Origin of the sequence: Brumimicrobium oceani, assembly GCF_003143775.1 — a bacterium.
GTDB lineage: Bacteria > Bacteroidota > Bacteroidia > Flavobacteriales_D > Crocinitomicaceae > Brumimicrobium > Brumimicrobium oceani.
Map to the genome: position 1 here is coordinate 57672 of NZ_QFRJ01000008.1, position 57671 is coordinate 115342.

Genomic DNA, 57671 nt, shown 5'->3' on the forward strand with positions numbered 1-57671 from the left:
TCAAAAAACACAAAAGCGCTCCTCATTAGAGGGGCGCTTTTTGCTTTACTTTGTTTTCCGCAGACAGTTTTAGGGATAAATCAAAAAAAATTCATAATTTTGGGTTGTTGAAATAATTTAGGTCATCAAAGATTCTATGTAGCCTCTAATCTTTGTTTTATGGCCCAATTAACTTAGAAGCTACTTACTTACAACACTATTTATTTATGAAAACTTTACCCAATTGTTTAAAAACACATAGTAAAAGCTACACTGTCTGGCGCTATCTACTGGTATCACTCCTTGTTTTAGTAAGCTATGCGCAAAGTACGGCACAGACCATGATGCCATTACCCAGCCATAGTAATAACTACTCAGGGAATGTGAGGGGATACTGGTTCACAGCACCTACTTCTTTTATTATTACAGGTGTTAGGGTTCCTGCCGATGCTGGTACAGGTCCACAAAATATCCACATTATGAAAATTAACGATCCTACACCGGTAATTTTTGGAACTACTTCTACAAACTTTACTACGCTAGAATATATTCAAGGTGCACCCAACAATGTAATCCAAAGTGTAAATATTCTGGTGAACCAGGGAGATATTATTGGTATTCTAGGTCAAGCAGGTAGTACGAATAGTTATTCATCGTCTGGTGGTCCTCATGCAACGACCATTTTGGGACAGCCAGTAACACTAGATAGACTCCTTCATCAAGGTCAAATTGGCTCTGGTGCCGCTCCAAACTATTCTACTGAGCCAGGCGGTTCAATTAGTAGGGTTGAAATGTACTATGTTTCTCCTACTCCATGTGCTGGGACTCCAACAGCAGGGACTGCAAACGCTCCTTCTTTGGCATGTGGACCTTTTGGTCTTTCACTTTCTGGAAGTAGCTCAGCAGCTAATATAGATTACAAATGGCTTTCTGCGCCAACAGCGAATGGGCCTTGGACAGCTGTTGCTGGGGCAACAACTCCTAGCGCAACAGTAACACAAACTAGTGACAGTTATTATGCGTGTGAGGTAACATGTACCAATAGTAATCAGGTAGACACTTCTTCTGTGGCTTTTGTACAATCACCTCCTATGGTTGCTCCATTTTATGAAGGGTTTAACAACGCTTCACAACCTCAATGTTGGGATAATATTTCTTCGAATACAAGCACAAGTGTGAATAACTTTTGGAATTTCAATGATCAGGGAGATTATGGTGCAGCAAATAATGGAAGAAATGCTGGGGAATTTGTAAAGGTTGATGGAAACTCACCTTATGGAGATAGTGTTATGCTCATTACGCCTCAAATTGATATTTCTCAATTAACTCTTCCTTACTTGTCATTCGAATGGTTTAGTGACAATACCAATAACCCCGGAGATAATAATCCTTTGATTATAGAGGTTTTTGATGGAACTTCATGGAACTACCTCGATACTTTAATTGGAGATAGTCCAGAATGGGAGTTTGTAAATTATAACCTAAGTGCTTACTCCAATAATATCATACAAGTGCGATTTATGGTAAATAAAGACGTGGCAACTACAGCATTCTACAATGATATTTTGTTGGATGAAGTGGTTATTGATGATTGTAGTGATCTTGGAGGTGTCGATGGATCATTTGATGTTTGTAGATTAGACAGCATGGTTAATCTAGATGATAACATTATTGTAAAACCAAATGGTACAGGAGAATGGTCTTTCCCTAGTCAGCCAAATTTCTTGGACGATTCTACATTCTATGTTTCATTGCTGCCTGTTGGAGCTTATGAAGTGTTTTATGTTGAGAGAGCGGCATGTTATGATACAACTTTTGCAACAATCAATGTATTTAGACCTTCTTCTGCAGGGATGGATGGAGCAGATACCCTTTGTATGAATGCACCGATTGATTTAATTGGAGCTTTAAGTGGAAATATTGATAACGGTGGACAGTGGTTCGATTTCTCAAACACTGCACTTCCAAACTCACAACCAAAAGCACAGGCAATTCCAGGTAATTACAACTACATTTATGTTGCTGATAATGGAGTTTGTCCAGCAGATACATCAATTGTTACGATAACAGTGGATGGAACATGTGATGAATTGTCCGTAGGGCAAGAATTGTTTACTGACATTTCAATTTATCCAAACCCTACAACAAGTCAATTAAATATCGTAAATCCTTCTAATGCCTCTGATTTGAAAATAGAGATGTTAGATGTAAATGGAAGAGTTGTACTCGTTGAAAACAAGGAGTTAAACAACGCTACTGAAGCCTCAATTGCGATTGAACACCTTGAAAAAGGAGTTTATACGTTGAGAGTATACAACGGCGAAGGTCAGAAGACTTTCAGAGTGGTGAAACAATAATATGAATTGATTGGTGAGTGAATCATCAATTGGAAAACACAAAAAGCGCTTCTCATTTGAGGGGCGCTTTTTGCTTCTTGTAAGCTTCTAATAAAAATCACATATGCCATAGCTGGATTCTTAGTCAGTAGTTTTTACTTTTCCTATTTTTATCTTACGGGGATGAAATTATAATGCCGATACTTTAGCTGGAATTAAGGTTCCCGACAAGCATTGGAATTAATTGCGGGAAAGGAACAAACTACTTTCAATAATTATTTCTTAACTTAGAATACAAAATATTTAGGCGTCTATTTTAATCTCAAATCTTTTAATCGTTCTAATGAGAACTCACTTGTTGTTTATTTGTCTTTTTCTTTTTCCCATTTTGGTATTCTCCCAAAAGTCAGTTTCATTTGTTTCATTGGTGGATCAGTTAAACAAAGAATTAATACACTATTCTAAGCTTTCGCCTTTTGGGGAGGAATACATTTCAATAAGTGAATTCGACTTATCACGAAAACAAAGAAAAGAACTACTGAAAGAAGCCGATTATGATGCGGTTTTATCCATAAAGAAAGATTCTATTCAACAGTTTCACATGATTTTCTATTATCAAGATCGAATTTTAGCTCAACTGGACCAATTATTAGAGCATCAAGATTTTGAAAAATATGACATTATAAAAATGATTTCAGGTGATGAACTTGCTATTGTAAAATCAGCAGATAACAAGTTATATAATTTCTCTATTGATGAAAAAACTGGTGGGTCCTATCGTTCGCGCTTTTCAATTATGCATTATACCGATTTAGAAATTAGAGACTCAATTGATGTTGATTCATACTCTATTTTCGAAGGTGATGGCTACAATGAAATATTTACCCTGAATACAGAGGAAGGAGTTAAGTATGTTTTAACAGGAAGTGTACGCGGTTGTTCCTATTGTTTTCAAACTTTTGTTCAATTGGTGAGCTTTCAAAATAATGCTTTTTATATGGACTTTGAGTATGAGGTAAACAACCGAGATTGGAACGATGGCGCATATTACGACCATGAATCAAAAACCATCAATGTGAGTTACCACATTGATGATTTAACGGAGTTTTGTGGATGTGAAGAGGACAATGAAAGATATTTTGATTATGATAAGTATAACAGGAATCAAGCTGCTATTTTATGTCAATGTAAATTCGTTTTCAATGGTGCTAATTTTGAAATGGTGAAAGACAGTTGGGAGAAGTTGATGCCTGAAGAAGAATAAAATTTTCACATCTTCTCCAAAAACCCCTCTGCATTCCCCAAATGTATTTCTTTCTTCTCCTCCGACATTTTATTCCAAGTATTTACCATCATTCCAGTCCTCGGATTCTTTTTAAAGAAATCTTGGTGTTCGGAAATGAAACGCCAAAATAATCCATCCCATATGGGTTCCCAATCTCCCTTAGAATAATCGCTCATTTTTTTGATGTAATTGGAACCGCCAACATAAGGTTTTGTCGCGAAAGTTCCTCCATCTGCAAATTGCGTCATGCCGTAAACATTGGGAACCATTACCCAATCGTAGGCATCGATGAATAATTCCATAAACCAGCGGTAGACTTCTTTTGGGTCAAATTCGCAGAGTAGCATAAAGTTTCCCACCACCATTAATCTTTCGATGTGGTGACAATAACCCGTCTTTAAAACCTTTTTAATGGTTTGGTCAATTGGCTCAATTCCTGTTGTGCCGTCGTAGAAACTTTTCGGTATTTTTCTATCGAAATTCCAGTAGTTTTTTGTTCTAGAGTAAGTTCCTTTGCATTCGTACATTCCGCGTATAAATTCTCTCCAGCCGATAATTTGTCTCACAAATCCTTCTGTTGAATTTATCGGAATATCATTTTCCTTTGCGAATTTCAAAGATTGGTCAATCACTTTTGTTGGAATTAATAGTCCATTATTTAAAAGTGGCGAAATGACACTGTGATTCAAAATCGAATTTTCTTTTACAATGGCATCTTCATAAATTCCAAAGTCGTAGAATCTAAACTCAAAGAACTGTTCCAACCATTCTTGAGCGCTTTTAAAATCTATAGGATAATATGGGTTTTCACTCAATTCACCAGGGTAATCCTCAAAATGCTTTGCTGTATATGCTATTGCTTCTTTCCAATATTCGTTTGTAGAAGGAAATTGAACACTTGGCGGAGTTTTGCCTTTGGGATATTTTTTTCGATTTTCTGTGTCGTAAGTCCATTTCCCTCCTTCTGGCTCACCTTCTTTATCCACCATGATGTCCAAATTCTTTCTTTGTTGTTTGTAGAAAGTAGTCTGGAAAAATGACTTCTTATCGGGCTTAAAAAAATGAGATAAATCGCCTTTTGTGTTGATAAATTGAGGAGAATCTAGCAACTCCAATTCAACGCTTTTGCAAACGGCTTGCAATCGCTTTTCTAGGTAATTATCTACTGGGTCTATAACTGTAACACTTTCAATCCCTTCCTCTTTTAGGAGTTTCTCTAAATTTCGAATGTCCGCCAATTCATCATTGGCCTCGATGTATTTTACAGTATGCCCTTTCTCTTCCAAAAAGGCCTGATACATTTTCATGGTCGCCCGATGAAAAGCGATTTTTTGCTTGTGGAATTTGTATTGTTTAAAGAACAAATGTTCCTCAATAATGTAAAAATCATTCTTGTTAGAAAGCAATTCACTTTCTTCAAAAAGTTGATGTGGGAAAATTATATTTATCGCTTTTTTCATTTTTAGTCTTGTTTTTAATGTTTAGTTACAGAAAGAGCTTATCGGGATTTTCGCTATTAAAGTAATATTCTTTCCTCGTGGTTTTGCGCTGTATTGGAACGCGGATGACACGGATGCAAGCAACGCGGATTCTCGCAGATTTCTTGTATTTTAAATAGTCTCAAATCATAAATTAAATATCTTCAATTCTTCGGTAAGAAAATTTCAAAGACAAGGCTTGTGAAGTTTATTATTGTAGGAGTTTATTTTTATAAATGACTGCAATAATAAACGAGCATAACGCAGGATTTTACATTTTCTTACGAAGAATTTTTGTTTCTTCTGCAACGCTCAGAACAATACTTAACTTCCTCCCAATTCTTCTCCCATTTCTTCCGCCAAGTGAAAGGAAGTCCGCAAAGTGGGCAGGTTTTCGTGGGTAAATGTTGTTTTTTCATTCAAAATCTGGAATTTCGTTCGTTTTTACATGCGGATAAGAGGTAATCTTATTCAAATGATAATAAGTCCCCAATCCCGATAAAGCTGCGCATTCGTATTTCTCCAAATCTATTTGACCAATATCATCAATACTTTCTTCGGGAACTTCAATCAATACTACTTCTCCAATAACCAAGGTACACCCATTGGGAAGAAGAATGTTATCGACATGTTTTAACCCTATTTTCACTGCGCTTTCTTTTACAAAAGGAGCATGAAAATCTGCAATCATTTCCTGGGCTATATTCATTCGCTCAAATTCAGATTCTGCTATGTCCAAATTGGCAGAAGTGTAGTGTGCTTTTTGAATAAAAGATGCCGAAATATGATTTATCGTGTAATACCCTGTTTCATTGATATTTTGTAAGGTGTCTCTCGGGTTTTCGCCTGCCGGACGAACGATAAATCCAATTTGTGCAGGTTGAGAACCCAAATGCACAACGGAGGAGAAAATCGCTACATTATCTTCTCCCTTTTTTGAGCGTGTTCCAATAAGATTAGCCGGTTTCACTCCTGTAATGGAATTGATCAAGTTCAAACGATAAACACGGTCTAGTATCTTAATTGTTTTTTCTTCTAAAAGCATTGTCTCGTGTATGTTTTTTAATTATTCTTTTACTTTCATGCTGCACCATCGGGTCTTTTCGGTGTCCCCAAATCTTGTCTCTTGCCACTCTTGCAGATTCTGAAATGTCTACCACAGGTTCCGGATAACTCAAATCTATATCGTTAAACACCTTATCCATTTGTGTCATTTTCCATGGCTCATGAACGAATTCTGTAGGGACATTTTGAAGTTCTGGAATCCACTTTTTAATAAAAACTCCATCTGGATCGTGGGAAATGGAGTTCTTTATTGGATTGTACATTCTCACGGTGTTTATTCCCGTTGTGCCAGCCTGCATTTGAAACTGCGGATAATGAATGCCTGGGTCATAATCCAGAAATAAGTTGGCCAAATGATAGACTCCCTTTCGCCAATCTTGGTCGAGATTAAAACACAAAACAGAAACCAACATAGCACGCATTCTGAAATTTACCCAACCGGTTTCGTGTAAACATCTCATGCAAGCGTCCACTAGTGGAATTCCTGTGTTGCCCGATTTCCAAGCTTCCAATAGTTTTTCGTTATTGTCGTATTCTAGATTTTCGTAACCCCGATTAATGCAGCGGGTTTCATATTCACATTCGTTTTCAAATTTTTGTACGAAGTGACAATGCCATTTCAGTCGGGTGAGCATTCCGCTAAATGCTTTTTTGTATCTGTCGTAATTTGGATGTTCGTTTACATAATGAAAGGCTTGTTTCACACTCAAGTTTCCCCAAGCCAAATAGGGAGAAATTCTTCCGCATGAAGTTCTGGCTTCATGAGGTTTCGAAATGTGATTATTATAATTTTTTCCGCGGTCTTTACAAAATGACCTCAAATATTTCCAAGCGTAAACTTCTCCTGGCTTCTGAAACTCGGCTGGATATTCTTTAAGTTGATCTTCTAACTCTTTGACTATAGCAAAAGGATGCTCAATTTCAATTGGAGATTGAAAAGTATAATGGTTCGGAATAGAGCTGATTTTCATGTTTTTTAACCATTCTTGGTCCCAATTCTTACGGTTTTTTATTCCTCGAATGACATTGTCCTTTTGAAATTCCATTCCGCGAATATCTTCCTGTTGAAAATATCTATCTACCGCTTTGTCTCTATCCCAAGTTTGTTTTATTCCACTTTCCTGATAAGCGAAAACCTTATTTATACTATAATGATTGTTCAAAAACTCAAAAACTTCCACGGTTTCCGCATGAAAAACCCAGACTTTTCTTCCGTATTCAGCGAGCTTTTCATTCATTACTTTTATGGAATGATAAATAAACTGCAAGTGCCTCAGTGAACAGTCAGGGTAAGCAATGGCCGAAGGTTCAAAAATATAAATTGGAATGTAAGGTGCATTCGATTTTTCAGCGGCGTAAAAAGGAAGATGATCTTGCGTTCTTAAATCTCTTTTTAACCAAACGATATTTAAACCTTGATTTTCCATTCAAGACTACCATTTAATTTCTTTCTGTACTTTCTTCCAAAATTTAAAGAAAGAAGAATGATATCCTTTTACATCGCTCATCCAATCTCTATCTTCAGATTTCCCAACATAATGATTGTTTGTAGGATGTTCTTTAAAAATGATGTTGTCAGAAGAAATTTCCTTGTTTAATTCTGAAAACTCTCCAACATAAATCTGAATCTCTTCGATATTTTCGGTCAGTTCGAGGGCAAAATCCAATGATTTTTGGGAAACAGGATATTTTTGAAAAAAGGAAGGTTCGATGAGAAAAATACGTTGCGCCTTTTCTTCTGAATGCCAGTTTGGGTCAATGTTGTAATAGTTATAAATCAATGTTTTTTGATCGCTTTTGATTCCAGCTTTAGAAGTTTCAGGGAAACATAAATTAAATCCGGGCTTTTCAGTGCGAAGTAGGATCTTAGGAATTTTCAAGTGTTCAAAAGCACTGTATGGAATGTCCAGAAATGTTCCTGTTTGGTCGCTGTCAAAATACTTATTGATGTTCTCTTGATTGGCCACGTATTTTTTATTCGAGAATGCTCCAGCCGTCCATTGCCAACTCAGATGATTGCTCGCCAAATCTCCATCTTTTAAATGCGCATACAACCATTTTGCAGGAACTAACCAATGAGATTTGGCAATATTACAGCAAATAGCAGCTACGTACATTCGCATGTGATTGTGCATGTAGCCTGTTTCATACAGTTTTTCAATGGCTTCATCCACTGCGATGATTCCTGTGTCTGCTGCTACAATTGCACTTGGTATTTCGTGATTGGTAACGTCGGATTGTTCGTTTTTTAAATCCGTTAAAATAGCTTCTTTTTTATCGATGTGAACTTGCTGCCAATAATCTCTCCACGCCAATTCTTGTACAAATTTCTCTGTTTTGTACCAGGGTAAGTCGAGACTTTGAACGTAGTTCATGACTTGTTGGGTCGAAATTACACCGCGTGAAATATAAGGGCTGAGGTAAGTCACAGCACCGTTTTCAAAATTTCGAGTTGAAGCATATTTCACCGGATCGATTTGTTTAATCCGAGCTTCTATTGCTGATATTTGAGTTGGAAAGTCTATCGTTTTGAGATTTTATTGTTAGAAATTTGTCTTTGTCTGCTGCACTTAAATCGCTCTATATCGCCACTGCGCTTTTTTCTGTGTTTTTGACTCACTTTGCTATTTACGCGTTTTCTCCAGAGGTTAAATGAACTTCTTTTCAATGTTTTTCGCATCAGTTCAATCACATCCGCTTCCGTTTTTCCAAATTGAAATTCGATAGCCTCGAAAGGCGTTCTGTCTTCCCAAGCCATTTCGATGATTCTGTCCTTTTCTCGTTCTGTCATATTTCGTATTGGTGTTATTCTTGTGACAAATTAAAAACACAAAATCAGAGATAAAGTTCATATTTTTTAGATAAATTCTCAAAAACAAATCTCTTTTTGAAGCTTGACTTTTACGTCGCTACAGAAGCGATTTCTGAATTAATTTTTGCTATCTTTACCTAGTTTCCGCAAGAAAACTACGCTCATGATCTCAAATTTAGAACTATGAAAAAAACTGCAACTATACTTGGCGCAACAGGATTAATCGGTGGACATCTATTGGAAATCCTTAAAAAAGAAACTTTTTATGATGAGGTGAGAGTAATTTCTAGAAGACCCTTGGAGATAAATCACCCGAAAGTAAGTGTTGTGGTCATTAATTTTGACGACGAGCCACAATTCAAGGCGGCAATTGATGGAAGTTCAGTTGTTTTTTGTGCCATCGGAACAACTCAAAAGAAAGTAAAAGGGGACAAAAAATTATATCGTAAAATAGATTTTGATATTCCTGTCAACGCAGCAAAACATTGCGTAAAATACGAATGCAAACAGTTTTTAATCGTTTCTTCCTTAGGAGCAGACAGCATAAAAAGTGGTTTCTATTTAAAATTGAAAGGAGAAGTAGAAGATGCCCTAAAAGCAAAAGTTCAATCACCCGTTGGACTAGATTCCTTGTCGATTTTCAGACCTTCATTGTTATTGGGAGAACGTTCAGAAAGCAGATTCGCAGAAGGAATAGGTCAGTTTTTTGGGAAAGCGCTAAAATTCCTCATGCCCGGAAATTCAAAACCCATTGAAGGAGAAAATGTGGCGAAAGCCATGGTTGAAGTAGCGAAGTTGAATAAAAAAGGGGTAGAGGTTTATCATTATAAGGAAATGAAGGCGTTTTTCTAATGGTTAGAAAATTATAACTAAAATATCCTCCCCCTTTATCCCCCTCCAAAGGGGGAAACTCAGAGACTCACTTTTATGCATGCGATTGATGATTTTGAATATAAATCATAGTCTTAAATAGGCAGGATTTGGTGCTAAGTATTTCCCCCCTTTGGAGGCGGGGGCAGGGAGGGATATTCAAGGAGTAAAACTTTTGTCAAAAAAAAAGAGCTCAATTTCTTGAACTCTTTTTAAGCCTTTTAAATTTTTAGCAAATCAAGTTTTGTAATAATGTGTTCAATAGCAAGCGATGCACTGAGTTTATCGAATGTGACGCGATTAATTTTGAAATCCAAGGAGTTGACATTTGTCAATGACTGCTTTCCAAATTGATTGCAACGAAGATAATGGACGTGTTATTACGAAACTATTATTAAGTAGTTGGTCTTCTTCCCTTTACCCAACAAAATAAACTGATCGCTAATCAAATGTTCTTCGGATAAAGTCAAATCTTCTTTTACTTTTGATTTGTTTACGCTGATGGCATTTGCTTTCAGTTCTCGTCTGGCCTGACCATTTGAGTCTAAAAATCCTGTTTTAGCAGAAAGTGCGTCGATTATTCCAACACCTTCTTTCAATTCAGCTCTAGTTAACGGTGCTTGTGGAATTCCTTCAAAAACCTTCAAGAAATCCTTTACAGAAAGTGATTTTAAATCCTCTTCTGTAGATTTTCCAAATAAAATGTTTGATGCAGCAATTGCAGTTTTTAAATCTGCTTCTGAGTGAACAGTAATCGTGATGATTTCAGCTAATTTCTTTTGTAACTGACGTTGATGAGGCGCCTCATTGTGCTCTGCAACCAAAGTGTCAATTTCTTCTTTCGATAAAAACGTAAAAATTTTGATGAATTTTTCCGCGTCTTCATCTGAGGTGTTTAACCAGTATTGGTAGAATTCGTAAGGAGAAGTACGCTCTGCATCCAACCAGATATTTCCACCTTCCGTCTTACCGAATTTTGTTCCGTCTGCTTTTGTAATGAGTGGACAAGTCACCGCAAAAGCTTTTCCGCTTTCCACACGACGAATCATTTCTGTTCCCGTTGTGATATTCCCCCACTGATCAGAACCACCCATTTGAATGGTTACTTCATTGTTTTTGTATAGATGTAAGAAATCATAACCTTGTACCAATTGGTATGAAAATTCAGTAAATGACATTCCTTCTGCATTTTCACCCGTCAATCTTTTCTTTACAGAATCTTTCGACATCATGTAATTTACGGTAATATGTTTTCCCACATCACGAATAAATTCAAGGAATGAAAAATCTTTCATCCAGTCGTAATTATTCACCAAAACGGCTTTATTTTCTTCATTAGAATCAAAATCTAAAAAACGACTCAATTGTGCTTTAATAGCATTCTGATTGTGTTGCAATTCTTCTTCATTCAATAAATTACGTTCTTGAGATTTCATAGAAGGATCTCCAATCATTCCGGTAGCTCCACCCAATAAAGCGATAGGTTGGTGTCCAGCTTTTTGAAAATGACGCAACATCATCACTCCCACCAAGTGTCCGATGTGTAAAGAATCTGCAGTAGGATCGATTCCCACATAAGCCGAGCGCATTTTTTCCAACAAATGTTCTTCTACTCCAGGCATACTGTCATGAATCATGCCTCTCCAAGTCAATTCTTCTATGAAATTTTTCGTCATTTTTTTAAATTTTCCTCAAAAATACTATTGATATCTTAGATAAGGTCTGTTTTGACGGTTTTTTAATAAGAATTGGGTTTTTGATGTTGATTCAAAATATGAATTCGCCACGCATTGAGTGACCAATTCAGTTTATAATAAAATACACGAGAATTAAATCCGATGAAAAATCACTTCATAATTTTTTCAGAATTATATTTGTTAAATCTAAACTTTCACACTATCTTAATTTAGAAGAATTATCTTTTGTATAAACTAAATCACAAAAGTTAAATTCTAAAACCACCACTTAAACCAATGATTATGAATGATAACACGCCTAATAAATCAATCGAAAAGCTTTATACTGAAATAAGTTCAATTATTACAGAAGCAAGAAATAAGGTCTATAAGTCTGCCAATTCAGAAATGGTTAACGCTTACTGGAAAATTGGAAAACGAATAGTTGAAGAAGACCAAAACGGTGAAAATAGAGCGGAGTATGGAATAGCAATTGTTAAAGAATTGTCGAAGAGGCTGACAAAAGTTTTTGGAAAGAGTTTTGGTGAAAGGAATTTACGTCATATTAGACAATTTTATATAGCTTTTGAGAATTGGAACGCACTGCGTTCCGAATTGAGTTGGACGCACTATCGCCTACTACTAAAGGTGAGTGACGCAAAAGCCAGAGCTTTTTATGTTGAAGAAACCATCTTATGCAATTGGAGTGCGAGAACACTGGATAAACAAATAGGGAACTTGTATTATCAAAGAATGATAATGAGCAAGGACAAGGTTGAGGTAAAAAATGAATCTCACCAATTCTATTTTCCAACCCTTTTATTAGATTATTCGTGTATGAATTGATTACTATTATTTGAACAACTAAAAAATTATATCATGAAACTACTAAAATTAAGTTTACTCGCTTTTTCGACATTTATTTGTCAAACCATAATTAGTCAAAACGCTTCTACTTTTTTGGATTATAACAATGTAAGGTTATTAATAAATGAAAGAGGCTCTCTTTTTAATAATTCACAGGTTAATTCTCCAGGCTATGAAACGCCAATTAATGGTGGAAACCATTTGATTTATCAAGGAGCTTTCTGGTTCGGAGGAACTAATCAAAATGGAGATTTGAAGCTAGCAGCTCATTTGTACGGAAGCGATTATGATTATTATGCTGGACCATATTCAACTACAGGTGATTATATGACCTCTGCATATGTCAACACCTACACTAACGGACCAAGTTTTTGGACGATCTCAAGAGTCGAGATAATTAATCATATTAATAATGTTGGTCAATCAGGATACACCATACCTCAGAACATATTAAATTGGCCAGGTAATGGAGATACAACGGTTGGTGTAGCTCAGCAATTGGCACCTTATGTCGATGTGGATAGCAACGGTGTTTATGAGCCGCAATTGGGAGATTACCCTTGTTTAAAGGGGGATGTTGCAGTTTACCAAATATTTCATGAAGACATGACTCACGCAGAAAGTGGGGGAGGAAAAATTGGTGCTGAAATTCATTTAATGGCTTATCAATATGCTGACAATACTTATTTGAACAATACTACTTTTATTGAAACAACAGTTTATAATCGAGGTCAGAACTCTTTTTCTGATTTCAAGGCATCCTTCTTTCTAGATACTGATATTGGTTTTTCAGAAGATGACTATATTGGTTCTGCACCATCATCGAATTTAGTGTATTCCTACAATGGAGATGACTTTGATGAAGGAGGAGGTGGTGCTCCTGGTTACGGAACCAATCCGCCCGCTGTTGGAGTGGTAAGCCTGAACAGAGATATTGAATACTCAGGCACCTTTAATAGAGCAGACTTGGGAATACCACAAACTACTGAGCCATCCTCAGCAATGGATTTCTGGAATTACATGAATGGAAAATGGAAGGATAACAGCTCCTGGACTTATGGAGGGACTGCCTACGGTGGAACAACGCCCGTACAACATTTATTTGATGGAAATCCTAATACAGGAGTGGGTTGGTCGGAAGTAAACACTGATGGAAATGGAAGTGTAAATCAGCCAAAGGATAGAAAAATAGTGATGACCTCTATCGAGGAAAGCTTTCAAACAGGCGATAAATTAGTATACAATTATGCAATTATCACTAACAGAGATGGCGACAATTTGCAAAATGTTGATGGACTTATTGCTACTGCCAATTCTGTTCAGCAGTTTTTTGACACAACAAATACATATTGCTTGCCAAATGGAACTCTAGGATTGTCGGACGAATTAGAAATAGGAAAGCTTGAAATCTATCCAAATCCAGCGGCAAATCAAATTCAGTTAGTTTGGGAAGATATGAATGTAGATAAAATCGAAATCAATTCTTACAACGGGAAATTGGCTAAAACCATTTATGTTGAGGATGTAAATGGAGAAAAAGCCATCGATATCAGCGAACTTTCTTCGGGTGTTTATTTTGTGAATATTGGACGCTATACCCGTAAGTTAATTGTGAAATGATTTTTTAGAATTTTGAATATTATAATGGAAAGCGAAGTGGGAACATTTCGCTTTTTTGAGTTTTACAGTATATTGAATTATCCTTTTGAAAATGGAGCGTAAATATTGTATTTTTCAGTAAAAATGCAGGAAACAGGTGGTTTTATAGAATGCTTCACCAGCCATTTGATTCAAAAATCCGTAATTATAAGTAAGAGTTATTTTATTATTGACTCATAACTTTAAAACTACGATCATGAAAAAATCGATACTTATTTTAGGAACTTTTTTAGTTTTTATTTCTCATTTTATAAATGCGCAACAATCAATGGATACGCTCAACGGAAATAGTGTTTCGGCATTGATTAATGACAGAGGAAGACTTTTTAATAATCCAAATATAGGCGCCGCTGGTTATGAAGTTCCAACAGGAAGTGGAAATCACCTTATTTTTTCGGGAGGATTTTGGTTTGGAGGGACTAATCAGAATGTAGATTTGAAATTAGCTGCTATTGGATATAGTGGTTATGATTTTTATTCTGGCCCTTATTCTTCTACGAATAGTTATAGCGACATCAATTATTCAAATACTTATTTGTCAGCTATTTGGAGTGTGAAGAAGTCAGATATTCTTTATCATATCTCTAATTACAATCAACAAGGTTATATTGCTCCCAATGGAATATTGAATTGGCCTGGAAATGGAGATCCATCAATAGGAGTTGCAGAACAATTAGCACCTTATATTGATCAGAATAATAATGGTATTTACGAGCCTCATTTGGGTGAATACCCTTGTATTAAAGGAGACGAAGCGTCTTATCAAATAATGCATGAAGATCTAACAAATGGACAAAGTGGTGGAGAGAAAATTGGGGCAGAGATTCACATTATGGTATACCAGTATCAATCTTTAAACTTTATTGACTCTACAACATTTATGGAAGTGAAAGTATTCAACAGAGGACAAAATTCATTCAATGATTTTAAAGCTTCTATTTATATGGATCTTGATGTCGGTTTTTCAGAAGATGATTATATTGGAACTGCACCTACAAAGAATTTAGTTTATGCATATAATGCTGATAATTTTGACGAGGGTGGATATGGCGCCATAGGATATGGTACTAATCCACCTTCTGTTGGAATTGTGAGCTTGAATAAAGATTTTGAGTATATGGTATATTCAAAGATCAACCATATCATTATTATCAGATTATTGGAATTCTATGAATGGGAGAAATCCAGATGGTAGTTTTTGGACGCATGGGATTACTGGTGCAACTGCGCAATATCTATACGATGGAGTTCCTGGCCTAGGAACTGACTGGACAGAAATGAATATTGATGGAAATGGTACAGCAAATCCTATGGGTGACCGAAGGTTTATCGCAACTTCAATTGAAGAAACTTTTAACCCTGGAGACACTTTAGTTTATAACTACGCCATAATTGTAAATCGTCAAGGTGATCATCTTGAAAATGTTCAAGGTCTAATTGAATATGCCGATTCAGTTCAAAACTATTTTGATGCAAACAATACTGATTGTTCATCAAATATAAACGTGGGTTTAACGCAAGAATTGGAAATTGGAAATCTAAATCTCTTTCCTAATCCTGCAACAAATCAAGTGCAAATAACTTGGGAAGACATGAATTTCAAGGAAATCATTATAACTTCATACCAAGGAAAACTCATTAAAAAAGTTCTGGTAAATAACACAAAAGGAAAAAAGACTGTTGATTTAAATCAGCTTTCGTCAGGTGTTTATTTTGTGAGAATGGGGAATTATGCGCAGAAATTGATTGTGAAATAATACTTTTGGAACTATATTTTTTGACAAAAAGCGAGGTGGAAACATCTCGCTTTTTAATTTTAAGAAAAACAACTTTCAATACTTAAAACAATCACTAACTTTAGAACTTTAAACCATTCAAATAAAAACAAAGATTATCCATAATTTTAAACCATGAAACAGTTCATTTTTCTCCTTATTTTATCGCTTTCTGTGGCTTGTGAAACAAAGGAAAAGCCCTCTTTTACTTTGCAAGGTCAAATTGAAAATCCAGAACATGAATATCTTTTACTTTTGGAGGAAAGTAACATAGAGAAAAAGGAGACAACATTCATTGATACCCTTTTCTTGGATGAAATGGGGAGGTTTAAGGCTGAATTTCATATTGAGCCACATTTCTATAGGCTAATTGTAAACGAAAAACTAAGTATCCCATTGGTTATAGATCATGGACAAAATGTGCAGGTCAGGATCAATTCTACCGATACAAAAATTGAGGGTTCTAAAGACACCGATTTACTTTTGAACTACGAAAAATTCAGGGCTTCCTCTTTGGAGCGATTGGTGAAAACAATTCGAAGAAAAATCACCGAAGAAAATCAAAAGCCAAACCCAAATGCTAAGCTTATTGATTCTCTGGGCAAATTAGAGATTCATAATTACGATTTACATTTAGAGGAGCTGAATGCCTTTATTAACAGTAATATGAGAAATAGTTTGGCGCTTTATCCAAGCTCCATTCGATGGAAAGGAGAAAACAATTTAGCGTTTTACGATAGTTTAGTTCTTGAACTAGAAAACGCTAATCAGAATTACAAAATCATTGAGCGCCTAAGAGAAAAAGTAACACGTTTGCAGCAGACTTCAATTGGTGGAACAGCTCCTGATATAAAAATGAACACAACCGAAGGAAACGAAAAAAGTTTATATGCCCTTCACGACCAATATACTTTAATAGAATTTTGGGCGAGTTGGTGCGGCCCTTGCAGAAGAGAAAGTCCAGTGCTAAATGAGTTGTATTTGACTTACAAAGATCAAGGCTTTAATATTTACGCTGTTTCTTTAGACGATCGAGAAAGAAACTGGCTTCATGCTATTCAAAAAGACCAGAGGACCTACACTAATGTGTCGTCGCTAGAAGGATTCAAAACGCCTGCAGCCTATAACTATGCGGTTACAGCACTTCCTATGAATTTCCTTATCGATAAAGAAGGTAAAATCATAGCCAAAGACATCCATGGTGAAGAGCTGATAAGTTTGGTGAAAGAACTGTTTTAATGTTGATGTGTTCCCAACCAGAAACTAAACAATTTAAAAAATATTACGAAGGAGTCCAACGACTGAGTAGTTCTCAGGCTTCGGACTGAATCTCTTTTTGATTATCTCTAAATATTAATTTGGCTTTAAAGACATGAATTTAGCTAGTTGTTTTCATCATAAAGAACTGTTAGAATAGCGGTTATCAACAATGAATTTAAAAGCGGTTGTAAACTGTCTATAAGTTATTTATATTTGTTGTAATTGGGTTATTACTACGATGGAATGCCCTTTGAATAAATCAGTTTTCAAAGTATTTCACCAACCCATTATCCTTAAAACCCGTTTTTATAGTTAGTGGCTATACTGTTTATAGCTTTCAAATTTAAAACTAAGCTTATGAAAAATTCTATACTTTTATTAGGGACTTTTTTAGTTTTTATTCTACAGTTGGTTAACGCTCAGCAACATAGAAGCACGCTTGACGGAAATAGTGTTTCCGCAACAATTTTTGATGAAGGTAGACTGTTTCATAGTCCGAATACTGCGATGCCAGGCTACGAATTTCCCAAAGGAAGTGGGAAACACCTTATTTTTTCGGGAGGGTTTTGGTTTGGCGGCACGAATCAAAACGGAGAGTTGAAGTTGGCTGCGCAGTTATATGGAGACCAAAGAGAATTCTACCGTGGATCACTTTCTTCGACCGGACAATATATGGATACGGCTTACATATACAATTATGAAAGTGGGATTTGGACAATCAAAAAATCTGAAGTGATTTACCATATCGATAATTTTGATCAAAACGGATATGAAATGCCAGAAGCTATATTGAATTGGCCGGGCAACGGAAATCTGTCAATTGGAGTAGCGAGTCAATTGGCTCCTTATATTGATCTCAACAACAACGAAATTTATGAGCCTCACCTAGGAGACTATCCTTGCATAAAAGGCGATATGGCCTCCTATCAAATTATGCATGATGATGGTGAACATTTCAGTAGTGGAGGTGAAAGAATAGGAGCAGAAATTCACATGATGATTTATCAAATACAATCGAATAATTTACTCGACTCTACAACTTTCATTGATTTGAAATTAATCAATCGCGGGCAGAATTCGTTTGATGATTTTAGAGCAGCTATTTTTATTGATGCGGATGTTGGTTCCTATGGAGACGATTATATAGGTTCTGATCCTAGCAGAAATCTAATGTATGCATACAACAGTAATAATAATGATGTAGGATTTGGATCGCCAAATAGCTATGGAGTTAACCCGCCAGCAGTGGGGTTTGTATGTTTGAATAGAGATATTGAATATTCTGGGACAATCTTTAGGCAAGATTTATCACCTATTCCTAATGTGCTAGATATGCCTGCCGAATATTGGCTTTTAATGAATGGAAGATGGATTAATGGAGACGAGTGGACTTATGGTGGAAATGGTTTTGGAGGAACAACTCCAACTCAACATTTGTTTGATGGAAACCCTTATCTGGGAACGGGTTGGACAGAGCTAGACAATGATGGAAGTGGAACTCCAAATCCACCAGGGGACAAAAGAATGCTAATGACCACCGTTGAAGAATTTTTCAATCCTGGCGATACTTTGGTTTATAATTACGCAGTTATTGCCAATCGTCAAGGAAATTATTTAGAAAACGTGCAAGGTGTAATGAATTATACCGATTCTGTTCAGCTTTATTTTGATAATAATTCTGCTTCGTGCATCCAACAAGGAACTGGAATTGCAGATATTTTTGAGGAAGTAGAGGAAAACTTAAAACTGAATTTTGAAATTACACGTCTAGATGGAGAAGGGAATATGTCAAGAGCAGTAACTCTTCATGAGTGGACGGAATACGAAATTGTAACTCAAAATGCTGTTGATAAAATTAGATATAAAAGAGGAAAAGGCCCAATTGAAGCTCGTTTGACGGACACAATTAATCATGCTTTAGGTCATTTTGTAATTAAATTTCATGAATATGATGATATTGATACCGCCAATTGGACGATTTATCATTATGATACAATAGGAGGGATTTTATTAGATTCTGCAAATTCTAATTCAGGTATAAACCTCGGAAATGAACAGTTCTTTCCTCAGTGGGGAATGGCCATTCGAATTGAGCAGATAAATTATTATTGTGGTAATTTAAATTCGAATTGTCTTGAAAGAGAAATGCATGCCAAGCCTTTGGAGGCAAGCTTGCATTTTGAGGATGCAAATTTAAAGTGGTTGACAGGGGTAAAAAACACTAATGTGAACAGTCCACTAAATTGGATAAGATCGGGATCCATTTTTCCACAAGTAAATCCACCAATAATTGATAGTGTTTTTAGTCCAAATTGTTATTCATCAAATGGGAGTGATCCTTTTAACACTTATAGCAAGCTTGCCGATGGAATAGTTTCTCCGAGTATGTTAACTAGAAATAACGACTGCTATTTTGCGCCCTTGGTGGTTCCAAGTAGCGTGGTTAATGACATCAATATTATCTCTATTCAGAAATTACAGCAACCAACCGTTTACCAACCAAGCATTGATCTGGTTTTCACAGATGATACTTCAAAATGGACAAGAAGTCCTGTTATTGAGCTCAACTCATTTGATGTTGGCTCGGTGAATGGAGGAATAGCAGGTTTTTTACGCAAAAGCAATTCTGTTGATAAACAAGGAAATCCTGATGGCTCAGGAACAGGAATGGGATGGTTTCCGGGTTATGCAATCGATGTGGAAACAGGAAGAAGGTTGAACATTGCGTTTGGCGAAAATTCTACTTTAACAAATGACAATGGAGATGACATGATTTGGAATCCAACAGAACGACTTTTCGACAATAATGGAAATTATGTTCTAGGAGGTCAGCACGTGATATATGTTTTTGGTAGAGAAGAATTGGGAATGCCTATTTATGATCAAGGTGCATTTATTCATCAAAAACTTTCAGCAGAAACAGTGGTTGGATTTAGCGATGTGTTTTCAAACTTATCTTGGGTAATGCAACCGCTTTTAGCACCTGGGACACAATTGAATTCTACCGATGTTAGATTGAGAATTAGAATTAACAAAGAGTTCAAGACAAAAATCCTTTCGAATCAAAATGAAGGTCGTCCAATGTTTTCTTGGAATGCAGTTCCTTATGATGAGATTTGGATGTCAAATAAGAACGAAACAAATGAAGGAAACGTGAGTGTTTTTCCAAATCCAGCGGCAAACCAAATCACAATTGCTTGGGATGAGGTAAAAGTAGATGAAATTGAAATCACTTCTTATCAAGGAAGAGTAGTGCGAAAGATTTTAGTTGAAGGAGTCCAAGGAGAAAAAACCATAGACATTAGCGGATTTTCTTCGGGTGTCTACTTTGTGAATATTGGAAGTGTGACGAAGAAGTTGGTGGTTCAGTAAAGAATTATTGCTAATAAAAAAAGTATATTTGTTTGCAAAGCAACAACTTTCTAGAGTAATATGAGAATTTTAAATAAAACACTACTTATTCTTTTGGTTTATTTGTCAATGGTCGGTTTAAATTCGATTGACCGAATATTGATCAAAAATGAAACTATTCAAGTTAGCGATTTCTCTAATTTAATGTTGGAAAGTTTAATCTATGCTTCTCCTTTGATTCTTTTCTATTTATATCAGATTGTTAAGGAAATTAGCCGATAAAAGTAAATTGTATAGGGTGGTTTGCGTAGGGGTGATTTGCAAATCACCCTTACGCAAATCACCCCTACACTGCACAAATCACCCCTACACAATCTCCCTACAATCTTTCTATAACTCCCGCTGCTCCTTGACCTGTACCAACACACATCGTTACAACACCGTAGCGTTCATTACGTTTCTTTAATTCATTCATCATTTGAACAGTCAATTTCGCTCCTGTACATCCAAGAGGGTGACCCATTGAAATTGCTCCACCATTTACGTTTACGATGTCTGGATCCAATCCAACTTCGCGAATTACTGCTAATGATTGTGAAGCAAATGCTTCGTTCAATTCGAATAAATTAATGTCGTTTAATTTCAATCCTGCAGATTTAATGGCTAATGGAATAGCATCAACTGGTCCAATTCCCATAATTCTTGGTTCAACACCTACAACATTGTAAGAAGCCAATCTAGCAACTGGTTCTAAACCGAGTTCTTTTACCATTTTCTCTGACATTACCAAAGTAAATGCTGCTCCGTCACTGGTCTGTGAAGAGTTTCCTGCAGTTACAGAACCTTTAGCGTCAAATACTGGTCGTAATCTCGCCAAAGCCTCATAAGTTGAACCTTTTCTTGGTCCTTCATCAGTATCCACAGTGTATTTATGTACTTGGCGTTTTTCATTTTCGTCAAGGTAAATGTGTTCTACATCAATAGGAACAATGTCATCAACAAATCGCCCTTCAGCAATTGCTCTTAACGCTCTGTTGTGAGATTCTAAAGCAAATTTATCTTGGTCTTCACGAGAAACCTTGAATTGTTGCGCAACTGCCTCAGCGGTTAATCCCATTCCCCAATACCAAGTTGGATTTTCCTTCCCTACTTTGGGATTAGGAACAATTCTCCAACCTCCCATTGGAATTGCAGACATTGATTCAACACCACCAGCGATAATACAATCTGCCATTCCGTTGTTGATTTTTGCCGTTGCAATTGCAATAGTTTCTAATCCTGATGCGCAGTAACGATTTACCGTCATTCCTGGAGCTTTATCGGTGTCCAATCCCATTAAAGAGATCAATCGACCTACATTTAATCCTTGTTCTGCCTCTGGATTTGCATTTCCCACAATCACATCATCGATGCGTTTTGGGTCTAAATTCGGAACATCTTCCATGATGCGTTTGATAACATTTGCTGCCAAATCATCAGGACGATAAAAACGGAAACCACCACGACCAGATTTTGCAACTGCGGTACGGTATCCTGTAACTATATATGCGTTGTTATTTTTCATTTTTTTTAAGATTATTAAGATGTTAGATTTTTAGACATTAGACACGATACTTCTCATCTTATGTCAAAATCCGTATCTATGGTTTTAAATTCATTGTATCCTCTAAACTCTCCTTAGTTTCTTAGAACTTTTCCTTTCTTCACCATGCTTTCCAAACGCTCTAATGTTTTACGTTCAGCACATAATTCTAGGAAAGCTTTTCGTTCTAAGTCCAATAAGTATTGTTCAGAAACTTGAACGCGCTCTGAAATATCTCCACCGCAAAGTACATATCCTAATTTTTCTGAAATCACTTTGTCGTGCTCTGACATATAGTTTCCTGACATCATTGAATTTGCTCCAACATATACGATTCCTAAGCCTTCTTGACCAGAAATTGTAATGTTTTTCTCTCTCAATGGTGCAGAATATCCTTTGTTTGAAAGTTCGAGACAAGCTGCTTTTGCTCTTGTCAATTGACGTTCGCGACTCACAATCACTTCATCTGTTCCTTCACGCAAGTATCCTAAATCGAACCCTTCATAAGCGGATGTAGCAACTTTGGCCTGACCAATAGTTAAGAAACGATCTCTTAAACGATTGATTCTAATATCTCCAGATTTTAAGTCATCAGAAAAACGTTTAGCGAATTCTTTTGAACCTCCTCCGCCAGGGATAAGTCCAACTCCAAATTCAACTAATCCGATGTAAGTTTCAGCGTGGGCTACCACTTTATCGGCGTGCATTGAAAGTTCACAACCTCCTCCGATGGCCATGTTATGTGGCGCAACAATTACTGGTGTGTTGGAATAACGCACGCGCATCATGGTGTCTTGGAAGGTTTTTACTGCGAAATTCAATTCATCGAAATCTTGCTCGGCTGCCATCATGAAAATCATTCCCACGTTGGCACCTGCACTAAAGTTTTGACCAGTGTTTGAAATAACCAAACCTTTGTACTTTGTTTCTGCTAAATCTATTGCTTTTTGAATTCCTGCAATAACTCCACTTCCAATTGTGTTCATTTTAGTGTGGAATTCTAGGTTCAAGATTCCATCTCCTAAATCTACAATTGTAGTGTCTGTATTTTTCCAAACAGTATTGTCATCTCGCAAGGCGTCTAATAAAACCAAGTCTTCCGTTCCAGGAATAACTTTGTATTCTTTGCTTGTTAGATCGTAATATAATTTCTGACCGTTTTCTTTTTTGTAGAATGAAGTAGCTCCACTTTCTTTCATGTCAAGAATCCATTGAGCAGCTTTTTTACCTTGCTTTTCAATCAATTCCAGACCTTTTTCAAATCCTAGAATATCCCATGATTCGAATGGACCTAAGGCCCAACCAAAACCAGCTTTAATGGCATCATCGATTTTAAATAAATCTTCTGCAATTTCTGGAACGCGATTCGTTGCATACGCAAATAATCCACCAAACATCATTTTGTAGAATTCAGCAGCTTTATCTTGGCCTTGAATTAGCATTGCTGTTCTTTTCTCTAAATCGTCTATTGGCTTTGCCATGTCTAGAGTAGGGAACTTCACACGTTTTTGAGATTTGTATTCTAAAGTTTCTAAATCCAATGAAAGAATTTCTGTCTTTCCATTTTCATCTTTTGTTTTCTTGTAGAATCCTTGTCCAGTTTTTGAACCTAGCCATTTACTGTCCACCATTTTACTGATGAATTCTGGCAATTCGAATAATTTATTTTCTTCATCATCAGGGCAGTTGTCTTTTACTCCATTGGCTACTAAAACCAAAGTGTCAAGTCCAACAACATCTGCTGTTCTAAAAGTGGCAGATTTCTGACGACCCAAAACTGTTCCAGTTAATTTATCGATTTCTTCAACTGTTAAGCCCAATTCTTTCACACTGTGAAAAAGAGACATGATAGAGTAGACACCAATTCTATTGGCAATAAATGCAGGGGTGTCTTTGGCCAAAACAGTTTTCTTTCCTAGATATTGACTACCATATTCCATAAAGAAGTCAACAATTTCTTGGTCTGTTTCCTTCGTAGGAATAATTTCTAATAATTGAAGATATCTTGGTGGGTTAAAAAAGTGAGTTCCACAGAAATGCTTCTTGAAATCTTCAGAGCGTCCATCTAACATCATGTTAATTGGAATTCCGGAAGTGTTAGAAGTAATTAAAGTTCCTGGTTTTCTATGTTTTTCCACATTGTCAAAAACAGTTTTCTTGATGTCCAATCTTTCAATTACCACCTCAATGATCCAATCTGCTTCGCTGATCTTCTTCATGTCATCTTCCATATTCCCTGTCGTAATTCGACTGGCGAACTCTTTCTTGTATATTGGAGATGGTTTCATTTTTAGAGCTGCAACAAGAGCTGAATCAACAATTCTATTGCGCACAACTTTATCGCTTAGTTTTAAGCCTTTTTTCTCTTCTTTTTCATCCAATTCTCTCGGAACGATGTCCAAAAGAAGGACTTCAACACCGATATTAGCGAAGTGACATGCAATCTGAGATCCCATTACACCTGAACCTAAAACGGCTACTTTATTTATTTTTCTTTCCATTTAATTGAGATTTAAATTATATTGTTAATGATTTTAATTCGTCTTCTACATGTTCGTCTACGATTTCCATAACTTCAAAAAAGGCTTGTAGTTTTTTATCAGGAATAGATTTCAAAAGTTTTTCATTAAAGTGCATTACTTTTGACTTCACTTCCTTGCGCAATTCAACGCCTTGTGGAGTTAAAAAAATGAGTACTTTTCTTTTGTCTTCGCTGTCTATTTCACGGTAAATATAGCCTCGGGTTTCCATCGTTTTTAAGGTTCGAGAGAGGCTCGTGGGTTCCATTCCCATTCTTGGCCCTAATTGAGTGCTTGGGGTTCCTTCCTTATCGACAATTAACAAGATAAACCCAATGGACATCGTTAGTCCGTGGGCCTTTGCCTTTTGATTGTACATACGTGAAACCTTATGCCATGCGTGGCGTAGATGGAAATCTACGTAATCTTCTGCTTTCGTGTAATTCATGGGTGTTAAAGCTACGAAAAATATTACGCACGCACAATAAAAATGTGAGAAATTTGAATTTTAATTTCTAAATATTATTGGAATCTGAATAGAATATCCACATGATCCACAATGAAGAGATGCACGGCCGTGCGTCTCTGCATTGTGGGGAATAACGCCGATATTAGACATTCAAAACAAAAATCAATTGATTTTTCGGTATGCTTTTCGAGCCTCGGTAACAAACAAACTTCCTGGATAATCTCGCATCAGTTGAAAGTAATATTCACCAGCTTTTTTGTTGTCAAAAAGGTGGTTTTCATAAATCTGAGCTATTTGGTATAGGGCATCATCGGCCAAAATGTCTTCACCATGTTTTTCCACTATTTCTTGCAAGAGTCCAATTGCAGTTTCCCATTCTCCTTTAAATTGATGTGCTTCAGCTTTACGCATTAAAATATCATCTTTTAATTTATGATCGGGAAAAATGTCTGTGATAGATTCGTAAAGTTGAAATGCTTCTTCGTATTTGTGCTGCTCTAAGAGTAAATCGGCTTTAGCAAATTGTCCCATTGAAACAAAATTTGAATCAATTCCGAGGTTATCGGTAATTAGAATAGATAAGTTCATAGCGTCATTTGCAATCAATCGGGTAGTGGCTTCTTTTAGAACATCAAGCTGTGATTGGGCGAAAATGAAATCTCCATCATAGTAAAAAATTCTGGCGTTTTTAAATTTCGCTTCTTGGCCAATGGGCTCATATTTGAATTGCTTTTCGACTTGCATATAAAGTAAAGAAGCATCCCAAACGTTGTTTCTTAAAACCATAACGTCTGCCATCAATAGTTTGATTTTTGCTTCTTCAACATCATTGTATTTTGGCAGTTTTAAGGCGTTTTCTAAGGTGATTATCGCAGAATCTGGCTGATTTCCGTAGTAAGCTTGAATATAGGCTAATTCTCTAATAATAGGTAAAGCTTTTCCGTTTTTTGGCATTCTGGCTAAAGCGCTTAAATACTCCTTAATTGTTTCCTCGACTTGGGCTGAAGAATAGTTTCTTAAAGTGGTGATTTCTTTGTATCGGGTGTTCAACAATAATTGTTCGGCAGAATAATAGTAAGGATTTTCTCTACCCAAATCTATGATGTACTTAAACGCTGATCTGGCAGTAGAATAATCCTTATTCATTGAAGCTTGATTTCCTATCTTGTAGACCTCTCTACCGTCATTGGTTGTTCTTTTATCTAAGGCTTTGGATTGAATTAACGCAGCTGGAAAGTTACCTTTCTGAACCAGTGCCCAAATAAGTAGTTCTGAATAAATCGCTTCATTGGGATTATTTTGAATTTTACGAATTAATTCATTTTGAAACATCTTAAATCTGGAATTGTCTTCTTCTTCAAAGTCAATCATTCTGGGAATTAGAATTTTTAAAGAGGAAATCATGCCTGGGTTATAATCTAATAGGTTGATGTACTCTTTAATCATCTTTTCGTCTTCATTCATTGCGCCGTAGACTTCAGCGAATTGTATGTTTAAGGGGTAATTTCCATTTAAGACTTGATTTCCTTTCTCCAGGGTTTGCAGCGCCAACTCGTGTTTTCCAAGCTTAGAGAAAGCTTTTTGTAAATCAATAATCCCTCTTGGGTTTGGAGTAAGGTTTTCTATAAGGTCGAGATAGGTTTTGTCGGCCTTTTTTTGATTGCCTTGTAACTCGTATTCACTTCCCAATGCAACTTTGTATTCTGTGTTGTAGGGGTGATTAGCGATTTGGGTTTCAATCAAACGAATCGTTTCTTTGTCTTGATTTAATTCTCTAAGACAAGAAAGATAGCGCGTGAAAATGAATTCACTGGGGTTGGTGTCGAAGACTTTTTCGAAATAAGGAACTGCTTTTTCACAATCTCCTTCATTAAAATAATAATTGGCCAACTGTTCATCAGTGCTTTGGGCATATACAAAGCTGGTGAAAAATATAATGGCGATATGTAAAAATATTTTACTCATTTTTAGCATTAACCAATGAGTCACCGAGTTGTTTTATAATTGGATGAAGCTCATCATATGTGTTGTGGTATTTCTCATTTGTTTCCACATAGTATCTCAAAACTTCTTCGATTTCATGAACTTTAGATTGCTCAAAATTGATAAATTCCTGATACTTATCTCTATCATTTACGCCATTCTCTATGTCGTGTCTTAAGTCACTAAGTTTTTGCTGAACTTCGGGAATTGTTTGTTTCGCCTTTGCTAGGTTACCAGAATTTTTTGAAATTCCTTTGCGAATATCTTTATAGGAATTCATTTGTTCCGCGAGATCATAATCTATGGTGTCGGCAACATAATTGGTTTTCACTTTTAATATTGTAGCACGAACGGATGCAATCATTTCTGCAGAGCTATATCCTGCGGTGTCTTTGACTATTGTCTCTAGGCTATCAAGCGTGTTTTCCATTTGATCAATCTGTGATAGAAGTTCTGTTTTGTTATCATTTTCACAACTTGTAATAGACAGAGTAAGCACTGCAATCGCAACAAAAAACCATTTCATAAATGTCATTTTATAATTTATCCAAACTTACAAAAAAACATTGCTTTAGACAAGAAGAAAGTTTTAACCGCAATGGCGCAAAGAAGGCGCTGAGTTCTCAAAGAAAAAGAAAAGAAAAAAAGAACACGTAGAATTATATTATTTGAGATGGTTTTTTGTAACATTCAATGAATGTTTGAAAGATATACCACCCTTAAACCTATATATCATGACTGAAAATCAAATATCAAAAAAAAACAATTGGATGTGCAATAGAAGTGCATAAAGCACTTGGGCCAGGCTTGTTAGATAGTGCTTATCAAGAATGTTTATTTTATAAGCTTGACGTGGAAGGTTTAAATATCGTTAAGGAGAAGCCAATGCCGTTGATTTATGAAGGTGTAAAACTTGATTGCGGTTACAGAATGGATTTGGTTGTTGAAAATAAAGTCGTAATTGAAATAAAAAGCGTTGAGGCATTAAACGATGTGCATTTAGCACAAACATTGACCTATTTAAAATCTGGGGAATTTAAACTGGGTTTACTAATCAATTTTAATGTTGCGCTTTTAAAACATGGTTTAAAAAGTGTTGTGAATGGATTGTGATTTTAAGATAAAATGCTTGTCGGGAACTTTACCAGCAGTTTAATAAATTACAGTAGAAAACGGTTTTCTCTTAAAATTGACAAGATCCTTCCATTGTTGAAAATCATAATTTTCAACAATGATCAGGATGACAGTTTTGGGGATTGGTGGGGCAAAGTAGAGGAAAAAACAAAAGCGCTATGGCGCTTTTGTTTTTTCCTCTACTTTGAGATATGCCCCTAGCCTAATGTCATCCTGAAGAAAATTTATTTTTCAATTTGTTGAAAATAGAAATTTGCGAAGGATCTTGTCGGTTCACCGCTTAATCACATAATTGATTAGATGTATTTACTGGTAAAGTATCGGATAGGCATTTAAGTTAATACAGCACAAACTCATACTTCTTTTTTTTCTTCTGTGCGACCTATGCGTAAACCTCCGCGCCTCAGCGGTAAAATTCCCAGCAAAAAAAAGCTGCTCCAAAAATTGGAACAGCTTGTAATATTTTGAGCTTGAACTCTTATTTTAATTTTCTTGCAACCTCTTTTTCTTCGTAAGCTTCAATGATATCGCCTACTTTAATGTCGTTGAACTTGTCAATGTTCAGTCCACATTCGTAGTTGTTTTTCACTTCTTTTACGTCGTCTTTGAATCGTTTCAATGAACCTAGTTTTCCTTCGTGAACTACAATTCCGTCTCTAATTAAACGGATGTTAGAGCTACGTTGGATATAACCAGAAGTTACATAACAACCTGCGATTGTACCTACTTTCGTAATATCGAATGTTTCTCTTACTTCGGCAGTACCCACGATTTCTTCCTTAATGTCTGGAGATAGCATCCCTTCCATTGCAGATTTCAATTCGTCGATTGCTTTGTAGATTACAGAGTACAATCTGATGTCGATTTGTTCATCATCTGCCAATTTCTTAGCGGTAACGGTTGGCCTAACTTGGAAACCAATGATAATCGCATCAGAAGCAGAGGCTAAATTCACATCGGCTTCGGTAATTGCACCTACAGCTTTGTGAACAATATTCACTTGAATTTCTTCAGTTGACAATTTCAACAATGAATCAGATAAGGCCTCAATAGAACCATCCACATCACCTTTCACAATAACATTTAATTCCTTAAAATCTCCAATCGCTAAACGACGACCAATTTCATCCAGGGTAATGTGTTTTTGTGTACGAAGACCTTGTTCTCTATATAATTGCTCTCTTCTTGTTGCAATATTTCGTGCTTCACGTTCATCATTCATAATGTAGAACTTGTCTCCCGCACTTGGTGCACCATTAATACCTAAAATAGATATAGGTGTAGACGGAGGAGCAACATCAAGGTTTTTACCTTTTTCATTCAACATTGCACGAACTCTTCCTGTGTGTTTACCGGCTAAGATAATGTCTCCAATCCTCAATGTACCTGCTTCTACAAGCATGTTAGTTACATAACCTTTTCCTTTATCAAGAGAAGATTCTAGTACAGTTCCCACTGCATTTTTGTTCGGATTAGCTTTTAATTCAAGTAAATCTGCTTCTAAGATTACTTTTTCAAGTAATTCATCTATGTTCTTACCATGTTTGGCAGAGATTTCTTGACATTGATATTTTCCACCCCATTCTTCAACAAGAATGTTCATTGTAGAAAGTTGTTCTTTAATTTTATCTGGATTTGCTCCTGGCTTATCGATCTTATTGATTGCGAATACCATAGGAACTTCCGCTGCTTGGGCGTGAGAAATCGCCTCTTTTGTTTGTGGCATCACATCATCATCAGCTGCTACAATAATAATGGCAACGTCTGTAACTTGCGCACCACGTGCTCTCATCGCAGTAAAGGCTTCGTGACCTGGAGTATCAAGGAAAGTTAATTGTTTTCCATCTAGTTTTACAGAGTATGCACCAATGTGCTGTGTAATTCCTCCTGCCTCACCGTCGGCAATTTTAGCTTTACGAATGTAATCCAGTAAAGAAGTTTTACCGTGGTCAACGTGACCCATCACCGTAATAATTGGTGGACGATCTACTAAATCTTCTGGACTATCTTCTTCAACTTTAATTGCATCTTGAACGTCAGCAGAAACGAATTCTGCCTCAAATCCAAATTCTTCAGCTACAATTTGTATTGTTTCCGCATCCAAACGTTGATTGATAGAAGCAAAAATACCTAAGGACATACATGCTGAAATTACTTCAGTAGGTCCAACATTCATCATTGAAGCTAATTCTGAAACTGAAACGAATTCAGTAAGCTTTAATATTGATTGTTCTTTTTCTTCTTGTTCTAATTCTTTTTCACGCTTTTCTGCATAAGAATCTCTCTTCGCTCGTCTGTTTTTTGCTCCTTTGGATTTCCCTCCTCCAGATAAACGTGCTAAAGTATCCTTGATTTCTTTTTCAATATCTTTTGCTGTAACCTCTTTTCTTGGTTCAGGTTTTTTCTTCCCTCGACCTTTGGCACGCACCACATCTGTTCTTGGTCCTTTGGTAGCAGGAGCGTTTCCGCCTGATTTCTTAGGATCAACTTTTTTGATGCGTTTACGTTTTCTTTTGTTGTCGTGCTCTTTTTTCTTAGGCTCTTTCTTTTCTGGTAAAACAATTTTACCAACTACAGTAGGGCCTGCAAGTTTTTTTCTAGATACAGAAATCAGCTCAACTTTCTGTTCCTCTTTTTTAGGAGCAGGTGTTTCTGCTACTGGCTTCGTTTCTTCTTTCTTTTCAGGAGCTGGAGCTGGTGTAGGTTTTGGTGCGTGCTTCTTTACATTTTCATGTTTCTTAGCAGCTGGTTTCTCCTCTTTTTTCTTCTCCTTCTTCTTTTTGTCAGGACGTGTTCGTGTATCAATATTCGAAAGATCGATTTTTCCGATAACATTCAGTCCACCGCTTTTCTCGTCTTTCGACTTAGGCTCTTCCTTGATTAATTTCGGAGCTTTATCCTCTTTTTCAACAGGTTTCTCAATCTCTTTTTCAACTTTAGGGGACTCGACTTTTTCCTCGGATTTCTCCACTTTCACCTCTTCAGGTACAACTTCTTGAGCCGGTTCTTCTTTCTTCTCTTCTTTCACCTCCACTTTTGGAGTTTCAGCTACCTCAGGTTTTTTCGCAGGTTCTTCTGGAGGAGCAGTTTCCTTCACAGGAACAACGATGTCTTCTTCATCATCTTCTTCCTTGGAAATTTCTTCCTCTTTAGTTTTCAGAGAAACAGTTTTTCTCTTCTCGCGTTTTACCGCTTTTTTCTCCGCTTCTTCCTTCAGCGTTTGATCATCAGCAAATTTTACACTCAAGATTTCGTAGTGTTCAGGGTCTAACTTTGTGTTAGGACTTGAGTCTATCTCAATCTCTTTTGTTTTCAAGAACTCTACTAACGTGGCAATACCTACGTTTAATTCTCGTGCAACTTTGCTTAATCTTTTTACTTTACCGGCCATATATTACGTCCTTCCTATTAATCTATAATTCTTTATTAAATGCCCTAAGTTAAGGTTTGTATTGAATCTATTCAAACTCTGACTCTAAAATCTTAAAGACTTCTCGAATAGTTTCCTCTTCAAGGTCAGTTCTTTTTATTAATTCAGACACCTCTAACTCAAGTACTGATTTAGCTGAATCGCAACCAATGGCTTTCAATTCATCTATAATCCAGCTGTCGATTTCATCTGCAAACTCTTCCAAGTCAACATCTTCAACATCCTCTGCACCTTCTCTGTATACATCTATTTCATATCCTGTTAAGCGACTTGCCAACTTGATATTGAATCCTCCTTTACCAATCGCCAAAGAAACTTGATCATTTTTAAGGTATACGTTTGCACGCTCTTCTTCTTCAAGTAATTCAACTGAAGTGATTTTGGCTGGTGAAAGTGCACGTTGAATATACAACTGCATGTTGTTTGTGTAATTAATTACATCAATATTTTCATTGCGCAATTCACGAACAATTCCGTGAATACGAGATCCTTTCATCCCTACGCAAGCTCCAACTGGGTCAATTCTGTCATCGTAAGATTCTACCGCAACTTTAGCACGCTCTCCTGGAACACGAACAATTTTCTTAATTGTTATTAAACCGTCGAATACCTCTGGTACTTCCAATTCAAATAAACGCTCTAAGAATTCTGGAGCAGAACGAGAAAGGATAATCACAGGAGTACTGTTTCTCATATCTACTTTCGCCACAACCGCACGAACAGGTTCTCCTTTTTTGAAGTAATCTGATGGGATTTGCTCTGATTTTGGTAAAATCAATTCATTTCCATCGTCATCCAAAATAAGGATTTCTTTTTTCCATACTTGGTAAACCTCACCAGTGATGATATCTCCAATACGGTCTTTGTATATTTTGTATAGTTGATCTTTCTCTAATTCTAAAATTCGAGAAATCAAGTTTTGGCGCAATGAAAGAATATTTCTTCTTCCAAAATCTTCAAATTTAATTTCTTCAGAAACATCTTCCCCAACTTCAAAATCTGGTTCGATTTTTACTGCTTGAGAATATGCGATTTCTATATTTGGGTCTTCAACCTCTCCATCTGGAACAATTTCTTTGTTTACCCAAATCTCGAAGTCACCCTTGTCAATATTAATAATAACATCACAGTGCTCGTCTGTTCCGTATTTTTTCTTCAAGATAGAACGAAATACGTCTTCTAAAACACGCATCATTGTCTGTCTATCAATACTTTTAAATTCTTTGAATTCAGTGAAAACTTCTATTAAGTTCATACTATTCATTATTTCATTTTTTAAATGATATTACAATTTTTGTTTCTTTTATCTCATCGAAAGTAAATTCATGCTCTCGAACAATAATTTCTTTTTTCTTTTTCCCTTCAACACGCTCTTTTGTAGTGGTTTCCAGTTTTATTCCCTTTTCGTCAGCGTGTGTTAAAACTCCTTCAATCGTATTGTTTTTTTCTTTCAGCTGCACCTTTACTTCGTTACCGATGTTTTTAGTGTACTGTTGTAAAACACGAAATGGTTTATCCAGCCCAGCTGAGGAAACAGAAAGTTCGAAGTCCTGTTCCTCTCTATCTAAGTTGTGTTCAATATTTCGGGAAACAGAAACACAGTCGTTAATGGCAACATTTCCGTTTTCTACGTCTAACTCTACTTGAATAACGTTGCTTGAGGAGATGGTTATCTCTACAATAAACAAGCCTTTATCTAGCTCATTTATTCTCTCAAGTGCGAGTTCTTCTATGATTTTCTTCTTCAGCATACTTACAAAAAGAGGGGACAAATTGTCCCCTCGTTCTATTAAATTTCTATATAAAACAGTGCAAATGTAATTAAAATATTCTGAAAAACAATATTATTTTTTTATTGGGTTAGATGTCAGTAGGATAAGCTTCAAGTAGACGTCTTAATTTGCCTCTCTTTTATTAAAATTAATGCCTATCCGATACTTTACCATTAAATATATCTAACCCAACCATAATGTGATTCAGCGGTAAACTAACAAGATCCTTCGCAAATTTCTATTTCCAACCAGTTGAAAATCAATGTTTTCAACTCTGTAATGATCTGACCTGGTTAAAGAGAGTACTTTTTATTGTAGTATATTAAACAACTGGTAAAGTTCCCGATAAGCATTTTAAGATTAATCAAAATAAGAGAAAACTAAATGAGCTAAGCCCTCTACAGATAATTTACCCAGTTTATGTCTGGAATCATAGGCGCGCGAACTAAAGATTTCTCCCGTTGAAATATGGATATATCTTGCTGAACCAGTTACGGCTTTATCGGTGGATTTGTTGTAGTAATAATTCCCATAAATTATCATTAGGTAGGGATCGTTGTAGGTGTTCAGTAATTCCTTCATTTGCTCGTAATCTACCCACAGGGTTTTTAAGTCTTTATGGTGATTATTAATGCTTTGAATTAGAAATGAATTTATTAGTGCCGATTCATTATATTTTTCTGTAGAAAAGTCCTCGCTGATTGCAATTCCTGTGTTTTTGAGTCTTCCCTTTGGTGCATGCTTATTTATTCCTTCACCTAAATAGTCAGTAAATTGAAGAGTGGCTTCTAGGTCAAATTTTTCTTTGTATTCTGCTGTTAGGACTGGGGCTAAAAGAATAATGTCGCTTTGCCTTACGTTTTCGATGGATTCTAAGGAGGATTCGTTATTGTATCGGACTACTTTTCTCTTGCTGTGTTTTTGTTTTTCGTCATTATATACCTCATGAAATTCACCGTTTTTCACTAAGTCATATAAGAGAAACTTTGCATAGTTTTCTTGAGTGAGTTCTGATTTGGAGCTCCCTACACTTTGTTGCTCACGCATTCTTCTTATTCTGTCATATTTCGTTTCGGTCGTTTTCTCTTCATTTTCTGTTTTCGTTGAGCTTGAGTCGCTCTGTTGATTTATTTGTTCTAGCGCATCATAGAAACTGATGTTTTCTAATTCGTCAATTCTGAAATTTCGAGAGCGGGCTAAAGTGGAAATGGTTTCCGTTCTTATCTCTTCAAGTCTTTTAGAGTTGGGATATTGTTTATAAATGTCTTCAATTTGTCTTAAACTTAATAGTGTCAAATCATCTTGACTTATGTTTTTGAAAAATCCGTACAATAGGGAAATGGAACCTTCTTTATTTTCATAATCTTGTGTAATTCTGTTCAATTTTCGGCTTACAGAAATCTGGTTAAGGGAAGCCCAAGCTAGGGCTTTACTCATCTGTAGATATTTATTGCCGGGAAATTGTTTTTCTAAAATGTAAATTTCATAAAGTGCTTTTATGAATTCTGACTTGAGTAAATTCTCGCGAACAGACTCAAATCTGGCGATGTTTTGGATGGTTTTAAACTCTTCATCGTTTATGAAGTTAATGTTGTTTTTCCAGTCTTTGTAATTTTTTATTTCCTTTTCAATGGCAGCTCTTCTTTTACGAATGTTGGGGTGAGTACTTTTTGAATCATCATAATCTTCAAATGCTAAAATTGGATTGGGATTTTCTGGAAACAAAGACAGAGGAATGTAAATTTTAGGATTACCAAAAAAGGAGCTGTCTATGATTATTTCATCAAAAGGGAGGTAAGAATACATTAAGACATCAAAAACAGTATTTACTTCTTCGGCAGCGTATCCTGCGGCATGATAAAGTTTTAAAGCATCTTTATCTGCTTCAAATTCATGGTCTTTTGAAAGCGTTACAAGGTCCTCATAGCTACTTGTTGGATCTATTTCGCCTGCTTTGGACTGCGAATAAGATTTTTGAAGATGTTTTTTCTGATAATGTACAATTTCGTGAGACAATACATAAGCCAATTGAGCCTCGTTTTCAATTTGAGAGAGCAGACCTGTGGTTATGAATATCACACCGGGATCTGTGCACAAGGCGTTAGTTATATTCGTTGTAATGACGTAGAACTGTAAATCACGTCTTAGTCGGGCTTCATTTTTTAGTAAGTTAGCGGCTACCTTTTCAACGTATTTTGTCATTGGGTCGCCATACAAGACCAATCCTGTTTTTAGTAGATTGTTTAGCGCATAATTGGTGTACTTGGCATATTCTTCTTTACTTTCCTTATCAATGAATCTGGCGTTTTCAATTCCAAGGGCAACTTTATCACTAAAGGAAGTGGTGAAAAGAGTAGGTGCTTTTCCTTCTGCTTGGGTGGTGTTGAAATCTGTAAAAAAATCATCCTGCGCCAAAACAAGCGCAGGATTGATAAAGAGTAAGGTGATGAATATTTTAAAATGTTGAAGTTTCATTCGGGGTATTTATTTTCTTTTGAAATCGATTAAAGATACAAAAGTTTTTCCTCCTATATTATGAATCGCATAATAAACGCCAGATTCATTGGTTTCAATTGCATTTTTATAACTAATTGAATTCACATTTTCTTTCTCAAAGATTCTCTTGATCTCTAATTCCCCCGTTTCAGAATGGAATGTGGCTTTGATAGGGATGATTTTTTTACCTACATCCATTTTATGAAAAAACCATATTCCATTGCTGTCTTTGGGTTTATATTCTCCTTTTTTAAATACATTTTTCTTGCTGTTGAAAATAAGCTCTAAGTCATTTTGATCATTAACATATATGAATTGTCCACTAAGGTTATATTTTGTACCAGAAACATCTTTTCTTAGTAAATGGCTTCCCCATAGATATTTACCATCGGCATCCATTTTTATTATATTGGCTCCATAATCTATCCTGTTGGCAGTTGTTGTATGCGTAAATATGAAATAGCTTGAACCATTTTTGTCGAAAATGATTTGTCTGATTGAGCCAAGTCCTCTTCGGGCTTTTTCAACTTCAGCATCTAAAGAGTAAGACTTCCTGGTTAATTCGGAGGTTTTAAAATTGTAAGTGTAAGCACCCAGTACGTTTTTTGCAATTTCATCGTTTTGTTCTTCATCGTCTTTTTTGACATATATAGATTGAACGGCAATCAAAACTTTATCATCTGCAATGTTTTCGCTAATTGTGTAATTAATAATTCTGCTGTGATCTGGAAGAATCTGATTGATTGTAGGCTCTGCGTCTTGACTAAAAGTAATCATGTTTGAAGCGAAAATATTTTTTGTTATCGTGTATCCTGAGGCTGATTGTTCATACTCCCTTACTAAAAACACTCCTTTATCGTCGCTGAGAACTTTAGATGCGATAATCTCGAATTGACTAAAGTTTGTTGATGCAGTAGCATTTACAGCATTTAACTCTTGATAATCTTCATCGAAAAGAAAAAGTTTTAATTGGCTAGGTGCATTTCGATATCTTAGATGAATGGAGATTAATGTGTTTCCTGTTTGCTTGCTGTTGTCAGCATAGTATTCCGTACTGGAGAAATTGGCTGCATCTATTTCAATATCAGCAAACCTTATCGGATTACCAATCGGATTATAGTCTAAAGTGTATTTTTGAGTGTAGAGTTCAATGGATTTGTCGTTTTCTATACTGTAAATTCTCGTTAGTTCTTGTTTACCATAAATGGTTTCGACTGTTTTTGTGCGTTCACCTCCAATTTTCTTGTTGAAGTTATGATTTCCAACTTTTTGTCCGTCTTTAAAAATGTTGACTTTACCACTTTTTGGTTTTTGCAAGTAGATATTATCATTTGCATAAATTAAACCCTCTCCTTTGTGGGCTTTTACTCTTTTTGCTTTTTGTGATGAAATTATTTCTTGAGCATTCATTGAAAATGCAAGAAATGTAACCGTTAGAATTGTGATAATTTTTTTCATAATGTATTCGTGTTTCTAAATTGTATTATTTGTTCAGATTATAGTGCGAAAGAAAGTCCTGACCTAAAATAGATCATATTGTAAAACGTTTCGTGACCGAGTTTGTTTTTAACGAAATACCGAGCATAAGCGGGAGATTCTATAGGATTTTCTTCAGAGTAATATCCCGATTGCATAGGTAAGCCTCCATCAGCTTCCATATCTTGGTAGAGGCCTATGTTCAAATTAACGCCTAAATCAAAACTTAGATTTTTGGTGATTAAAATGCGATAGGTGTAATTCATAGAAAAACGGGTGAAAATGTACATTTTGTCGTAGTCTTCCATGTAATTTTCTAAATCGGTATAAGGAGTTGCTTCGTCAAATCGATAATTTTGCTTTTGGTCCAATGAAAACATTCTTACTCCTAAACCGCAAGTAAATAAATGTTTGTTAGGAGAAATTGTGGCGTCCGAAAAAACTCCCCAAAGAAATTGTACGTCATAAACATTGAAAACAGGTGTTGAAATTTCAAAGGGAACTTCAATATCCTTATCTGCATCGAAAGGATCGTACTTGTATTCCAATACAGCATTTTCATTCATGGTGAGGTTGTGTTTCTGATAATTAAACTCAACTCCAACAATTCTGTTGGCATTGTAGAGTCTCATGTATGATGTATTTAACATCAGATTAAAGTTCTGAAAATCAGAAACCAGCTCGTTGTTTTCGTTATAACCTTGGAAGTAAGTTCCTCGTCCAATTCCAGCGTTAGAAGCGCCCATTTCATCATTGAAACTCCCATTTTGATTCATAGGAATTAAGCGGGGATTAAAACTGGCATTCACAGAAAAAATATTACGTTGATTAAAGAAGTAATTGTCTTGTCCTAATGCAATAGGAAAAAAGCCCAGCATTAGGAAGGAGAATAGAGATATATGTAATTTGTTCATTGTCATTAAAATTTTGAGAATATTTCGAATGCTAAACCACCAACTGAGGCCCTTCTCACCTTCAAAGCCACGGAATAGTAATCGGACCTTAAAACTTCGCCTGTTGAAATATTAATGTAAAGCGCTTTTCCTGATAAATTACTTCTGAAAATCGATGATTTATTTGCTTCGCCAGAAATGATCACGAGGTAGGGATTGTTGAATTCTGATAGCAATTCTTGAGTCTCCTCATGATCTATAAATTGATCTTTGAAATCGCCATTGTTAAGATTCAGTTTTTGAATTAAGTAGGAAGTAAATAAACAGGCATCATTGTATTTTTGCGTAGTGAAATCTTTTGTAAATGCTATGTTTTTATTGTGGGTTCTGTTTGTTGGACTGTATTTGGTGAGTTCGTCCGACATTAATTCATAAAACAACATGGTGTTTTTAAGACTGAATTCGCCTTTCACTTCTGCAATGAGTTGTGGTGCAACTAAAATAACATCGCCGTCTAGTTTTTGGTGTTTTGCCTTTCTCTGTTGCCTTCTTTCTTTCCTAGATAGTATTGGGTGTATTTTGTCGTTCTTGATTTTCTCAACTTCTTTTTCAAAGATTTCGTTGAATTCGCGTTCTGCTACTAAATCATACAGAAGAAAAGAAGAAAAGTTTTCATCTACTAATTCTTGCGTGCTTTCTGTAGAACTTTGTTCTGCCCTAATTCTTTTAATTTTGTCATATTTCGATTCCTCTGTTAGGTCGTTATTTTCAGTTTTCGCTGTATCCAAAAGATATTCCTCTCTGAGTTGTACTGCATCGAAATAACTAATTTTTTCTAATTCGTTAATTTCAAATCTTCTTAAATGGGCCAAGGTTGAAATCGCTTCATTTCTAAATTCTTTAATTCTTGTCGAACTTGGATTTTTTTTGTGAATATCTTGAATTTGCCTTACTGCTAATAGTGCAATTTCCTCCTTAGAAAGTTTTGAGATAAAACCATATAGTACCGAAATAGCGCCTTCTTTTTCGTCTACTTTATTGATGAAAGATCGCTTCTTGCCTGAAATAGTGGTTTGACTCATGAGTAGCCATGCGAGTGCTTTATTGCTTTCTAAAAACTGGTTATTTGGAAAAGCTTTTTCGAGTATGTAGATTTCGTATAGCGCTTTTACATAATCTGAACGCAGCAAACTTCCTCTTACAGATTCAAATCGTGCGATGTTTTGGATTTTTGAAAATTCTTCTGTTCCAAAAAATTGACTATTGGATTTCCAGTTGTCGTATTTTCTGATTTCCTTTTCTATGGCGTCTCTTCTTTTTCTGATATTGGGATGTGTACTTTTACTATCGTCATAGTCCTCAGAAGCTAAAATTGGATTTGCTTTTTCTGGAAAGTAAGACTGCGGAATATAAATGTCGGGATTACCGAAAAAACTGCTATCAATAGGTACTTCATCGAAAGTGAGATAAGAATACATGAGAACATCAAAAACCGTGTTGATTTCTTTCTCTGAATATCCTGCGGCATGATAGAGTTTAAGAGCTTTGGCATCGGCCTCGAATTCATGGTCTTTCGATAAGAGTACCAAATCCTCATAAGATGTTGAAAATTCTAATTCCGATTCCTTACTTTTATTGAAAGATTCTTCTAAGTGTTTCTCTTGATAATGAACGATTTCATGTGCAATAACATAAGCCAGTTGCGCTTCGTTTTCGATTTGTGAAAGTAGTCCTGTTGTGATAAATATGACTCCGGGATCGGTGCAAAGAGCATTAGTTATATTTGATTTTATGACATAAAACTGTAGTTCATTTGCTAATTTTTCATCGTTCTTTAATAGATTGCTGGCTATTTTATCTACGAATATAGTCATCGGGTCACCGTAAAGGACAAGTCCAGATTGCAAAAGGCTATTCAGCGCATAATTGGTGTAATTGGCATATTGCTTTTTATCCTTATCACTGATATTGGTGGTGGTTTTAACTTTTTCCGCTACTTTATCTTCAAAGGTGGTTGTGAAAATGCTTGGTGCTCCTCCCGCAGATTGTGTAGTTTTAAAATTTGAAAAAGTGTTTTCCTGAGAATAAACAAAAACTGAAAAAAATAACGCAGCTGCAGAAAGTAGAGGTTTAATGATAGGATAATTCATAGTAGAACTTTGTGTTTTCCGCTGAAATTAACAAAAGTTTATGAATCTATCGGTGTTTTTATCTATTTAAATAACTTTTTGAGGGTGTTTATGAAAAATAGAGTGGCTTAAGTTAAAGATGGGCTTTCTATCAAATCGCTCCCATCAATTGCAGGGTCTCTTTTGATGCTGCTTGTTCCGCAACTTTTTTCGAATTTCCTGTGCCTCTGCCATAAGGGTTTGAATTGATGTAAACTTCTACTTCGTAATGCCATTTTCCATCGGCAAATTTTTCAGTAATAAGCTTAAATTCAATATCTAGCCTACTTTTCTGAGACCAAATATAGAGTTTGCTTTTAAAGTCAATTTCTTTCTCTAATAATGTAGGTAAATCTAGGTGTGTTCTCAGCACTGAGTGAAAAATAGATTTCTTGGCAGCTTCATATCCTCCGTCAAGATATATTGCACCTATTAATGCCTCGAATGCATTTCCTTCTAGCGTAGCTAGTCTTATGCTTCTGCCTGTTTGGTAAACAATGTGTTCAGAAACACCCATAGATTGTGCAATGGCTGTAAGAGTTTTCCTGCTTACCATTTTCGATTTCACTTTTGTTAAATAACCTTCATCTTCATTCGGAAATTTGTGAAAAAGAAAGTCGGCTATAATTGCATCAAGAATGGTATCTCCAAGAAATTCTAAACGTTCGTTAGAGATAAGTTTATCCGAAGTGTTCGAAATAGACTTGTGCGTTAATGCGATTTTAAAAAGTACTAGCTTTTTAGGTCTATAGCCAAATTTCTTAATGACAAACCTAATTAACTTGAGGTCATTTTTGCTTTTGGGACTAGAACGGAATGAAAATAGTCGCCTCAAAACCTTTATTTTAACTTTTTAAATATTGCGGAAGTGTTGTGTCCTCCAAAACCAAATGTATTTGATAATGCTACATCGACTTTACGTTTTTGAGCGACATTAAATGTGAAATTCATTTTATTATCAATCTCAGGATCATCGGTGAAGTGATTAATCGTTGGCGGAACAATATCATGTTTCACAGCAAGAATACAAGCAATTGCTTCGATAGCACCTGCTGCACCTAGTAAGTGACCGGTCATTGATTTGGTAGAAGAGATGTTAAGCTTGTAAGAATGGTCACCAAAAACTTGTTTTATTGCTTTTGGTTCAGCAATATCTCCCAATGGAGTAGAGGTACCATGAACATTTACATAATCTACATCTTCTGGTTGAAGTTCGGCATCTTTTAGTGCTTCAATCATTACATTTCTTGCGCCAATCCCATCAGGATGTGGTGCGGTAATATGGTAGGCATCACTTGACATTCCACCACCTGCAACTTCAGCATAAATTTTAGCTCCACGCTTAATGGCGTGGTCATAATCTTCTAGGATAAGCGCACCTGCACCTTCACCTAAAACAAATCCATCTCTGTCTTTGTCGAATGGACGAGAAGCGGTTGTTGGATCATCGTTACGCATTGAAAGCGCACGTAAACCATTGAAACCACCAACGCCCATAATGTTTACAGCGGCTTCTGATCCACCAGTAACAATTGCATCCGCTTTTCCTAAACGAATTAGGTTGAAAGCATCAATAATTGCGTTTGTGGAAGAGGCACATGCTGAGACTGTTACATAGTTTGGGCCACGCAAACCATATTTAATTGAGATGTGCCCTGCAGCGATATCAGCAATCATTTTTGGAATAAAGAAAGGGTTGAACTTAGGTGTTCCATCGCCATTCAAGAAGTTTTCATGTTCATCTTGAAGTGTTTTTAATCCACCAATCCCAGAACCCCAAATTACTCCAATACGGTCGGTATTTGGTTCAGACTCCATTAACTTAGAATCAACCATGGCTTCCGTTGCGGAAACCATGGCATATTGAGAAAATTGATCTAATTTTCTAGCTTCTTTTCTGTCAATGAAGTTATTAACATCGAAATTTTTAATCTCGCAAGCAAACTGTGTCTTGAATTTAGATGCATCAAATTGTTGGATAGGTGCAGCACCACTTTTACCAGATATAAGTCCGTCCCAATACTCTTCTAAAGTATTGCCAATAGGCGTCAAAGCTCCTAATCCTGTTACTACAACTCGTTTAAGTTCCATGAATTTAATCTAAATTAAAAATTACAGTTTGTTACCAAATTCTAAACGCTTATTTTGCGTGTTCTTCGATGTAAGATACTGCTTGACCTACAGTTTGAATGTTCTCTGCTTGGTCGTCAGGAATAGCAATGTTAAATTCTTTTTCGAATTCCATAATTAGCTCAACTGTGTCTAGAGAATCTGCTCCTAGATCATTTGTGAATGAAGCTTCTGTTGTTACTTCTGCTTCTTCTACACCCAACTTATCAATAATAATTGATACAACTCTTGATTTAATATCAGACATTTTTCCTATTTTTAAAGGGTTAATTCAGCCTGCAAAGAAATAATTTATGTTTTGAAATTCAAAATTTAAACATAAATTTATGCTTTCCAATGCTTCTTTAGCCCAAAGATTACTTGTTATTACTGCTCTGTAGAGCTTTTTTATTATTACTAATTCGTTTAGTAACGGGTTAAAGATAGAAAAAAAAATGATTTTGCACGCCAATTTTATGATTGCTGATTTTAAAAAAATAACTTTGTGAAAAATTGATGTTATGGTGATTCATTCGGCAGAGTTTGTGATTAGTAATACAGAGATAGAAAAGTGCCCTAAGCCTGATCTGCCCGAGTATGCTTTTATTGGTCGTTCTAATGTGGGGAAATCTTCACTGATTAATATGTTGACGAATCACAAAAAATTGGCCAAGACCTCTGGTAGGCCAGGGAAAACACAATTAATTAATCATTTTATCATTAATAAAGAATGGTTTCTCGTGGATTTACCGGGCTATGGTTACGCAAAAACTTCCAAAACCAATAGGAAGAAGTGGGAAAAATTCATTGAAGAATATTTGTTGACCAGAGAAAATCTTTTGAACACTTTCGTTTTAATTGATAGCAGGCTTGAACCACAAAAAATTGACTTGGAGTTTATGGAGTGGTGTGCGACTGAAGGCTTACCTTTTTCAATGGTTTTTACGAAAAGTGATAAAATGTCGGCTGTTGAATTAGATAAAAAAATCGCGAAGTATAAACGAGAGATGTTAAAACAGTGGGAAGTGATGCCGCCTTATTTTGTTACATCCAGTGTCTCTGCAAAAGGTAGGGATGATGTGATGGATTATATTTCTGAAATAAATGAAGTGTTTGATCCGGAGTAGAATATTTTTTTCACATTGTAGAGGCGCAATGCATTGCGCTCTACAATGTGAAAAAAAATTATTTAAACCATCTGCTCTTATAGATTGAATTTCTATAATCGTCTAAAATTTCGTTTCCGTTTCTACCTCTAAATTTCTTAATCCATTTTGGGTAGCCTGTATGTACCTTTTGTTCGTATTCTTTATGAAAAATGGGAATAATGGCTAAGAAATGCACTTCCTTTCCATTGATGATTATCGGATTAAAAATATCTTCTAATTCAATTGGGTCAGATAAAAGGAAATTGTCCTGCTTCATCGTTTCTGAAATTTGATGTGAAGGGTTTCCGTTGGCAATCGTGTGTCCTGGACCATACCAAGTTTCACTTTCTACAACATTTTTGGTCAATTTTTGAATAACTTTTAAAGGCCACATCATGTTTTCGTTTTCTGTGTCATTTAAGTCCCAATATCCCGGTAAGCAGAAAAATATTTCGGTATGTTTTCTATCTTGATACCTTTCATTTACTGGCATTTCGTATAATGACAAACCGTTTGTGCAAATGATGGTCAAAGGAAACTTCTTTTCTATGTCAATTTTTAATAAATCGATATAGTCTTCTTCCCCAATCGGATAGTCATTTACCCGATGTTCACCAAACCTTTTTTCTAATGCTGATTTTAAATCGCTCATTGTATTTTGTTATCGTTCATCCTTAATTGGAATTGATTTAATTCCTAAATGATCAAGATTTTGCGTAAGTAAATGTGGTTTTCTAGACTAAGGAATCCATTTGGTGTCAGAGAAGTCTGGTTTACGTTTCTCCAAAAATGCATTTCGACCTTCTTTTGCTTCGTCTGTCATGTAGGCCAAACGTGTGGCCTCTCCAGCAAAAACTTGTTGCCCAACCATTCCATCATCGGTTAAATTCATCGCGAATTTCAACATTTTGATTGAAGTAGGAGATTTAGCTAATATTTCCTGGGCCCATTCATAAGCAGTGTCTTCTAATTCATCATGTGGAATTGCAGCATTTACCATTCCCATATCTACAGCGTCTTGTGCCGAATAATTGCGACCTAAAAAGAAGATTTCACGTGCTTTTTTCTGTCCTACCATTTTTGCAAGATAAGCAGAACCATAACCACCATCAAAACTCGTTACATCAGCGTCAGTTTGTTTGAAAATTGCGTGTTCTTTACTCGCTAAAGTCATGTCGCAAACCACGTGAAGCGAGTGTCCACCACCAACTGCCCATCCTGGAACTACTGCAATAACTACTTTTGGCATAAAACGAATTAAACGTTGAACTTCAAGAATATTTAAGCGGTGCATTCCGTCTTCTCCAACATATCCTTTGTGTCCTCTTGCTTTTTGATCGCCTCCAGAACAGAATGAGTAAACCCCATCTTTGCTACTTGGACCTTCAGCAGACAATAAAACCACTCCAATGGAAGTGTCTTCTTGTGCGTCATAAAACGCTTCGTATAATTCAGATGTAGTTTTAGGTCTGAATGCATTTCTAACATCAGGTCTATTAAATGCTATTCTCGCTACACCATTTGATTTTTTATATGTTATATCTTCAAATTCTTTTACTGTTTTCCAATCTGCTTTTGCCATAATCAAAATTTTGGGTGAAGTTAAGGAAAATTAGAAGAATTGTGGAGTAGTGAATGTCGGAAAATGAAGGAATCTAATATATCTAAAATTTAAGCGGAATTTTCTAAACTTAGAAGTTTTTTATTCTCAAATCGTAATTGAAATTTTTAATTTCTATCAATTGAAAAGCCTTTTCTATCAATGATGGATTTAGAATGAAATTGTATTCTTCCGGAATTACAATAGAAGGAGCTTTTATAATTCCAATATTGTTTTTAAATAATTCTGTTCCCATCGTTTTTGTAGAATAGGGTGAGGGAGTTGCGTTCCAGTTGGTCGGGATTTCATTTGGCGTAATTTCGTGCAAATATTTATCGTCGATTTCAAAAACACAAAGACTTAAATCTTTTGGTATGTATTCTATATTTATGTTCACGGAATATTCTAAAACCGCTAAGGCACGACTTTCAGAAGTGTAAATACATGGCGTGTCAATGTGATTCCATCTCCCACCATACAATTTTGCACCGGTTCCTCCCAGGTCTTTGGCGTATTCTGTTTTACTTATTCTGTAGACCTTCATTCTTTATTTAAATCTTTTAAGCGCGATTTATAATCTTAATTTTTGCTCTACTATCAAAAAGAGCCTAAGAATATACACCATAAGCAATTCTGCCAATTAAATTGTGAATTTCTTCTCTTCCATATTGATTAGTGGTAAAATCGAAAGGCACTTTACCTCCTAAAGCTTGATTTGGAGAAAACATCCATTCATTAAATTTGGTGTTTTCATCGAATACAGAATAGCCAAAAGAATATAAATCAGCTAAAGCAAGAATTTTTTCGCTGATGGTATCGTTGAATTTTTCACTTCCTTTTTTGTTGATTAAAGTGGAACGCGTAACGGATAATGCTAAAGCCAATGCGTCGTAATCTAAATTGGCCATTTTCTTGAAAAGCACCAGGTAAGACTTTGAAATTCTATTTTCAATAATATCCATTTTTTGTGTGCTTGTAAGACTGTGAATGGGGACCTGAGTGTTCACTCCCGAGTAATATTGGGTGGGCGCTTCTTTTACAAAGCTGAGGTTTTCTTCGGTATATAAATATTTTTTTGACATGGGAGTATGTTTTTATACTTTCTATAGTACAAATATACTCCTTTTTTTTCGATTTTACAATTATTAAAATAATTTATCCTCAATTAGTTTCTGATTATCAGTGGTTAGGGTTCTCATACCTTTCTTTTTGATCAGTAGAATATTGAGCTACTATTTTCTACTGTAGTGTTTAGTTGATGATAAGCAACCACAAAAAGATAGGATTTGTTATAATAGGAAACCAATCCTAATAAAATTAAGATGCTTACAGGGAAATTTACCAGCTGTTTAATGTGCTAAAATAAAAAGTAATCTCTTTAACTTGGTCAAATCCTTCCATAGTTGAAAATATTAATTTTCAACTATGATCAGGATGACAGTTGTGGATGTTGGGAGGCAAGCGAGAGGGGAAAAGCAAAAGCGTTAGAGCACTTTTGCTTTTCCCCTCTCGCATGAAGTATGACCCTAGCCTTATGTCATCCTGAAGTGATTTTCTTTTTTCAACTGGTTGGAAATAGAAACTTGCGAAGGATCATGTCAGTTAATTGACTATTCACATTATTGATGGATTAGATATATTTACTGGTAAAGTAAAATACAGGTATCAAAATTAAAGGAAGACCTATTTCGCATTACAGCCTATCCTTTTCTCCAAACGTATCTCACACCTAGTGTAAACCATCTTGGAGGCATTGGAACAGCTCCGGCTTCTACGTATTTTGCATCAAGAATATTACTTACATCTGCATAAATTGAAAAGTCTTTGATGTCATAATTTGCTCTTACACTCAATAAATTATATGGCGTATTTAATTCTCTTTCGATGAATCTATTGTTGATTTGAATAGAAAAATCAGCGTAAGCATAATTCAATCCGATAATCAATTGATTTCTTAATGATTCCAAAACGTATTTCGATTGAATATTTTCTTCTGATTTATAACTGGGTTGAAGGAAGGTGTAATTGACATTATATCCAATACTGTGCTTATTTTTAATTCTGAATTGTTGTGAAACATTCGCATGAATTCCGTGTACTAAATTTTCTCCAATATTGATAGGTGAATAAGGTAAGGCCGGCGTTTCTCTCACCCAATCGATATAATTGCTGATTGAACGGTAGAAGTAACCACCTTTAATTTTGAGTGTTTTTCTCTTGTATTGAAAATTGGCTTCATAGGCCCAAGCATCTTCAGGTTGAATATTTGGGTTTCCAACATTGGCCGGAGCTTGATTCAAGTATAAATCCGTAAATGATGGAATTCTTTGTCCTGAACCCGCACTAGCATAGATTTTCCAATTTGGAGAAAAACGATAAGCGAAATCTATTCCTGGATAGACTTGCCAGTCATAGTCTGTATTATAATTCACATAAGTTCCTGCAGTTAAAATTAGCTTTCGCCAAAATACTTTTCTGTATTCTAGTGAAATTCCGTGATTATCTCTTGTGTGTTGACCAATATTTGAACTGTTGATTTCATCAAAACGAGATTCCCAACCCAATCCGAAATCACCAATTTTTGTTTCAACACTTGTGTTTAATTCTGCCATAAAAGCATTGGCATAATGTTTTGAACGTGCGATATCAATGTCTTTTCCTAAATAACGATAATCATCTTCATTGTATCGATTACTGATTCTTGGAGAAATTTTAAATCTGCCCAATTGATGGGTTGAAGAAAGGCTAAATAAAGTGGTTTCCACAGTTTCATGAGAATTGAAATCTCCAGGAGCTGCATAAAATCCATTCGCACCAAAGTCGCTATAAGTGTAACCGCCCATCCATTCTATGCCGTTTTTGACGTTTACTTTGTGTTTTCCTGCATAAAAAAGTCGTGTGTTATTTTGAGCGGTGTTGTAACGTTGACCATTATAAGAATCTTGACTCATTGTGATTAAATGATTCTGTTTTTTGGTGTTGAAATTTCCTGTCAATTGAAGGCCGCCACCTCCATAAATACCTTCTCCATCTCCCTTTTCTTTTTCTTCAAAAGAGGAACCTGCATAAGTATTTACCGCCACAAAAGATTGCTCATCGCTTTTGGTTACTATGTTTATCGTGCCAGTTAGTGCATTAATTCCATAAACTCTAGCAGCTGGACCGCGCAAAACTTCAATGCGCTCAATTGCATCTAATGGGATGGGAATATTCATCATATTATGCGCTGTTTGGGCGTCTAATAATTTTACACCGTTCAGCAAGACAAGCGTTTGTTCAAATGAACCTCCGTCAATGCTAATGTCTGCTTGGTTTCCGAAAGGACCTCGTTGACGCACATCAACACCACCAACATAGGCCAGCAACTCGTTTACAGTTCTTGCAGGAAGCTTTTTAATTTCTTCTGCCGTAAGCACATCTATATTTCTTGTGGCTTGATTAAATGGAGTTTCTAATCTGTTCCCTTGAATAATTACCTCTTCATAAGTTGTTGTTTCTTTTTGTGAAAAGACGGTAAGTGTTGAAATTATGAATACGGATAAAGCTATTGTTTTCTTCATTTTAAATAAATTCTAAAATACTATTTCTTATTATTTTCGGCAAAGGTGCTATATTTGAAATTCTTAGCTGTAGTCCAGTTTTGTAAACCAATGTAGTCCAGATTTGATTTCAATAACTCAATTTATTCGCATAGACAGAAGAAAGTCTGATTCGCTTTATCTTCAAATTGCTTATCAGCTCATCAACGCTGTTCAACGAGGTTTGATTCCAGTAGGTGTGAAACTGCCGGGAACACGTGTATGGAGCGAGGAATTGGGAGTCCATCGGAAAACAATTGTAACCGCTTTTGAAGAATTGGAAGCACAAAATTGGATAGTAATAAAGCCTAAAGTGGGCGCTTTTGTTCAAAATCCTGAGTTAAAATCTGTAAAAAGTACCCAATTGGCTTCAAATCTTCGTGATTCCACGAAAAATGCAAAGTTTTCATTTAATAAGTCATTTATACTTTCTTCGCCATTCGAAAATGAGAAGAGTAAAATGGTGTGCAATGACGGTCAGCCAGATTATAGAATTATAAAAACCCAAGAGTTATCTCGTTTTTATAGTGGAGCTTTGAAACGCAGGAATATTCAGAGTAATATTGGGAATTATGCCATTCAGGAGAATGATTTTTTTAAGGAACAGCTCAGTTTCTATTTGAATCTTTCCCGAGGTTTTCACATTTCGAAAGCACATTTGCTTGTTGCGAAAAGTAGAGAAATGCTTTTTTACACTTTAGCAAAAATGTTGTTCAAAGAAAATGATGTTGTTTTGGTTGGGGAATTAAGTTTTTTCTCCATGAATATGGTTTTCGCACAAGAAAAAGTAAAGATTAAAACAGTTCCTTTGGAGAAGGATGGGATAGACGTTTCTTACATCACAGAAAATTTTAAGAAGGGAGAATTGCGCTGTGTTTATTTGAATCCGCAGCAAAGTTATCCTAGTACTTCTGTTTTGTCAATGGAGAAAAGGAAAGCCTTGATTGAATTGGCGGAGGAATATGATTTTGTCATAATTGAGGACAGCGAAGATTTTGAATTCAACTACGAAAAACAGGTTGATTTACCAATGGCTGCTAGCAATTCCAACGGACGAATCATTCATTTGGGTTCACTTGGAAAACATTTACATCCCACATTTCAGTTGAATTTTATGATGGCTCCACCCGATTTTGTGGAAGAAGCCAAAAAGCATGTTTCTGTTTTAAATCCACAAGGGAATTTTGTGTTGGAACAAGCCTTAGGAGAAATGATTGCAGAAGGAGATTTTTTTCGTTATCAAAAGAAAGCGTTGAAAATCTATAAAGAAAGAATGATGCATTTTGAATCCTTGTTAAAGCACTATTTTGGAGACTTAATTCAATTGGAAAGACCGAAAAATGGTTTTGCTTTTTGGATAGAATTTAAAAAGCAAATTTCATTAACCCAACTTGCACAAGAATTGAAAAAACGTGATGTTTTCCTCCCAAGATTATGTATGTACCAAAACAAGAATCAAACAGCACTTCGATTGGGATTTGCTCATTGGAATTTGGAGGAAATGGAAGAGTTTGTGGAGTTGTTTTGGGAAGGGTACAAGGAAATAACATAAAAAAAACCGTGAAAATCCGCGTTGCTTCTTGAAGCATCCGCGTCAGCGCTCTGTTGAGCAACGTCGAAACACGCGTGCCATTACAGCGCAACTTCACACCTCAAGCTCTAAACCCCAACCTCTCCCCACCGATGTCCGATAAAAATCAACCAACTCAAATCCACTTCTAAAACTCGAAGCAACATCTTTTATCAACAAAGCATCTTCTTTACGCTCAATTCCCTCTTCAAAACTAGTTTCCATCTCAGAATTCTCAACTTTCTCCAAAAACAACATTAATTTCCTTAAACTTTCCACTCCTTCATTTACCGAAATTGAAAAATCGGCAGAAGTAACGCTTCTCACAAAGGTAATTTTGGAAATCGCCCTCGACATCAAAACATTCAATCTGCGGTGACCTTGCTCTTGATTCAAAGGACCAAAACGCTTGTGGAAATCTCCGTTTTCATTTTTGGCATAACCCAAACTGATAATTAAATGTTCACATTGGTCTCCTTGCACATTTTCTAAGGATTGAATAAAAACCGATTCCTTATCTTCCAATTGATCCAAATAATTAGTTGGAATTTTGTCGAGAATCGCTTTCAATTGGGTTTGACTAAAAGCCACCAATCCAAAATTGAATTCTTTGTTTTTTACTTTTTCAATGATGATTTTAGAAACAATTTCCGCTTCTTTTTCATTGCTTCGTTCATCAAAAACTCCATCTGTCGTAATCAACTCAATTGGCTTTTGAGGATGAGGTGTTGGGAAAGTTTTTAATTGATTTTCGTAAAAGTACTGATTACTAAAAGCAATTAAATTGGGATGAACAGAGCGATAATGGTGCGTTAAAATCACATTTTCCCAATAAAAGCTGACATGGTGCAAGGCATCCGACTGGTGAAGCGTTTTCTTTTGGAAATAAAATTGCGGAGCCATTTGTTGTTGATCCCCGGAAATAACAACTCGTTTTGAACGCTGCACAGCGCCCACAATATGACTTAATGGAATTTGACTGGCTTCATCAAACACGGCTAAATCAAATGCATAATTTATGGGTAAACTTTTGGCCACACTGTATGGACTGCATAAAAATACGGGATGTAAAAGTTGAATCCACAATCGGGCTTCGCTTTCCAATAATTCTCTAACACTTGGAAAAACACGTTTCTTCTCAAATGATTTGACTAAAATTGATTTTCCTTTCCGCAAGTCTTTTTTAAGCTGCTTTTCTTCTGTTGTTAATTTAGAAGCTGGCGTTTGTAGAAGCGTATGGTATTCTTCAAACTTTTGCTTTATATTTTGCGTAATTGACTCACCAAATTCAGTTGATTCTTGATCAAAAGCTTGAATAATATTCTCAATTTTACTTTTTAAGATTTCTCCAGTCGTTTCGGCTAGAGTTGGAAATTGACCTTTAAAATCTTTCCAATGTGAATTGTAAATCGCTGTATTGGCCTTTTCCAGTGAATTTACCTCTATTAAAACGCTTTTGCTTTCCTCTGAAATTTCATTTAATCGAGAAATATTTTCAATCATTAAAGGAGTTTCTTTTTTGATTGCTTCCAATTGTTCCAAAATTGGAGAGTCATCCAAGGAGAAATACTGACGGACTTGTTGTTGAATTTCGTTAAGAATTATGCCAGATTTCTTTAATTCCAAACGTTCATTTTCTGATAATTCAAACAATAATTGAATGTCATTTTTATCTGTAGAATTAATCTTGTTTATAGCATAGTTTATATGATTTAAAACAGCAATCTCATCTGGTAATTGGAGTTTACGCAACTTCTCTTTTGTGAAAATTATATCGCGTTTTACTGTGTTCAATTCAACGAGATTCTCCAAAGCTTTTTTGGTGTCCAACATGCTCAAATGCGTAAACTTTGAAAGTTTATTTCGCATCATCCAAGATTTGAAACTGTATTTTTTGTTTTCGGAAAGTGCTAAAATGTATTCGTTGAGTTCTGTCAGACTAAAACTTTTATCCCACAACCCTTCCTCGGCTTTTAAAACTTTTTCTTTTTCAATTAAGACAATAAAAGCACTGTAAAGTTTCAAGAACTTTTTTTGAAGTTTACTTTCCTTCTCAAAAACAGCAATTGGCAATGCTTGGTCGTCATGATAAAACAAGGAAACCAATCCATTCAATTTGATTTTCTTGTTCAATTCAGCAATAGAAATGGATTTGTCTTTTAACTTATTCAAATGTCCAATGATTTGATTGGTCGCATTTTTAATTTCTTGAATTGAATAATGCGATAGCCGAATATTTCGCCAAGCCCCAAAAACGGGAAAGTTATTTTTTTCTAAAGTTTCAAGAATAGTTCTGTCCCTTTCCCAAATTGGAATTGAAGGTTTTTTAGATAGATAAATCGAATCTTTTTCAATATTAAATTTCGATTTGAACTCGCTAAATGATATTCCACCAATTAAATCTTTTTGTCGTAATCGCGCTAAAGTTAAATCTAAACCTTGCACTAATAATTCGTATTGCTGACCAACCCGAATTTGATTTGAATCTCTACTTTCAAGAAAATTCCATGTGCTTTGTAAAGAGCGTACAAATTGTTTTGCTTTTAATTCATGGTGATATAAAACGCAGAAATGATGAAGATTTTTCTCCTTCAATTTATCATAAATCACTTGTAAGGCGACCGCTTTTTCGGCAACCAACAAAGTACTTTTATTCTCCCCTAAAGCTTTTCCAATCAAATTCGCAATCACCTGAGATTTTCCTGTTCCCGGTGGACCTTGAATGACTGTGTTGTTGGTTTTCACTTTTTCAATTGCCGCTTGCTGACTCACATCCGCAGGAAATAAATAATGATTAGACAAAGAAAATTCTTCGTCTGTGGAACTCTCCCCAAATAAACTTTTTAGCGATTCATTGATTTTCGGAGCTTCTAAAATGGCATCAAATTCTTTTTGAAGCACAAAACGATGTGGATGAAAATTGGCGATCCAAACTCCATTTTCAAATTCCGACTTTAAACCTAATTCATTTAAGACTTGGATTGCTTCTTCAGCGTCAACCGGCAAGTGTTCAAGAGAAAGCGTAATCAATAACAATGGATTAATGTAAAAGTCTTCCAGTTGCTTAATTTCAAACTTGCCATTGAATCTATTGCGATGAATGGCTGCATCCGCCAATAAGAATGGCATTTCATAACGCTGATTTTCAAATTCAAAAGCTATTTTCCCTTTCGCAATTCCAAAAATAGGAGAAGCACTTTCTTTTATACTGTCCCGATGTTGTTTGAATATTTTCTTGAGAAATGTATTGGATTCAACAACGAAAGTTTTCTCCTCCTGATAAACATCATCAATTGCGAAAGCATTTACATCAGGAAGTAGGTTCAGCAAAACGTCGTTTTTATTGGGCATCAAAAGACCATTTCTCCATTCTTCTATTTGCTTTCGTATTGTTGTCATTTCGTAAAGCGAAAATAGGGTTATTTTAGGAATGTTAGATGAGAAGAAGTGTTTTATGACTAGATGATTAAAAAATATTACAATCTACAAGCTGTTATAAATCTATACTCGAGAAAATTAGAGAACTAACTTAACCATTGATTAGTTATAAAGCCATACTCGTATAAGGGTTAAGAAAATTAATCTTAGATTTGTAGATACAGGGCGTTTAAATTGGTCAGTTTTATAATCCTGATTTTGCTACTTTTGAAAAGTATATTTGATTGAATAGATAATTATAAGGTTTACTGTAATGAAAAATATTGTTTTAATTCTCTTTGTATTATTTGTAACAATTTGTAGCGGACAAAGTAAGTTAGATTCGTTATTTGAGAGATTAAATCAAACAACAACCGATTCTGTAAAACAACAATTATGTTACAGAATTATTTTGGAGTCTTCCTCAATTAGTGTTGACTCAGGATATAACCAGGCTAAAAGATTTATCCATTTAAATATTGAAGAAAATAACCTGAAATTATTAGCGAGTAATGTGAGGGCTTTGTTTGATCTATATTATCAGAATGGTGATCGAGATAATATACTAAAATTATGTCGAAAATATGCAGCTTATTTTAAAGAAAGAGACTATACCATAGGTTTTTTTCAAATGAATTTTTTGCTTGCTGCTCATTTTCAGTCATTGGCTGATTATAAAACATCTTCAAAATATTATACAGAAATTATTAATGCTGCCGACGATCAGGTGAGTAGTGAGCGTGCTGCAAAATCTTCCTGTTACAACAAAAGAGCAGTATCTCATATTATGGGAGGTCGATATTTGAAAGCTACTTCGGATTTGGATTCTTCGTTGTTTTTGGTCGACACAACAGATTTATCTTCTGTAATAGGGATTTATGGAGGATATAGTCAATTGTACATGGAATTAGGAGAGAAAGAAAAAGCACTCGAATATTTAAAAAAAGGAATTGAAGCATCAGATAGATATGAATATAATATGTTTAAGATTAAGACCAGACATTCAATGTCTAATTTTTATTTAAAATATGAAAACTATTCTAAGTCTGAAAAATATGCATTAGAAGGGATGACTTTTATTAATGAAGGAGAGGAGTATCTGAAGGTCATTTTTTCAAGACTACTTTGTGATATTTATATAAAAAGCAATCAAATAGGAAAGGCTGAAATACAATATGGGGAGTTTTTGAAGATGGCAAAAAAGCTAAACATGGAAGAGCAAATTGCTTATGCACAATATATTTCCGGTAAAATTTTCATTAATAGAAAGGACTTTAAAAATGCTTTAAATGAATGTAAAAAATCATGGGGCTATTATAAAGATAAGAGCACCCCAAAACCAAATGTTTTTGTTTGCGAATGTTTGGTTGATTCTTACGAAGGTGTAGGAGAGTATGAATTAGCTCTGACCTATTACAAAAAACAATCAAGCTACCAAGAAGAGATTTCTAATGCTGATAAGGTTCAGGAGGCGCTTCGGCAAAACTACCTATTAGATCTTAAGCAGAAAGAGGAAGTGTTTAAAACTAAAAGACTAAATAGCGAACGGCTAAATAAGCAAAAACTGAAATTAAAGAACCAGTTAATTCTGGGTATAAGTGTATTTTCAATTCTATTAATAGCTTTAATATTTGTTATCGCTAAAAATAGACAACGAAAAAGAGAGATAATTAATTCCACTGAAAAAACGAAGGCTCAAGAAAAGTTTTCTCAGCAATTATTAAAGTCTCAAGAAGATGAAAAAGTTCGGATCTCTAGAGAGTTACACGATTCTGTAGGTCAAGACTTAATACTTATTAAGAGTAAAGCACAAATAGATAATCATAAGGAGTTAGAAGTAAACATTTCTACAGTTTTAAACAGGGTGAGAGAAATTACACAAGGTCTGCATCCTTTTGTTTTAGAACAATTTGGCTTAACCACAGCATTGAAAAAACTGATCAATTTAATAGATGTTAATACCGATATTTTTATAACTGAAGAAATTGAAGATATAGATAATTTATTATCAAAACAGCAAGAATTAGATGTTTATCGGATAGTACAAGAGCTTACAAATAATATTATTAAACACTCAGATTCTCCTTCCGCTGTTATTTTTGCTAAAAAAGAAGCTGACTTCATTTTAATAAGTGTCAAAGATTATGGTAAAGGATTTGATTGGAACGGAAAATCTACTGCAGACAATAGTTTAGGAATGAAAACAATGCAGGAACGTGCTAAAATTTTGAAAGCTGACTTAAATATTGATTCTAAGTTAGGAAAGGGAACTACTATTTATTTGAAAATACCAATTAACAATGCCTAGAATAGTTATAGCAGACGATCACCCATTATTATTAGAAGGTTTATACAACCACCTAATCAAATTAGGGTATACCAATTTAAGTAAAGCTGTTGATGGTAGTGAAGCATTGCGATTAATCCAAGAAGAACAGGCTGATATTGCTATTTTAGATATTGAGATGCCGTTTATGGATGGATTATCTGTTGCTAAGCATTGCCAAGAACAAGATTCAACAACTAAATTTATTATTTTATCTTACCATAAAGAGCCAGAATTTATTGTTCAAGCAAAATCTTTGAATATTGCTGGATATATTTTAAAAGAAGATGTATTAAGTGAAATAGCAAATTGTATTAGAACGATTATAGATGGTGAGCAGTATTATAGTAAAGTTTTTAAAATTCTTGAAGAGGGAAAAGTTAAAACATCCCTTAATCTGCTCGAAAATCTTTCTCCCTCTGAATTGAAAATACTAAAACTAATTGCTCAGAGTTACTCTACTCGAGACATTTCAAAACAGCTTTTTATTTCTGAAAGAACTGTTGAAAAACACAGAAGTAACATTATTATCAAGCTTAACTTAAAAGGAAAAACCAATAGTTTGTTTGCATGGGCCATTAAAAATAAAGGAGTTATATAATTTATTCTACCTTTCAAAAAATCAGAATTTACTTCAAAATACGTAGTAGTAAGTAGCTATTTCCGTAGTGCTACGTATATTAATAAAGTAACTACCGTCCTATTTTTGTAGGATCATGAAAAGGACATTATTTACACTCTTATTTTTACTTGCTCTCTACTCGAATGCGCAAGTAACTGCATCATTTTCAGCATTGCCTAGCGGTGGAACTTCTATTCCACATACAGTGTTTTTTACTGACCAATCGACATTTCCAGACACTTGGTTGTGGAACTTTGGTGATGGAAGTACATCTACAGCTCAAAACCCAATCCACACATATACCAGTTATGGTGAATATGCCGTCAGTCTTTCCATTCAAGATACGATGACAGGAGCTTCTGATGTTGAGAATAAAATTGCTTATATAAAAATATCAGCCCCAGAAGCAGACATTGGAGGACCAACATTTGGATATTTTGGTTGTGGGCCTCTAACAGTCAATTTTCTTGATGCATCTGTAGCGAACGGTTCACCTATTGTGGGTTGGTTATGGGATTTCGGAGATGGTACTACGTCAACAAATCAAAATCCTTCACATACTTACAATACTTCTGGGGTTTATACTGTTTCCTTAACCATTACAGATAGTTTCGGTAATACCGACTCGGAGTTATTTACGAATATGGTACAAACTATTGGACCTAATTCAAATTTTCAAGTCAGTAAGAGGCTTATACAGCCCAATACGAGTGTTACTTTTACAGATTTAACCACTTTCGGATCTCCAGCTGTTGGTTGGAGCTGGAATTTTGGAGATGGTAGTCCTAATTCCAATTTGCAAAACCCATCTCATACATATACTACTTCTGGTGATTATACAGTTAGCTTAACAGTTACTGATCTTGATGGTTGCTCCAGAACACTTACAAGAACAGCGTATATTAAGGTTCTAGATTGCCCAATAAATGTAACAGAAAATAATGACACTGGTGAATGCGAAGCAAG

At 35.5% G+C, this 57671-nt stretch carries 43 protein-coding genes (1 of these 43 only partly in view); 15 read left to right on the plus strand and 28 right to left on the minus strand.

What is annotated here, in order from left to right:
- Positions 1–206 precede the first annotated feature (206 nt).
- Both DIT68_RS10790 and DIT68_RS10795 read left to right on the plus strand, forming a co-directional pair.
- On the plus strand, positions 207–2336 hold the full coding sequence (locus DIT68_RS10790; RefSeq protein WP_109359816.1) for a T9SS type A sorting domain-containing protein: 2130 nt from the start codon (positions 207–209) through the stop codon (positions 2334–2336).
- A gap of 322 nt (positions 2337–2658) precedes the next feature.
- Complete coding sequence (locus DIT68_RS10795) at positions 2659–3579, plus strand: hypothetical protein (RefSeq protein ID WP_109359817.1); 921 nt, start codon at positions 2659–2661, stop codon at positions 3577–3579.
- Between the two features lie 5 nt (positions 3580–3584).
- Here the strand turns inward: DIT68_RS10795 and DIT68_RS10800 are convergent, their stop codons facing one another.
- From DIT68_RS10800 to DIT68_RS10825, 6 genes are all read right to left on the minus strand, one after another.
- A complete protein-coding gene (locus DIT68_RS10800) occupies positions 3585–5060 on the minus strand; it encodes a cryptochrome/photolyase family protein (protein ID WP_109359818.1) in 1476 nt (491 codons plus the stop codon).
- A gap of 299 nt (positions 5061–5359) precedes the next feature.
- Positions 5360–5497 (minus strand): DUF2256 domain-containing protein, encoded by a 138-nt coding sequence (locus DIT68_RS10805; protein ID WP_109359819.1) that lies wholly within the window; start codon positions 5495–5497, stop codon positions 5360–5362.
- Complete coding sequence (locus DIT68_RS10810; protein WP_109359820.1) at positions 5494–6123, minus strand: flavin reductase family protein; 630 nt, start codon at positions 6121–6123, stop codon at positions 5494–5496. The genes DIT68_RS10805 and DIT68_RS10810 overlap by 4 nt, the downstream gene beginning before the upstream one ends.
- Entirely contained in the window at positions 6098–7570 is a 1473-nt protein-coding gene (locus DIT68_RS10815) for a cryptochrome/deoxyribodipyrimidine photo-lyase family protein (protein WP_109359821.1), read from the minus strand. The genes DIT68_RS10810 and DIT68_RS10815 overlap by 26 nt, the downstream gene beginning before the upstream one ends.
- Positions 7571–7576: 6 nt before the next feature.
- On the minus strand, positions 7577–8611 hold the full coding sequence (locus DIT68_RS10820; protein ID WP_233244187.1) for an FAD-binding domain-containing protein: 1035 nt from the start codon (positions 8609–8611) through the stop codon (positions 7577–7579).
- 53 nt (positions 8612–8664) lie between these two features.
- Positions 8665–8934, minus strand: coding sequence for a TIGR03643 family protein (locus DIT68_RS10825; protein ID WP_109359823.1), 270 nt, complete (start codon positions 8932–8934; stop codon positions 8665–8667).
- A gap of 204 nt (positions 8935–9138) precedes the next feature.
- Between DIT68_RS10825 and DIT68_RS10830 the strand changes: the two genes are divergently transcribed.
- Positions 9139–9807, plus strand: a complete 669-nt coding sequence (locus tag DIT68_RS10830; RefSeq protein WP_109359824.1) for an NAD(P)H-binding protein — start codon at positions 9139–9141, stop codon at positions 9805–9807.
- A 398-nt stretch (positions 9808–10205) separates the two neighbouring features.
- On the opposite strand, the gene tyrS is transcribed toward DIT68_RS10830, so the two are convergent.
- Positions 10206–11501 carry a tyrosine--tRNA ligase gene (gene tyrS / locus DIT68_RS10835; protein WP_109359825.1) on the minus strand — a complete coding sequence of 432 codons (1296 nt, stop codon included), beginning with the start codon at positions 11499–11501 and terminating at the stop codon, positions 10206–10208.
- A gap of 303 nt (positions 11502–11804) precedes the next feature.
- On the opposite strand from tyrS, the gene DIT68_RS10840 reads away from it, so the two are divergent.
- The 6 genes from DIT68_RS10840 to DIT68_RS10865 all read left to right on the plus strand — a co-directional run bounded on the left by DIT68_RS10840 (position 11805) and on the right by DIT68_RS10865 (position 20434).
- The gene (locus DIT68_RS10840) at positions 11805–12347 is read left to right on the plus strand and encodes a DUF1016 N-terminal domain-containing protein (protein ID WP_158276169.1); all 543 of its coding nucleotides are present in this window, start codon (positions 11805–11807) and stop codon (positions 12345–12347) included.
- Between the two features lie 33 nt (positions 12348–12380).
- Complete coding sequence (locus tag DIT68_RS10845; RefSeq protein ID WP_109359827.1) at positions 12381–13988, plus strand: T9SS type A sorting domain-containing protein; 1608 nt, start codon at positions 12381–12383, stop codon at positions 13986–13988.
- 235 nt (positions 13989–14223) lie between these two features.
- Complete coding sequence (locus tag DIT68_RS10850) at positions 14224–15222, plus strand: hypothetical protein (protein ID WP_109359828.1); 999 nt, start codon at positions 14224–14226, stop codon at positions 15220–15222.
- Entirely contained in the window at positions 15197–15784 is a 588-nt protein-coding gene (locus tag DIT68_RS10855) for a T9SS type A sorting domain-containing protein (RefSeq protein ID WP_109359829.1), read from the plus strand. Before DIT68_RS10850 ends, DIT68_RS10855 begins: the two co-directional genes overlap by 26 nt.
- A gap of 153 nt (positions 15785–15937) precedes the next feature.
- Positions 15938–17041, plus strand: a complete 1104-nt coding sequence (locus tag DIT68_RS10860) for a TlpA family protein disulfide reductase (RefSeq protein ID WP_109359830.1) — start codon at positions 15938–15940, stop codon at positions 17039–17041.
- A gap of 378 nt (positions 17042–17419) precedes the next feature.
- The gene (locus tag DIT68_RS10865; protein ID WP_109359831.1) at positions 17420–20434 is read left to right on the plus strand and encodes a T9SS type A sorting domain-containing protein; all 3015 of its coding nucleotides are present in this window, start codon (positions 17420–17422) and stop codon (positions 20432–20434) included.
- Between the two features lie 358 nt (positions 20435–20792).
- Here DIT68_RS10865 and DIT68_RS10875 read toward each other — a convergent pair whose 3' ends face one another.
- From DIT68_RS10875 to DIT68_RS10895, 5 genes are all read right to left on the minus strand, one after another.
- On the minus strand, positions 20793–21977 hold the full coding sequence (locus tag DIT68_RS10875) for an acetyl-CoA C-acyltransferase (RefSeq protein ID WP_109359833.1): 1185 nt from the start codon (positions 21975–21977) through the stop codon (positions 20793–20795).
- 113 nt (positions 21978–22090) lie between these two features.
- Positions 22091–24496 carry a 3-hydroxyacyl-CoA dehydrogenase/enoyl-CoA hydratase family protein gene (locus DIT68_RS10880; protein ID WP_109359834.1) on the minus strand — a complete coding sequence of 802 codons (2406 nt, stop codon included), beginning with the start codon at positions 24494–24496 and terminating at the stop codon, positions 22091–22093.
- A gap of 16 nt (positions 24497–24512) precedes the next feature.
- Complete coding sequence (locus DIT68_RS10885; protein ID WP_109359835.1) at positions 24513–24962, minus strand: MarR family winged helix-turn-helix transcriptional regulator; 450 nt, start codon at positions 24960–24962, stop codon at positions 24513–24515.
- A gap of 183 nt (positions 24963–25145) precedes the next feature.
- Positions 25146–26948 carry a tetratricopeptide repeat protein gene (locus tag DIT68_RS10890; protein ID WP_158276170.1) on the minus strand — a complete coding sequence of 601 codons (1803 nt, stop codon included), beginning with the start codon at positions 26946–26948 and terminating at the stop codon, positions 25146–25148.
- Positions 26941–27492, minus strand: a complete 552-nt coding sequence (locus tag DIT68_RS10895) for a hypothetical protein (RefSeq protein ID WP_146194193.1) — start codon at positions 27490–27492, stop codon at positions 26941–26943. Before DIT68_RS10895 ends, DIT68_RS10890 begins: the two co-directional genes overlap by 8 nt.
- A 257-nt stretch (positions 27493–27749) precedes the next feature.
- On the opposite strand from DIT68_RS10895, the gene DIT68_RS10900 reads away from it, so the two are divergent.
- Positions 27750–28079 (plus strand): GxxExxY protein, encoded by a 330-nt coding sequence (locus DIT68_RS10900; RefSeq protein ID WP_317133901.1) that lies wholly within the window; start codon positions 27750–27752, stop codon positions 28077–28079.
- A gap of 499 nt (positions 28080–28578) precedes the next feature.
- Here DIT68_RS10900 and infB read toward each other — a convergent pair whose 3' ends face one another.
- The 10 genes from infB to DIT68_RS10950 all read right to left on the minus strand — a co-directional run bounded on the left by infB (position 28579) and on the right by DIT68_RS10950 (position 42712).
- Complete coding sequence (gene infB, locus DIT68_RS10905) at positions 28579–31491, minus strand: translation initiation factor IF-2 (RefSeq protein ID WP_109359839.1); 2913 nt, start codon at positions 31489–31491, stop codon at positions 28579–28581.
- Between the two features lie 67 nt (positions 31492–31558).
- The gene (nusA, locus tag DIT68_RS10910; RefSeq protein WP_109359840.1) at positions 31559–32794 is read right to left on the minus strand and encodes a transcription termination factor NusA; all 1236 of its coding nucleotides are present in this window, start codon (positions 32792–32794) and stop codon (positions 31559–31561) included.
- 4 nt (positions 32795–32798) lie between these two features.
- Positions 32799–33281: a ribosome assembly cofactor RimP gene (gene rimP, locus DIT68_RS10915; RefSeq protein WP_109359841.1), complete on the minus strand. Its 483-nt coding sequence runs from the start codon at positions 33279–33281 to the stop codon at positions 32799–32801.
- A gap of 381 nt (positions 33282–33662) precedes the next feature.
- On the minus strand, positions 33663–35777 hold the full coding sequence (locus DIT68_RS10920; RefSeq protein WP_109359842.1) for a M48 family metallopeptidase: 2115 nt from the start codon (positions 35775–35777) through the stop codon (positions 33663–33665).
- Positions 35778–35786: 9 nt separating this feature from the next.
- Positions 35787–37256: a hypothetical protein gene (locus tag DIT68_RS10925; protein ID WP_109359843.1), complete on the minus strand. Its 1470-nt coding sequence runs from the start codon at positions 37254–37256 to the stop codon at positions 35787–35789.
- 38 nt (positions 37257–37294) lie between these two features.
- The gene (locus tag DIT68_RS10930; protein ID WP_146194194.1) at positions 37295–38188 is read right to left on the minus strand and encodes a hypothetical protein; all 894 of its coding nucleotides are present in this window, start codon (positions 38186–38188) and stop codon (positions 37295–37297) included.
- Positions 38189–38193: 5 nt separating this feature from the next.
- The gene (locus DIT68_RS10935; protein ID WP_109359845.1) at positions 38194–40317 is read right to left on the minus strand and encodes a M48 family metallopeptidase; all 2124 of its coding nucleotides are present in this window, start codon (positions 40315–40317) and stop codon (positions 38194–38196) included.
- A 130-nt stretch (positions 40318–40447) separates the two neighbouring features.
- Complete coding sequence (gene rnc, locus DIT68_RS10940; RefSeq protein ID WP_158276171.1) at positions 40448–41170, minus strand: ribonuclease III; 723 nt, start codon at positions 41168–41170, stop codon at positions 40448–40450.
- Between the two features lie 5 nt (positions 41171–41175).
- On the minus strand, positions 41176–42426 hold the full coding sequence (gene fabF / locus DIT68_RS10945) for a beta-ketoacyl-ACP synthase II (RefSeq protein WP_109359847.1): 1251 nt from the start codon (positions 42424–42426) through the stop codon (positions 41176–41178).
- Between the two features lie 49 nt (positions 42427–42475).
- On the minus strand, positions 42476–42712 hold the full coding sequence (locus DIT68_RS10950) for an acyl carrier protein (protein WP_109359848.1): 237 nt from the start codon (positions 42710–42712) through the stop codon (positions 42476–42478).
- A 253-nt stretch (positions 42713–42965) separates the two neighbouring features.
- Between DIT68_RS10950 and yihA the strand changes: the two genes are divergently transcribed.
- A complete protein-coding gene (yihA, locus tag DIT68_RS10955; RefSeq protein ID WP_109359849.1) occupies positions 42966–43571 on the plus strand; it encodes a ribosome biogenesis GTP-binding protein YihA/YsxC in 606 nt (201 codons plus the stop codon).
- Positions 43572–43629: 58 nt separating this feature from the next.
- Here yihA and DIT68_RS10960 read toward each other — a convergent pair whose 3' ends face one another.
- The 5 genes from DIT68_RS10960 to DIT68_RS10980 form a co-directional block, all read right to left on the minus strand.
- On the minus strand, positions 43630–44244 hold the full coding sequence (locus tag DIT68_RS10960) for a suppressor of fused domain protein (RefSeq protein ID WP_109359850.1): 615 nt from the start codon (positions 44242–44244) through the stop codon (positions 43630–43632).
- A gap of 87 nt (positions 44245–44331) precedes the next feature.
- Positions 44332–45174, minus strand: a complete 843-nt coding sequence (locus DIT68_RS10965; RefSeq protein ID WP_109359851.1) for a 1,4-dihydroxy-2-naphthoyl-CoA synthase — start codon at positions 45172–45174, stop codon at positions 44332–44334.
- A 109-nt stretch (positions 45175–45283) separates the two neighbouring features.
- Positions 45284–45736, minus strand: coding sequence for an RES family NAD+ phosphorylase (locus DIT68_RS10970; protein ID WP_109359852.1), 453 nt, complete (start codon positions 45734–45736; stop codon positions 45284–45286).
- Positions 45737–45800: 64 nt separating this feature from the next.
- Positions 45801–46274 (minus strand): antitoxin Xre/MbcA/ParS toxin-binding domain-containing protein, encoded by a 474-nt coding sequence (locus DIT68_RS10975; RefSeq protein WP_109359853.1) that lies wholly within the window; start codon positions 46272–46274, stop codon positions 45801–45803.
- A gap of 618 nt (positions 46275–46892) precedes the next feature.
- Positions 46893–48752: a TonB-dependent receptor plug domain-containing protein gene (locus tag DIT68_RS10980; RefSeq protein WP_109359854.1), complete on the minus strand. Its 1860-nt coding sequence runs from the start codon at positions 48750–48752 to the stop codon at positions 46893–46895.
- A gap of 103 nt (positions 48753–48855) precedes the next feature.
- Here DIT68_RS10980 and DIT68_RS10985 point away from each other — a divergent pair, with 103 nt between their 5' ends.
- On the plus strand, positions 48856–50322 hold the full coding sequence (locus DIT68_RS10985) for an aminotransferase-like domain-containing protein (RefSeq protein ID WP_109359855.1): 1467 nt from the start codon (positions 48856–48858) through the stop codon (positions 50320–50322).
- Positions 50323–50415: 93 nt separating this feature from the next.
- Here the strand turns inward: DIT68_RS10985 and DIT68_RS10990 are convergent, their stop codons facing one another.
- Positions 50416–53739 (minus strand): DEAD/DEAH box helicase, encoded by a 3324-nt coding sequence (locus DIT68_RS10990; RefSeq protein ID WP_109359856.1) that lies wholly within the window; start codon positions 53737–53739, stop codon positions 50416–50418.
- 292 nt (positions 53740–54031) lie between these two features.
- On the opposite strand from DIT68_RS10990, the gene DIT68_RS10995 reads away from it, so the two are divergent.
- From DIT68_RS10995 to DIT68_RS11005, 3 genes are all read left to right on the plus strand, one after another.
- Positions 54032–56065 carry a tetratricopeptide repeat-containing sensor histidine kinase gene (locus tag DIT68_RS10995; RefSeq protein WP_109359857.1) on the plus strand — a complete coding sequence of 678 codons (2034 nt, stop codon included), beginning with the start codon at positions 54032–54034 and terminating at the stop codon, positions 56063–56065.
- Positions 56058–56684, plus strand: coding sequence for a response regulator transcription factor (locus DIT68_RS11000; RefSeq protein ID WP_109359858.1), 627 nt, complete (start codon positions 56058–56060; stop codon positions 56682–56684). Before DIT68_RS10995 ends, DIT68_RS11000 begins: the two co-directional genes overlap by 8 nt.
- Before the next feature lie 115 nt (positions 56685–56799).
- Positions 56800–57671, plus strand: partial view of an HYR domain-containing protein gene (locus DIT68_RS11005; protein ID WP_109359859.1) — the 5' portion only. 4438 nt of this gene lie beyond the right edge of the window; only the first 872 of its 5310 coding nucleotides appear in the window; the start codon lies at positions 56800–56802; its stop codon lies beyond the right edge, outside the window.

Coding starts and splice junctions, on each gene's coding strand:
- DIT68_RS10790 (WP_109359816.1), top strand. CDS start 207: ATGAAAACTTTACCCAATTGTTTAAAAACACATAGTAAAAGCTACACT.
- DIT68_RS10795 (WP_109359817.1), top strand. CDS start 2,659: ATGAGAACTCACTTGTTGTTTATTTGTCTTTTTCTTTTTCCCATTTTG.
- DIT68_RS10800 (WP_109359818.1), bottom strand. CDS start 5,060: ATGAAAAAAGCGATAAATATAATTTTCCCACATCAACTTTTTGAAGAA.
- DIT68_RS10805 (WP_109359819.1), bottom strand. CDS start 5,497: ATGAAAAAACAACATTTACCCACGAAAACCTGCCCACTTTGCGGACTT.
- DIT68_RS10810 (WP_109359820.1), bottom strand. CDS start 6,123: ATGCTTTTAGAAGAAAAAACAATTAAGATACTAGACCGTGTTTATCGT.
- DIT68_RS10815 (WP_109359821.1), bottom strand. CDS start 7,570: ATGGAAAATCAAGGTTTAAATATCGTTTGGTTAAAAAGAGATTTAAGA.
- DIT68_RS10825 (WP_109359823.1), bottom strand. CDS start 8,934: ATGACAGAACGAGAAAAGGACAGAATCATCGAAATGGCTTGGGAAGAC.
- DIT68_RS10830 (WP_109359824.1), top strand. CDS start 9,139: ATGAAAAAAACTGCAACTATACTTGGCGCAACAGGATTAATCGGTGGA.
- tyrS (WP_109359825.1), bottom strand. CDS start 11,501: ATGACGAAAAATTTCATAGAAGAATTGACTTGGAGAGGCATGATTCAT.
- DIT68_RS10840 (WP_158276169.1), top strand. CDS start 11,805: ATGAATGATAACACGCCTAATAAATCAATCGAAAAGCTTTATACTGAA.
- DIT68_RS10845 (WP_109359827.1), top strand. CDS start 12,381: ATGAAACTACTAAAATTAAGTTTACTCGCTTTTTCGACATTTATTTGT.
- DIT68_RS10850 (WP_109359828.1), top strand. CDS start 14,224: ATGAAAAAATCGATACTTATTTTAGGAACTTTTTTAGTTTTTATTTCT.
- DIT68_RS10855 (WP_109359829.1), top strand. CDS start 15,197: ATGAATGGGAGAAATCCAGATGGTAGTTTTTGGACGCATGGGATTACT.
- DIT68_RS10860 (WP_109359830.1), top strand. CDS start 15,938: ATGAAACAGTTCATTTTTCTCCTTATTTTATCGCTTTCTGTGGCTTGT.
- DIT68_RS10865 (WP_109359831.1), top strand. CDS start 17,420: ATGAAAAATTCTATACTTTTATTAGGGACTTTTTTAGTTTTTATTCTA.
- DIT68_RS10875 (WP_109359833.1), bottom strand. CDS start 21,977: ATGAAAAATAACAACGCATATATAGTTACAGGATACCGTACCGCAGTT.
- DIT68_RS10880 (WP_109359834.1), bottom strand. CDS start 24,496: ATGGAAAGAAAAATAAATAAAGTAGCCGTTTTAGGTTCAGGTGTAATG.
- DIT68_RS10885 (WP_109359835.1), bottom strand. CDS start 24,962: ATGAATTACACGAAAGCAGAAGATTACGTAGATTTCCATCTACGCCAC.
- DIT68_RS10890 (WP_158276170.1), bottom strand. CDS start 26,948: ATGAGTAAAATATTTTTACATATCGCCATTATATTTTTCACCAGCTTT.
- DIT68_RS10895 (WP_146194193.1), bottom strand. CDS start 27,492: ATGAAATGGTTTTTTGTTGCGATTGCAGTGCTTACTCTGTCTATTACA.
- infB (WP_109359839.1), bottom strand. CDS start 31,491: ATGGCCGGTAAAGTAAAAAGATTAAGCAAAGTTGCACGAGAATTAAAC.
- nusA (WP_109359840.1), bottom strand. CDS start 32,794: ATGAATAGTATGAACTTAATAGAAGTTTTCACTGAATTCAAAGAATTT.
- rimP (WP_109359841.1), bottom strand. CDS start 33,281: ATGCTGAAGAAGAAAATCATAGAAGAACTCGCACTTGAGAGAATAAAT.
- DIT68_RS10920 (WP_109359842.1), bottom strand. CDS start 35,777: ATGAAACTTCAACATTTTAAAATATTCATCACCTTACTCTTTATCAAT.
- DIT68_RS10925 (WP_109359843.1), bottom strand. CDS start 37,256: ATGAAAAAAATTATCACAATTCTAACGGTTACATTTCTTGCATTTTCA.
- DIT68_RS10930 (WP_146194194.1), bottom strand. CDS start 38,188: ATGAACAAATTACATATATCTCTATTCTCCTTCCTAATGCTGGGCTTT.
- DIT68_RS10935 (WP_109359845.1), bottom strand. CDS start 40,317: ATGAATTATCCTATCATTAAACCTCTACTTTCTGCAGCTGCGTTATTT.
- fabF (WP_109359847.1), bottom strand. CDS start 42,426: ATGGAACTTAAACGAGTTGTAGTAACAGGATTAGGAGCTTTGACGCCT.
- DIT68_RS10950 (WP_109359848.1), bottom strand. CDS start 42,712: ATGTCTGATATTAAATCAAGAGTTGTATCAATTATTATTGATAAGTTG.
- yihA (WP_109359849.1), top strand. CDS start 42,966: ATGGTGATTCATTCGGCAGAGTTTGTGATTAGTAATACAGAGATAGAA.
- DIT68_RS10960 (WP_109359850.1), bottom strand. CDS start 44,244: ATGAGCGATTTAAAATCAGCATTAGAAAAAAGGTTTGGTGAACATCGG.
- DIT68_RS10965 (WP_109359851.1), bottom strand. CDS start 45,174: ATGGCAAAAGCAGATTGGAAAACAGTAAAAGAATTTGAAGATATAACA.
- DIT68_RS10970 (WP_109359852.1), bottom strand. CDS start 45,736: ATGAAGGTCTACAGAATAAGTAAAACAGAATACGCCAAAGACCTGGGA.
- DIT68_RS10975 (WP_109359853.1), bottom strand. CDS start 46,274: ATGTCAAAAAAATATTTATATACCGAAGAAAACCTCAGCTTTGTAAAA.
- DIT68_RS10980 (WP_109359854.1), bottom strand. CDS start 48,752: ATGAAGAAAACAATAGCTTTATCCGTATTCATAATTTCAACACTTACC.
- DIT68_RS10990 (WP_109359856.1), bottom strand. CDS start 53,739: ATGACAACAATACGAAAGCAAATAGAAGAATGGAGAAATGGTCTTTTG.
- DIT68_RS10995 (WP_109359857.1), top strand. CDS start 54,032: ATGAAAAATATTGTTTTAATTCTCTTTGTATTATTTGTAACAATTTGT.
- DIT68_RS11000 (WP_109359858.1), top strand. CDS start 56,058: ATGCCTAGAATAGTTATAGCAGACGATCACCCATTATTATTAGAAGGT.